We start from the raw sequence: 57,671 nt of genomic DNA on the forward strand, positions 1-57,671 counted from the left end.
CCATGCCGCAAATATTGAAACAACACTAGTCCATCGCAAATTTGACGGGCTTCGGCGAGCATCGCACCTCGAAGACTTTTTCGAGAGCTACCCACTGCACCGAAATCGGATGTTGAGATGGCTCGGGTCAACTTCCGCTTTATCGGGCAAAGCTTCGCTTCTCTGCCGCGCAGCATCCCGACTGTACTACGTCAGCGATGCGCAGAAAGCAGACTTTGCAAAGTCCGGTTGACCACATTGTCCACCAAAGGCGACAGTTCTGCTTCGCGACTGGGCTATACATAGCCCTCAAAGCGTATTGTTTGCGGGACTTCAGTTGCACCGTTTTCATGAGCGAGTAGGGCGCGTGCTGACGAAAAGGTAGCAAGCGCAAAAAGAACAAGAAGGGCCTTTATCATCGTAGCGCCTCGGATCCGGGTTTTGAACTTGGGCCGGGGTTCACAAATGATCGCCCCGGCCAGCGTCAGGGCAAACGAGGTAGTTCTTGCCCTGAAACATCGTACTTTCGCCTAATTTAGAAGATCACCGACGATGCCGACGGCATCGACCACGGTAGACAGGTCATTCGTAACTTCGAGGACTTCGTCATCGACCAGAATGTAGCGGTTTCCTTTGCCCGGCTCCCCAAGCTTCCATTTGGAAAGGTCCCCAATATCCTCGAACTCCAGGTCAGATGGGAGCTTGGCACCGCGCGTGTAGCGCTTGATCTGTCCAGGTGGTACAGCTTTTGGGCCTTTGCCGGGTTTGTCTTCTATCTGAATGCTGACATCACCGTTCTTGCCCCCCTTGTTCGGCTTTTTACCCTTGTTGTCTTTGGCATGGGCATCGCTGCCTCCAAGGATGAAAAACACAACTGCTAAGGCTGCAAGAATTCCGTATGCAATCTTCATAGATTGTTCCTTTGCTTCCCAACTTCATTCGACCGGCGTTGAAAATTCCGGCACGCGCTTGATCTCTCTTAGTTGCCCTTTGGCACACCCCTTAGTGACTGCCTTCACCCCGCATTAGAAAACGATCCGGGTTCTTAGACCGAACAGGGTAATCCGGTCCTGATCGGGATTTAGAAGCGGGTCGGAAATGAATTGTACCGATGGCGTGATCTGCAGTCCGGGTGAGATTGAAAAGCGGTAGAAAGCTTCAAGCGTGAACTGATCGCCATCTATGCCTCTTGCTTCGGCCCAGTTTAGGCCCAGACCGGCCAAATCGGTGTTGCGACCATAGTAACCGAGACCGGCAGAAATCGACCGTTCATAAAGCGCTGCGGTTCCCTTCGAGGCCCCTGCACGGAAGAACGGCATCCATTTATTGTCAACAAACCATGCGGCGGAAAACGCTGCGCCGTAATCTTCTGCTCGACTGCCATCGTCAGCCGCATCCGCATGCCAGAGGGTCAGATGGATATTGTCGAAGTAGATGCGATCAAAGCCGGACGTGTACCCAAGTTCGAGCGACTTGAAGAGATTGCCGTCGCTAAACACATCAAAGTTTGGATCGGACGGGTCGGCGTTTGCGTCTGATACGCTGGCAACGGCGTAGAGGTTCTCGCTCAGCTTTACCCCACCGGCAATACCAAGGCCTTGGTTGGGCGTGTTGATTGTCGGGTTGGTATTGAAAGACAGGTTTTGAAAACCACTGTAGGGGCTTACCAACCCGTAGATATCCACAAAGTCCGTTACATCAATCTGGCCGACTTGCAGCGCCCACGACCCATTCTCAGCCCTTTGGGTCCAGAACAAATTGGTCAGAAGCAAACCGTTGTCATTGAAGGCTGTTCCCGTGATTGAAAGGGCTCCGCCATCCAGCCCGAGAAATTGCGGAGCAACGTCAGTATAACTGTGCCTGTCTTCGATCTTGAATGTCAGAGACCCCCGTTCAGTTGCCTGCCAACTGCCGTAGAACCGCGCAATTCCGCTGGCTGCTTCGCCGGTTCCCAGATCAGCATCCGTGGTTTGGCCCAATGCCAGGTAGTCAATGTTGAACCGAAAACCACCCTCAGCCAGTCGGTCTTTCCACTGAAACCAACCCGGTGCGATGTTGCGTGGAAAATCGGAACGATATTGCGGATCGGTGAGCCCGTCTCCGGGCGCAAGATCGGCTTCGACTGAAGATGGCCCGGATAGTCCCTGAGCCGACGCTGCGCCAGCAAATGCAAGGCTCAATGCGGCAACCAGAAGTCTTATCATTTTGACGCCTGTGCCCCACCGGTCTTGCGATTTCCTGCCGCGCGGATGCGATCAGCAGCACGCTGCTTCCATTCCAACCTGTCTGCCTCGGTTTCCAGAGTTTCGACACGTTCCGCCTCTAGCTGGAAAGTCGCATTCATAGGCATGAGGCCATCCACAACCATCATATTATGAACGGAAGGATCGATAGTCAGCGTGCCTGTCAGCCGAACGGGTTCGTGGAAATAGCTAGGCGCCCAGTCCCCGTTCAACCGCACACGGATCATCTGGTTAGGCGGAGGTGGAGGCATGTGGCTGCACATCCCTCTTTCTGGCACCAAATACGCCACAGGCCGGCCGTCCGGATCGCTTGGAGCAGGAATGGCAAAGCCCGCGAGTGTGATTGTTCTGCCGTCGAATTGCGGGTTTCCGCTCGTTCCAGCCTTTCTTCGACGTTCAGTCACAACCTCGCGCTGATCGAGTAACCAGTCGACGTCAATTCCGTCTGACACCAAGGCGTCTTCGGTCTCTGCTAAAAGCAATTGCCATTTCTGCCGTTCTTCGGCGCTGCCAACCTCCTGCTGCAACCTGCCGCGTATACGCACAACGAAAAGAACATCGTCGAACTGTTCGGGGCTGAGTTCACGATAGGGGTCATCAAAGACCTGCGCAGACGGATCTGGCAGATCTGCCCAGTCCAACGCGGTTCCAGGCGTCGCCGCAGCATCATAACCGCACAAAACCAACCCTGCGAATACTGCGGAGCAAAACCAATTTCGCATGAATGCTCTCCGGCTGCTTTATCTGGTCAATCCAGTGTGTTTTTGTAGATCACACCGTCCTTCATGATCAGGCGGATTGTTTCCGGGCTGTCCGGCCTCGGGTCCGCACCGAACCACTGATCGCCTGTTCCAACGACAGAGAAGTCTTCGAGGGGGTTGCCGTCTATCAGCAGGATGTCGGCATAGGCGCCTTCTTCGATCACACCCAGTTTGCCTTCCGGATAGGGGTTCATGAAATCACCGCTAAGTGCCGCGATCTCGCCACCTACCGAAGTTAGGGTTACCATCGACGCATAGGGGCCGAAGAAATGGTTATTCAGATGTTTCTCGTAGGCGATCTGGATGTTGCACGCTTCGACCGAGCCGACGCAATCGGTTTGGAAACCGCGCGGCGCCGGGCATTCCTTCATACTTGGAATGTAGGCTTCGAAGGTCGCCGAGGCCGATTTGGCCTTCCTCAAACTGTTGGGGTTGTTTTTCACGGAAGGAACATCAAGTAGGCCTGGATCAAATGCTGTGATGTTCGTCGTGATGTACGCTCCTTTTTCTTTCATCAAAGCAGAAATCTCGCAGTCAAAGTGAAATCCGTGTTCAATGGTTCTGACCCCTGCATTCAGGGCATTGATGATCGCTTCTTTGCGGTAGGAATGTGCCATGACATAGGTGCCGTACTCGTTGGCAACCTGAACAGCGGCCTCGATCTCTTCTTTCGAACCGGCGAGCAACTGCCATGGATCGAATGCCGAAATCACCCCACCTGATTGCATGAACTTCAATTGCGTGGCACCCATGCGCAGGTTGTTGCGGCCATACATGTAAATTTCGTCAACACCGTTGACCTGTTGGGCCATATTCAGAGTCCCAAAGTTGGTCACCCCACCCGGCGGAGATGTGAAGGATGCGAAATCGGCGTGACCACCACGTGTTCCGAGAAATGCCCCGGAAGGATAAAAGCGGGGGCCGACGATCTGGCCGGCGTCAATTGCGCGCCGCAGCCCGCCGCCAGCGCCCCCGGCATCGCGAACGGTCGTGAAGCCCTGCATCAGGTACATTTCGGCCATCCGGGTCCCGTGGATGGCGAAATCCTCCCAGGTCGAGTTGGTTTCCATCTCGGCAATCGATGGCCCCATGAGCATCAGGTGCGCGTGATTCTCTATAAAGCCCGGTGTCAGAGTGCGCCCACCGCCGTCGATAACCGTCGCGCTCGGCGCATCAATGGCATCGGTTGAGACGGACTTGATCAGATTGCCCTCGACCAGAACACTGGCATTTTCAATGCGTTGCTCATTCACACCGTCGAAGACATGCACGTTGGTAAACAGCGTTTGGGGTTCTTCTTGATCCTGAGCCTGCGCGGTCGCCGAAAAAGAAAGAACTGCCGCGACAATTGCCGTCGAGCAAAGAGACATTCGTAAGCCGGACATAAGTACTCCCTTCATATTCATGTTTTGCCAACTATAGTCTGGAATTCATTGGCTCGGTTGCCCCTTTTGAATTAGGATGTACGAATGTGACTGCAAAAATGGCCACTTCTTAAAGCTAATCCAACAAGGGTTATGAGCTTGCCTTTCAACTCCACCTCCCGAGAGCATAGCGAGGGCTTTGTTCGCCTCTCTTTAGCCGCTCCCTTTCTGCAATATCTCACCGAACGTAAGATCAATCCGCAACCAGCATTGGATCAGGTCGGCTTGAAAGCTGAACTGATGACTAACCCATCCGTGTTCGTTCACTCCGAGTTGGTTTACGGCTTGGTAAATGCTTTCTCAGAAGTATCAGGGGATCGATACCTAGGACTGAATGTAGGGGAAGCGTTTGACCTACAAGGATGGCCGCCCTTCGCTCAAGCCTTGCAATCTACAAAAACGCTGTTCGAGTTTTTTACCCGCTTTGTTGAGCTCGTGCCGCAGGAGTCCAATTCTGTGCGGCACAGCCTTGTCATTGAAGCAGGCAAAGCGACTTATCGTATCGAGAGGCAACAGGAACCAACCGTCCCACCCATTCAGGTGACCGGTTTTGGTGCCGCAATCTATGTACGCCTATTGCAGACCGTCGTCGGAGAGTCCTGGGACTCTTCCCGTGTGCGATGGGAAAGCAGATACATCAATGGGCTGCCTATCGACTACAAAGGGATCGAGGTTGGCCTTGGGACTGATCCCGGAATGCAAATTAGTTTTCCTGTGGAATGGTTGTTTTTGCACCACGTCTCTGAGGGTTCTGCCAAGCCCATAGCATCACTTCGACAAGATGAAGAAGTAACCGTGGTGGCAGCTTTGCGATCTGTCTTACGCGACAAACTGGATGAAACCGATTTGGGACCAGAGATGGTGGCTGGAATGCTGGGAATACAACCGGAACGGTTTCTGAAAGCGCTTCAAAAACAAGGCACAACGCTACCGCGCGAAATCAAACGGCTGCGTATCGATGTCGCCAAGGAGCACCTCAAACAAAACCAGATGACAATTGCAGAGATCGGACTGATGCTCGGCTATTCTGACAAGTCCCATTTCACTCGCTTTTTCCGAGGTCAGACCGGAATGACACCGACCAAGTTCCGAAGCAAGTAAATGTGGTCGAGCCAAATGAACGCTTCGAAGATTAGGTCCTCGTGGGATCAGTTCGGAGAAGTTGTAGTGCGACGTTGAACAGGTTAGTCGACGACATGAATGGTTGGTTGCCACCGCCGATACAACCTCTGCAACTGGCCGTTTCGTTGTGTATTTCGGAGTTAGCAAAGCTTGGTTGCGAAGGTCCGCTTCGGGCTGCGACCCGCCGAAGGTTGAATTATTTTAGCGCTTGAACCGTCTATCCTCTCGCACCAGCATAATCGGTTTTGTCCAAAACCCCGGTGAGAGTAAAGGGGCGTGCAGTATGGAAGTTTCAAACGGGTACACTGATCCCTCGTTTTGCGGCGCAAGCTGGATTTTCAAAGTTCGGATTTGAAGGTCCGCAATTGGGTGATACCAGTAACTCCGCTTAAGTGACATTCGTATCCTCAACGATTGAACCAAGCCGTCGTATTGTAGAGTTTTTTGTCCACAAAAACTTGATCAACCACTTGAAGCTTGACTTAACAGCACATCGCGCCATCCGTTAACTGATGCTACGTAACTTGCTCCTGACAGTTGTCGCAATTGCCTCTCTCTCGGCAACTCCTGTCGCGTCTGAGAAAATTGAAGTCGATCTGGAATTGGCCCTTCTTGTCGATGTTTCAAGGTCGATGACTGAGCGAGAACTCGAGATTCAGCGGCAGGGTTACGCCGCAGCCTTGATGTCGGATGAAGTTTTCGCCGCTGTTCAGTCGGGCCCTTTGCAACGGGTGGCTTTGACATACGTCGAGTGGGCGGGAACACAAGACGTTATTGTTGACTGGATGCTGTTAGAAACGCGCGCTGATCTGGAGGAGTTTGCGGGTGTTCTGACCACGCGTTTCGATCCCGCCTTGCGCCGCACTTCAATCTCTGAGGCCCTGATCTTCGGGGCAACGATGATCGAAGGGAACAAATTCGAAGGTCTGCGTAAAGTTATCGACGTTTCTGGCGACGGGCCTAACAATCAGGGTCGCCCGGTTTTGCAAGCCCGTGAGGCAGTATTGTCGAAGTCGATCACCATAAATGGGTTACCGCTGATGACCCGTGAAGGTATGGGGAGTCAGTGGCACCTCGACGATCTTGATGTCTACTACCAGAACTGTGTTACGGGCGGGCCTGGTTCATTCGTAATCCCGGTGCTTGACTGGCAAGGCTTTGCGGAGGCCGTACGACGAAAACTGGTGCTGGAAATTGGGTTAGTTCCAGCAATAGGAGAGGTTATGAAGGCGCAATACATCTCACCCTCAGACTATGACTGCCTGATTGGCGAGAAGATCTGGGAACGGAACCAACAAATCTGGAGCGAACCCTAGAAGCGGCCTTTGCATCAACCACCCGAGGCTCGATACAAAAAGCCAGCAGCAATTATCTGAGGAAAACTAGTGTTCTGCGCTTTCAATAGAAATGCACAGATGGTGGTAGATCATCGACACAGTGTGAGTAGACAAACTTATTGACATCGATTTGCACGAACCGAGTGAAATTTGCACGCTTATAGTTAATTCGCAGTTCTGATGAGCTGGCTGGGGTGGTAGGATTCGAACCTACGATACACGGTACCAAAAACCGCTGCCTTACCACTTGGCTACACCCCAACGGTGAGGCGCTATCTACGATTGTTGTTTGGAGGGTTCAAGACCTTTCCCGCAAAAAAATGAGGAAGGTCTGGAAAAAACTTTTGACCCCAAGGTTGGTGCTCAGAGGTGGCTTTTCTCGGGGTCTTTCTTTGGCACTGTGCCGATTGGCATGCAGTGGGTCTGCGGAGGGCCTAAAAACACTTTCTTGATACGCCCACATAGGAAAATGCCGTTAATTTCATATGGCCTACGGGCATTTGAGTGTTACGCTCAACTTCGCAAAGGGACCAACATTGGCAAGATCCCGGATACCCAATCATAGGTGACACATGAAATTTCTACGCACGCCGGGCTCTCGATTTGAAGGTCTGGCTGATTATGACTTTCAGCCGAACTACACTTTGGTCGACGATACTGAGGCGGGAGATTTACGAATCCATCATGTGGATGTAGGGCCTACTGATGCCGATCCGGTGTTGATGATGCACGGAGAGCCGAGCTGGTCGTATTTGTATCGCCATATGATTGCGGGGTTTGTGCAGCAGGGGTATCGCGCTGTTGCGCCGGATTTGATTGGGTTTGGCAGATCGGACAAGCCGACGGAACGTAGCGATTATACCTACGCTCGCCACGTCGCCTGGATGGGGGACTGGCTGCGTCAGGTGGATCTGCGCAATATCACGCTGTTCTGTCAGGACTGGGGCGGGTTGATTGGGTTGAGGCTTTGGGCCGAAATGCCCGACAGGTTTGCGCGCGTTGTCGTCGCCAATACCGCGCTGCCGACCGGCGATCAGCCGATGGGAGAGGCTTTTGATAGTTGGCGCAAATTCAGTCAGGAAGTGCCTGTTTTTCCAGCCGGTGGGATTTTAAAGGGTGGAACAGCGAAACCGTTGTCAGACGCGGCCATTGCGGCTTATGACGCGCCATATCCCGACGAAAGTTACAAGGCGGGGGCGCGGCAATTCCCGATGCTGGTGCCGGCTTCGCCCGATGATCCCGAGTCGGATGCGAACCGGCGGGCGTGGGGTGTGCTGCGCGGCCTGCAAACGCCCGTCCTGACGGCTTTTGGTGCGGATGACAACGTAATGGCTGGGATAGATGCGGTGTTTCAGCGTCTTTGCCCCGGCGCGGCCGGGCAACCTCATGTGATCTTGCCCAATGCGGGTCATTTTCTTCAAGAGGACGTAGGCCCTGAACTGGTAAAGCTAACCTGCGATTTCATCCAGCGCACGTCCTGAGGTGTGCTGGGTCATTCCCGGACTTCCGAAGGGTCGACCCCCCAAAGGTTCGACTTGAGGGTCCAGCCCTTGTATCCGCCAGCCGAAATTCGGCACCAGTCAATGGTACAGCTTCCAAGTCGGGCGACCACGCCGGATTCGAACTGTGCGCTGACCTGCGAGTTCGGGTCCGGGTTGGCATAAACGGGCAGCATGTCAGATTCGATCAGGACTGTGCGAACGCCAGACAACAACGCATAGTGTACCCAGCCGCCGGCTCCGTCGCGGTCCTGAACCTTCCGCCAGTTTCCATATTCGGCGGTGATTTGCAGAGGCATCCCACGGCGTTTGAAGACCCAGTCGATTCGATGGGTCAGGGACGGGCCGCGACGTACATTGCCTTCGGCGGCTTTCATCGAAACATATCGGGGCAACGGCAGATTGGTCACCTGACCGCGCTTGTCCTGCGCGCTGGCAGCGACTGCACCAGCCAGGACCAGAAATGCGGACAAAACCGCCGTCAAACGGCGCTTTGGGGGTAGAATACCACTCACGGACTGTCTGCTCTTGTGCCTGTTGATCTTGTTTCGAAAAAAGGTCGACTCAATGCCTCGGGGGTTCTTGTGCCCCGCCTTATCCTGCGCCACGATGCCATGGCGCGCGAAGGTTTGCAAAGCAGTGGGAGTGCACAGGTGCCAAGAGAACGTCTGAGTGTTGTCGTAACGCGACGGTTGCCCGAGGCGGTAGAAACCCGGTTGAGCGAATTGTTCGATGTTCAGTTGCGGACCGAGGACACCCCAATGTCCCGAGAAGAACTGGTCGCCGCAGTCCAAAGCGCGGATGTCCTTGTACCGACGGTCACAGACACAATTGACGGCGGATTGCTGGGACAGGCGGGTGAAAACCTGCGCTTGATCGCGAATTATGGGGCAGGGGTCGACAATATCGACGTCGCAACCGCGCGGCAGCGTGGAATTCTTGTCTCGAACACTCCGGGTGTTCTGACAGATGATACCGCCGACATGACCATGGCGCTTATACTTGCTGTCACGCGGCGTATCCCCGAGGGGCTGTCGGTGATGCAAAAAGGTGAGTGGGAGGGCTGGGCCCCGAACGCCCTGTTGGGTGGCCGCATCGGTGGCCGCCGTCTTGGTATTTTGGGCATGGGGCGCATTGGTCAGGCCGTGGCGCGCCGGGCCAGCGCCTTTGGGATGCAGGTTCATTACCACAACCGCCGCAGGCTTCGTCCCGAAACGGAACAAGAGCTTGAAGCGACCTATTGGGAAAGCCTTGATCAGATGGTTGCGCGAATGGACGTCATCTCGATCAACTGCCCGTCCACACCGTCCACGTTCCACCTGATGAATGCGCGGCGATTGAAGCTGATGAAGCCTTCGGCGGTAATTGTGAACACCTCGCGGGGAGAAGTGCTTGACGAAAACGCGCTAACCCGTCTGATCCGGTCCGGCGATATCGCGGGGGCTGGGTTGGACGTTTACGAACACGGGACGGACGTGAACCCGCGCCTGCGGCAGTTGCCGAATGTCGTCCTGCTGCCGCATATGGGATCGGCCACACTGGAAGGGCGGATCGAGATGGGTGAGAAAGTCATCATCAATATCAAGACGTTCGAAGATGGCCACCGCCCACCGGACCAGGTGGTTCCTGCAATGCTGTAGGAATGTGCGGCAGCCCGCAAATTTATGTTTTTTCAGGAGGATAATATGAAAAGAAGTCTGATTTCAGGGTTGTTCGCGACCGCAATGGCAATTTCCGGCCCTTTGTTCGCACAAGAGACAGCCGACGCTGTTGCCCCCGAAGGTGCCTCCGAAGGGCAGGTTCTGGGTCTGACAGAAGAAGTGATCGCCTCGCTTGAGGCGAAACTGGCTGGCGCGCCGGTTTCTTCGCAGAATTGGATGGTGGCAGCCGCGAACCCGTTGGCCGTTGAAGCCGGGGCCAAGGTATTGCGGGCCGGTGGATCGGCTGCGGATGCGATGGTAGCTGTACAAGTTGTGCTTGGCCTGGTCGAGCCGCAGTCGTCCGGACTGGGCGGTGGGGCGTTTCTTGTTTGGTACGACGCCGCCACTGGCGAACTGACGACACTGGACGGGCGCGAAACCGCGCCGTTGGAGGCAAATCACCGGCTGTTCCAAGATGAAAATGGCGAACCGCTGAAGTTCTTTGACGCCGTCGTGGGTGGTTTGTCGGTGGGGACACCGGGTACGCCCGCCTTGCTGGAAGAGGCGCACCGGCGCTGGGGGCGCAGCCCGTGGCCCAGCCTGTTCGCCGATGGGATCGCGCTGGCTGATGAAGGGTTTCTTGTATCTCCGCGTCTGGCCGGCCTTGTGGAAAAAGACGCCGAACGCCTGTCGCGTTTCCCGGCGACCGCTGCGTATTTCCTGCCGGATGGGGCGCCATTGGCACAGGGCCAGCGCCTGATGAACCCCGACTATGCGGACACTCTGCGCGTTCTTGCCAGCGAAGGATCAGCGGGTTTTTACGGGGGCGAGATCGCCGCAGGTATCGTCAACACGGTGCGGAGCGCACCGGGGAATCCGGGGATTTTGTCGGGAATTGACTTGGCGCTGTATCAGGTGATTGAACGCGAACCCGTCTGTGCGGCGTATCGCGCCTATGAGGTGTGCGGAATGGGGCCGCCTTCCTCTGGTGCGCTGACTGTGGGTCAGATTTTGGGCATGCTGGATGGCTATGACCTGGCGGCGATGGGGCCCGAGGATATCAATACGTGGCGACTGATCGGCGACGCCTCGCGTCTGGCTTTTGCGGATCGCGGGCGGTACATGGCGGATCACGACTTTGTCCCGATGCCGACAAAAGGGCTGGTTGATCCGGCCTACTTGTCGGAACGTGGCGCCTTGATGAGCGGCGATGCAGCTCTGATTGACGCAACACCCGGCAACCCAGAATTCGAGCATTCGTCGAATTGGGCGGATGACGTGTCGCTGGAATTGCCGTCGACCTCTCATATCTCGATCGTTGACCAGTATGGGAACGTCCTGTCGATGACCTCAACGATCGAAAACGGGTTCGGGTCCCGATTGATGACCAACGGGTTCTTACTGAACAATGAACTGACGGATTTCTCGTTCAAAACCCACAGCAATGGTGTCCCGATCGCGAACCGTCTTGAGCCGGGCAAACGCCCCCGTTCGTCGATGAGCCCGACCATTGTAATGCAGGACGGCAAACCGGTTCTGGCCATCGGTTCACCCGGTGGAAGCCGGATTATCGGTTATGTTGCCAAGTCAATCATTGCGTGGGCGGATTGGGGCATGGACGTGCAGCAGGCATTGTCGATGCCCCATCTGGTCAACCGTTTTGGCACCTACGATGTTGAACAGGGCACATCGGCCGAGGGGTTTGTCGATGCGCTGACGACGCTGGGATACGAGGTTAATCCACGTGACCTGACCTCGGGGCTGCACGCCATCGAGATTGGGGACGTTTTGACAGGCGGTGCCGATCCACGCCGCGAAGGGATTGCGCTGGGCGAATAGCCTGGCGTTTAAGGGGGGAACACCATGGCGCAAGCAGTTGCATTGCCGCGGAACGAGGCTGGCATTCAGACGGTCGTTGGCCTTCTGAAGTCTACCTTCGGGGATCGTCTACAAACAGGGCAGGCGATCCGCGAACAGCATGGGCATACTACGACGTGGATTGAAACCCAGTCCCCAGACGCCGTGGTGTTCCCGCATTCGACCGAAGAAGTGTCTGAGATCGTCAGACTTTGCGCCGAACACAAGGTCCCAGTGATCGCCTTTGGCACGGGGACCTCGCTTGAGGGGCATGTGAACGCGCCCGCCGGTGGGATTTCGGTCGACCTGACCCAGATGAACAAGGTGCTGAAAGTCAACGCCAGCGATCTGGATTGTGTCGTGCAGCCCGGCGTGACGCGCGAAGACCTGAACACATTCCTTCGTGATCAGGGGCTGTTCTTTCCCATCGACCCCGGTGCGAATGCCTCGTTGGGGGGGATGGCTGCCACCCGGGCGTCGGGGACCAACGCGGTACGCTATGGGACCATGAAAGACAACGTCCTCAGCCTCGAAGCTGTCATGCCCGACGGTCAGATTATTCGTACCGGTCACAGGGCCAAGAAGTCCTCTGCTGGGTATGACCTGACGCGGTTGCTGATCGGTGCTGAGGGAACGCTTGGTATCATTACAGAGATCACGTTGCGTCTTCAGGGTATCCCCGAGGCGATCACCTCGGCGCGGTGTTCCTTCCCAACGGTTGATGCGGCCTGCCAAGCTGTAATGATGACGATCCAGTACGGCGTGCCGGTCGCCCGGATCGAGTTACTGGACGAAATGTCAGTGAAGGCTGCGAATGCCTATTCCAACCTGACCCTGCCGGAAACGCCATTGCTGCTGCTCGAATTTCACGGATCGGAAAGCGGTGCAGTTGAGCAGGCCGAAACCTTTGGTCAGATCGCCGAGGAATTCGGGGGTACAGATTTTGCAGCGACGTCAACGACGGAAGAGCGGAACAAGCTGTGGCAAGCCCGGCACGACATGTATTGGGCGTGTCTGCAACTGCGACCCGGTGCACGCGGAATCTCGACTGACGTATGCGTACCGATCTCACATCTGGCAGAGTGTGTGACGGCAACGCAGAACCGTGCGAGTGAACTGGGACTGATGGCACCTATGGTTGGGCATGTGGGCGATGGAAACTTCCATACGTTGTTGCTGATTGACATGGACAACCCTGACGAAGTGACCAACGCCGAAGGATTTGTGGGCTGGCTCAACGACCTCGCCATCTCGATGGAGGGGACATGTACCGGTGAACACGGAATCGGACAGGGCAAGCGCCCGTATCTTTTGAAAGAACTGGGGCCAGCCGTTGCCTATATGGGCGCCATCAAAAGGGCGTTAGACCCAGATAACATTATGAATCCAGGAAAGATTTTTCCCTCATCGAATTATTGATAACGTTGCGGAAGCGTCGCGCCTAGGACACAAGGATGCCCAAATTCGCCTGTATCAGTTACCGCAACGAGCAGTAATTTTTTCAGGTATTCAAATGGGCGTATTACGGATTGTCGGATTTGCGTTGGTCGTTGTTTTGGTCATTGCCGGGCTCGACTACTATCAGCAGGACAAGAAACGCGCGGATACGTTGTCGGCCAGCGGCTATATCGACACGATCAAAGAGCGATTCGCACTGTTTAACGAAGAGCTTGATGCCGAGCAGATTGAACGCGACCGTAAGCAGCGTTGGCGCGCCGGAAGCGAACCCTATGCCCCGAAATCAGGCGAAGACTGGGTGCGCCGCGCAATTGTGGATCGCGACTATACCCGTGATGCCCGCGAAGGTGTTCTTCAAAACGGTATTAGCGAGGCCGCCCGCCCGCTAGCCAAGCAGGTGGCGGTGCAGAAGGTGCAGCAACTGGCTGAAAAGCTGGATCGCACCAGTTGGGTCTATGAAAACGGCACGCATACAATCTGGCTTCAGGTTTCACTGAAAGAGGACGCGCGGTCCAACACCCTGACAGGCAATATCGTGCGATCGGTTGACACGCTGGGCCAAAGCGGTGCCGATTATGCCCCATTCGCAATTGTCGGTGGCGTGGCCTACTTTCAATTCAAGCAGAACAAATACAGCGTCATCACCGTGAATGACCGATCCTTCTGGTCAATGGTCACGGCGGGTATCACGGATTTGGATGCTCCGGTCGAGTTTGACATCTACAAGGGCACACTTGGCCTTGGTCAGGAGGTCCGGATGCAACTCTATTCCAACGCACCCCCGCATGAGGTTAGAAAGTTTCTGGCGAAGCTGGACTATGACGGTATGAATGCGTTGCTTCGCAAGCCGGTACCCGGTGTCAGCAACGACAGGACCACGAACCCCGAAACCGAGGATGAGCTGGCCATCGAAATGGCAGGCCTTCGTGGTGAGTTCATGAAGCTGCGGGCTGAACTGGCGCGACTACGGCTTGACAACATCAATGGGCTTTCGCTTGTGGCCAACACCCTGGCTGCGCAATACGGGTTGTCCGGCGATACGTTCGACTTGACCGCAAACAAGATCAAATCTGCGGATGATCTGATCCAAGTTGGTTATCGCACCGGCCTTACCTCTCTTCTGGATGGTGAGGTTCAAAAAGCCGACGCGGAAGGCGGAAACATGTTCGGCCGTCTGTTTGCGTCATTCAAAGGTGGCGATAACCCGCAAGAGGCAAGCAGCAAGGGCGGTGGCTTTCTGGATGGGCTGAAATCCATGTTCCAAAATAGCGAAACCGCGCAGGCGCCCGAGGTCCGCGTCAACAAGGGTGGCGCGGGTCTAGTCAGCAAGTGCGCCACCAAGGACGCCTTCAAGACCTGCACGCTGACTGACGGCTAAGAGATCGAAACCAGACGCGGAAAAACGACCCCCAGCAATCCGGGGGTCGTTTTTTTTATATCACTGGTCGGATGAATGTCGCGCCGAGCCCCTCAAATGCGCCATATGGTGTCAACTTAATTCAAGGGGAGACGCCCGGTTATGAAAACCCAAGTCAAAGCACTGGTCGTAGGCGGCGGCGCCGTTGGGACCTCGATCGCTTATCATCTGGCCAAAGCGGGCTGGGATGACGTGATGCTGATTGAACGGGACGAGCTGACATCGGGCTCGACCTGGCACGCGGCGGGGCTTCTGCCGCTGTTCAACATGTCTTATGCGACGACTCACATCCACAAGTATTCGGTCGATTTCTACAAGCAGCTTGAGGCAGAAACCGGCCTGAACGCGGGCTTCGCCGTGGTCGGCAACCTGCGCATGGCACAAACGCAAGAGCGTATGGACGAATACATGCTCTATGCCTCAACCGCCGAAACCTGTGACGTCGCATACGAGTGGCTGACACCCGAGCAGATCAAGGAACGCTGGCCGCTAATCGAAACTTCGGACCTGAAAGGTGCGATTTATCATACCGAGGACGGCTACATTAACCCTGCCGACGTAACGCAGGCCATGGCCAAGGGTGCCCGTCAGCGCGGTGTGGACATTGTCCGCAAGATGCAGGCCGATGCCTTCCACTGGAACGGCACCCATTGGGAAGTCACCTGCACCAAAATGGTGGAAAAGGGCGGCAATCTGGTCGAGAGCGACGAGCAGGTGGTGATCACCGCTGAACACGTCGTGACCGCTTCGGGCAACCACGCACAGCGTACCGCCAAGATGCTGGGCATCAAGATGCCCGCGATCCCGGTTGAACACACCTTCATCGTCATGGACAAAGACCCTGAGTTGGTCAATTGGCGCGAAGCAGGCAACCCGGAACATCCCGTTGTGCGCGACGCCGACAATGAATCTTATGCCCGTGAAGAGCGTGGTGGCTGGATTCTTGGCATCTACGAGCACGGCGCCCCCGCGCGCTTTGAACACGGTGTGCCGGACAGCTTCCGCGCGGACCTTTTCCCGCTGGATCTGGACCGGATCGCGGATCAATACATGGCGATGGCCGAACGCGTTCCGTCCTGCGCCGAATCCGGCCTGAAAGATGATTTCAACGGTCCGATCTGCTATACTCCCGACGGCAACCCCCTGGTTGGTCCGGCTCCGGGCCTGCGTAACATGTGGCTGGCCGAAGGATTCTCGTTTGGTATCACGGCTGCAGGCGGCACCGGATACTATCTGGCACAGATGATGGTCGATGGCGAAGCCGAGATCGACATGGCCTCGCTGGACCCCAAACGCTACAGCAGCAACTGGATGACGACCGAGTTCGCCGCGCGCAAGAACGAAGAGTGCTATGAGCATGTCTACATCCTGCACCACCCGGATGAAGAGCGTGAAGCCTGCCGTCCTCTGCGCACCGTCCCGGCCTATGACCGCCAGAAAGCGCGCGGCGCTCAGTTCGGTTGGGTTAACGGTTGGGAACGCCCGAACTATTTCGGCCCCGTTGATGCACCCGACAATTTCGATAAGGAAAGCCGCTCGTTTCGCCGCGGTGGCTGGTGGAAACATGCGGTGGAAGAAGCCAAGGCGATCCGCGAAGGCGTTGGCCTGATCGACGCGTCGGCCTTCACCAAGCACGCCGTTAAAGGCCCCGGTGCGACCCAGTTTCTGGATTGGTTCACCTGCAACAAACTGCCCAAGGTCGGTCGTATCAACCTGACCTATGCGTTGACATCACACGGCACCACCCGCAGCGAATACACCATCGTCCGCAATGGCGAGAACAACTACTATCTCGTCTCTGCCGGCGCCTGGACCGAATATGACGCGGATTATCTGCGCAAGGCGGCTGAGGACAAGATGGTGGAGTTCGGCTACATCGAGATCCAGGACGTGACCACCCAGTGGGGCGTCTTCGCAATCGCCGGACCCAAGTCGCGTGACGTTCTGAAAGAGGTCATCAAAGACGCCGATCCGGAAACCGCACTGTCCAACAAGCGTTTCCCGTGGCTGTCGGCCCGTCAGATCGAATTGGGCATGTGCCCCGTGAACGCAATCCGCGTAGCCTATACCGGCGAACTGGGTTGGGAATTGCACCACCCGATCGAGATGCAGAACTACCTGTTCGATCTTCTGGAAAAGGCGGGTGAGAAACACGGTATGAAGTTGGTCGGCGCCCGGGCCCAGAACTGGCTGCGTCAGGAAAAATCCTATCGCGCCTTCGGCACTGAACTTGGTCGCGATGCGACCCCGCTTGAGGCTGACCTGCCGCGCTTTGTCGACCTATCCAAGGAATTCTACGGTAAGGCCAAGCTGGAAGAGACCGGCGTACGTGTGAAATGCTGCACCCTGCTTATCGACGGGCCGGAAGATGCTGACCCGTGGGGCCGCGAGGCGCTATATACGCCGGAAGGTGAGCGTGTGGGTCGTCTGACCTCGGGCGGCTATTCCGTGGCGTTCGAGAAATCCATCGGGATGGGTTATGTGACGCCCGGATTGGCGGTTGAAGGCACCAAACTGAAGATCAAAATTCAGGATAAATTGTGGGATGCCGTCGTCACCTGCGACAGCCCTTACGACCCCAAAAACGAGACCATCCGTAAGGACGGTTGATCCCGGAAGATGTTGTTGGCAGCGCCCAAGAAATGCGCCGCCTGCAGCGGCCCATGCCTCCGGCGGAAGTATTTCTAAACAGAAGAAGCGGGGGCTGGAAAATGATCCAGCCCCCCTGCTTTTGGCAAGGGGGGCCTTCTCCTGTTACGGCCATCGGCGCTTCCGCCTGTACCGCAAGAGATTTTGTGGCCTCAATATGTTAAGAAACCGTTTCTTCTTCTGTTCAAAAATACTTCCGCCGGAGGCAAGCCTGCGTATGCAGGCTTTTTGCGGGTAAAGGCGTTCAGACCAACAATTCGTCAAAACACTCCAGAGCTTTGGCTGCATACATCATCGACGGTCCTCCGCCCATTTGGATGGCCATAGCAAGTACGTCCGAAACCTCTTCTCGGGACGCGCCTGACTTGGCCAAGGCTTCGGTATGCAATGTGATGCAAGGTTCGCAGCGGATAGCCATTGACATACCTAGCGCAATGAATTCCTTAGTCTTGTAGTCAAGCGTTCCGCCTTTTTTGACCGTTTCTCCCAAGGACCCAAACGCGCGTGCTGTTTCGGGGATTGCGGTGTTGAGAGTGCGTAGTCCCTTGCGGGTGTCCGTTAGCTTTTCCTGCCAAGTCATGTCTATCCTCATTCACATATGGTAAGCGGAATGTGAATGAGAATACGTGTTCGAACTTTGATCTTGATCAGGTCTGGGGTTTTTCGGCGACGAAGGCGAGGTTGTTTGCTGGCATGTCGATCAACCCAATAACATTCAGTCCCTGTGCGCACATTTCCGCCGCGATGTCCTCGTCATTCTTGTAGCCGATTTCGCCGTCTTGCTGCACCAACGCGTCATGGAAACGTTGATCCCCGTCACTGGTGAGAGTCCCCGATCGCATGAACGGCCCATAGAGGACAAAGCGCCCTTCTGGTGACAGGGTAAGTGCGGTCTCTGAGATCAGCGTTTGGGTCTCTCGCCAACTGATCAAGTGGGTCAGGTTGATCAACACGATCAGGTCCTGCCCGGCAAAGAGTTGGTGCCACCCGTCAGACGTCGCGTCCAGTGCAGCGGCGTCCGTGGTATTGGGCAGATCTCGGCAATACGCGTTGATGCTGGCGCGCCGCTCTGGATCGACTTCTGTTGGTTGCCAGTGAAGCAGTGGCAGGCGCTGTGCGAAGGCGCTGACATGCTGTCCGGTACCGCTGGCTATTTCCAACGCCCGACCTTGGGTGGGTGCCCACCGCACCAAGAGATCGCACAGCACGTCTGAATTACGGGACGCAGCGGGTGCAACTAGCCGTCCATCTTCGCCTTCGGTGGCAACACTGGCATTTGAAGGCAGGTTTCGTTTCCTCATTGGCATAACCTTTCCGGTTTCAGAGCCCGAACACTGGCGTCATCCAATTCGGGCATGTGGCCGGTCGCAAGATCGGCCACCAGCTTCGATGCGGCTGGGGCAGTCTGGAACCCATACCCTCCCTGACCAGCGGACCAGATAAATGTTGGATCTACGGGATCAGGGCCAAGAACCAGCGTGCCGTCAGGCGCAAAGCTGCGCAAACCAGCCCAGTTGGCCTCGACCCGAGTGACAGGTTCGGTGACCATCTCTTCATATCTGGCCAGACCTTCGGCCAGAACCATGTCGTCAGCATACGCATCGTGTGGAGGGACCGGATCAGCCTCGGACGGTGAGACAATCAGTTTCCCGGCATCGGGTTTCGCATACCAGGCCTCCTGTACGCCCAGAAGCATCGGCCATTCGCGCAGGTTGTGACCGGCCGGGGCCGGCAATCGTGCCATCGACCGACGGCGGGGTGAAATGCCGATTGGGGCAATACCAGCCATGATTGCAATTTCATCGACCCACGGGCCTGCTGCATTCACAATATTTCGGGAATCGTAAGTCTGCCCGGCGCTGACAATCCAGTGTCTGTCTTTGTGTATGGCTGTGACCTTGTTTCTGGTCAGGACCTTTCCGCCATTGGCACGGATCACACGGGCAAAGTCCTGCAATAGCCTGTCGGTATCAATATCAAACGCACCGTCGCTGATCGCGGTAAACCCCACTGAATCAGGGTTCAGGATTGGAACGCGGTCACGGGCTTCTGCAACAGGCAATACCTGCATGTTCAAATCGACCACATCGCGGGCGAATACGTCTTGCTGGTTTTTTCCTCCGATCAGCATCAGGCCCCTCGGCGTGAGGTATCCACCATTTTCTGAGGCCAGAAACTCTGCACTTGCCTTGTTCAGCGCGACGACCGAGTCAGGACCGTAGCTTTCTTCAAACAACGCCGCCGACCGCCCAGAGGCGTGATACCCAAGCACGTCTTCTACCTCGAGCACGATGACCTTACCGTGAAGTGACAGCCGCGCGCCTGCGCTGAGACCTGCTATTCCGCCGCCGATGATCAGGAAATCAATCATTTAACCCCTTTGCGATGCGCATGGCGCTTTATTTGCGAAAGTGTCAGCGAACTTTAAGCAGGGTTGAATTTGCGCATCAACCCATCCAAACAAGGATCAACCAATTAGAGGAGGGCAGGGTGAGTACCGCAGACCTACACCCAATGGCCACGGGGCATCTTCCGTCCTATGTGACACAGGCGGATGGCAGTGATTTTCTTTTGACGTTTATGTTTTTTTTCACGGTTGGGGTCATCATCCTGATTGGTGTGGGCTATTTCACACTCCACTCGATCCCGGAAAAAATTGCGCATGAATCCAACCACCCTCAGTTTCAGCTAGTGGGCATTCTGGCGCTGCTGGCGCTGTTCACTCATAATGGGCTGTTCTGGGTTGCCGCTATTCTGGTGGCCGGGTTCCAGTTCCCTGACGTTGCAGCACCGCTTAGGGCGATTGCCGATGCGATCCGATCTTTGGGCAAGCCCGAGGCCCAACCTTCCGAGCCGCCCGTGCAGCAGGAGCCGTAAGTTATGCTTGAGACGTTGACGTGCGCACTGATTACGGTGCTGCCTGACTATTTGTTCCGCCGCTATGTGCAGGGCAAGCGGATCGGTCATGAGATCACGCTGTTCACCATGTGGTATGAGCTGCGCTGGGGCCTGACCACCTGTGCCATTCTGGCGCTGACCGTGATCACCACGCTGTTCTACTTTCACCCGGCCAGCAAAACAGCGGCCTCGTATTTCCGGACGGTGACGATCCTGCCGCAGTTGGGCGGTCGCGTATCCGAGGTTTATGTGACGAATAACCAGCAGGTTGTCGCAGGTCAGCCGATCTTTCGGATCGAGGACTTCACCCAAACCGCCATGGTCGAGGCCGCCCGGGCAGAAATTGCGCAGGTGCAGGCGTCCTTGAAAGTGGCCGAGACTGATCTGGCCGAAGCTGAGGCGGGAATCGCTGGCGCCAAGGCTGCGCTGGATCAGTCGCTGGAGGACCTTGAGCGTAACACTACCCTGCGGGACGAAGGCTCCAGTGCGGTGCGCCTGGCCGAGATTGACCGGCTGGAAAACCTTGTGGCCGAGCGTGAGGCACAATTGGTTGCTGCCCAAGCGCGGCGTGCGGCTGTGGGGCAGCAGATCGAAGAGCTGATCCCGGCGCAAATGGCCAGTGCCACCGCGCAACTGGACGCCGCAATGACCGAGCTGGAAAAGACCGTGATCAACGCGGGCGTCACTGGCCGGGTGGAGCAGTTTGGCTTGCAGGTCGGCGACTACGTCAGTCCGCTATTGCGGCCAGCGGGTATCCTTGTTCCCTCGCAGTCGGGCCATAACCGGTTTCAGGCGGCGTTCAACCAAATGTCAGCGCAGGTCATCAAGCCCGGCATGATCGGAGAGCTGGGTTGCATGACCAAACCTTTCACCGTGATCCCCATGGTGGTGGTTCAAGTGCAAGACGTGATCCCTTCGGGCCAAATTCGGCCTACCGACGAGTTGCGAGATGTTCAGACAAATACAGTCCCGGGATCTGTTCTGGTTTACATGGAGCCGCTCTACAAAGGCACGGCCGATGACATCCCACCGGGCAGTAATTGCCTTGCGAATGTCTATACCGACAATCACGAACGGCTAGAGCACGAAGAGTTGGGCTTTTGGCAATCAGCCGCCCTGCATGTGATCGACACGATCGGAGTGGTCCACGCCGCAGGCCTGCGCCTGCGCTTGATCCTGATGCCGGTGAATACGCTGGTGCTGACGGGGCACTGATTTCAACTTAGTCTGGCCGGGTACACGTTATCCGGCCAGACCGTTGCGGTGCAGCCCCGCAAAAACCTTTTCGTTACGGGCGTCGTCGTAGGGCCGCCAGTCCCGCATCCGGTCGACATAACCCTTGGACAGGCCTTCGCAGGCGGTCAGAGCTTCTTGCGCTTCACCCACGCGGTCCAAGGCGGCAAGGCAGATGGCGCGGCGATACAGCATGTTGGGATCGTTGGGGCGCACATTGACGGCGCGATCTGCCCAGTCCAACGCTTCGATATTTTCACCCGCAACCAGATACATTCGGGCAATTGCCCAGAAATAGAATCCGCGGTCAGGTTCCCGCGGAGACAAGGCCAGAGCCTTGCGTATTTCCTCGACTGCCTGTGGGCCGATACTGGGATCGGCAAGTTCGGACCGGTTGAAATAGGCCAGTTTAGCGCGTGTGAAAAAGGGGTTAAGGCGGATCGCGTATTCCAATTCCTTGAGGCTTAACGCTTTTTCTCCCTGCCAGACATAGGCTGTCGACATCACATAATGCGCAAACGGAGATTTATTTGCTAGCTCCAGCCCCTTTTGCGCAGCGGCCATCCCCTTGTCCAAAACATCCTTTGAGCGTTCGGACGCACCAAACCCATATTCCTTAAGATAGGCCCATCCCAACCCAGCCCAGGCCTCACCATAGCCTTCATCCAGTGCCACAGCGGACTGAAACTCAATCTGTGCCGCTTGCAAATCTTCCAGCCCAGGCTTTCTAAGTCCCGACATCCCCCTCAGGTACCTTTCCCATGCCCCCAGATGGTCGGGGCGTTTGCGGCGAATGCGGTCGATCTCGCCCTCGACCAGCTCGGTGTCCAATGCGGTAACAACACGCAGGGTGATGTCGTCCTGAATCTCAAACACATCTTCGAACGGCCGGTCGTATTTCTCGGACCAGAGGGCAAGTCCGGTCGATCCCTCGATATATTCCACGGTCACCCGTACCCGTGGACCCGACCGGCGCAATGTTCCGGTCACAAGGTATTGCGCCCCCAGGACCCTCGCAGCGTCTTCGACACTCAGTTCTGGGTTCAGGGACAGGCTGGACGCGCCCGAAACAACCGGCACTCGACCCATCTGTTGCAGCCCCGAGATGATGTCTTCAGCCAGCCCTTCGGCAAAAAAGGCATGTCCGGGATCGGGGGAGTGATTCTGGAAAGGTAATACCGCAAGGGTCGGCGGCCCGGTTCGGATCGCAGGTTGGGACGGCACGGGCGATATCCCTTCGGCCTGCCAGCGAAACACGGTCAGAGGGCGCGAGATGTTCTTGAGTTGATGTTGACCATCATGTGTCAGGTTTTTTGTCTTACCCTGCGGCAGCGCATCGACAAATGCCAGCGAGGCGGCCAGTCCCCCGGCGTGGCAAAGCCCTTCCAACCGGGCGGCAATATTGACGCCGTCACCCAGAATGTCCTGATCGTCAACGAACACATCCCCAAGATGTGCCCCAATGCGCAGCAGAATGCGCGCGTCCGGTGGCTGCTGCCGGGCCTGGGCTGCGGCCTCGGCCTGAATGCGCATCGCAGCGGTTAGCGCCGCTTCAGGCTCCGGGAATTCGGCCAGAAAGCCGTCGCCCATCGTTTTGACCAATCGCCCCTGATTTTGATCCAAAGCGGGAGAAATGATCGCGTTCCGCAGTTCGCGTACAGCGCGCAGGGTTCCGACCTCATCGGTTTCTGTCAGATGGGCGTAGCCCAACACATCCATGGCCAGAATGGCGGCACGTCTTTTGCCGTCCAGAAAATCCTCCATCGGCGATCCCTCGCAAGCCGTGCCTTGGGCTATCTTACGCGGTTTGCGCCATGAATGCATGACAAGAAAAAAGCCCGCCAAACGAGGCGGGCTTTGTCTCACACTATATACGCGTGGCTTACTGCGGAATTTCGCCCTCCAGCCCTTCGACGTAGAAGTTCATGCCAGCCAGTGTGCCGTCATCGGCGGTTTCGCCGTCCGCCAGCCAGTCGCTGCCGTCCTGCTTTTTGATCGGGCCGGTGAAGGGGTGGTATTCACCAGCAGCCATTGCGGCTTTCAAAGCCAGCGCTTCTTCTTTGACGTCAGCAGGCACCGCGTCGGAGATCTCACCGATTGCGACCATGCCTTCGCGGATACCATCCCAGGTGTTCGCGCTTTCCCAGGTTCCGTCCATCACGGCCTTGGTCCGGGCGATATAGTAGGGGGCCCAGTCATCAATGATCGACGATACGCGCGGGAAGGGGGCGTATTCGCTCATGTCCGACGCCTGACCAAAGGTGACAACATTGCCGGCCTCTTGCGCGGCGGCCTGCGGCGCGGTCGAGTCGGTGTGCTGCAGGATCACGTCTGCGCCCTGTTCGATCAGAACGGTGGCAGCGTCAGCTTCTTTTGCGGGGTCGAACCAGGTGTAGGCCCAGACAATCTTGAATTCGACATCCGGGTTCACGGCCTTGGCGTGCAGATAGGCCGAGTTGATGCCGCGGATCACTTCGGGGATCGGGTACGAGCCGATATACCCGATGATGTTCGACTTGGTCATTTTGCCCGCGATGTGACCCTGTACGGCGCGGCCCTCGTAGAAGCGGGCCGAGTAGACCGAGACGTTGGGCGCGGTTTTATAGCCGGTCGCGTGCTCGAACTTCACGTCGGGGAATTTCTTGGCAACGTTGATCGTCGGGTCCATGTAGCCGAACGAAGTGGTAAAGATCAGGTCCGCGCCTTCCAGCGCCATCTGTGTCATTACGCGTTCCGCATCCGGGCCTTCGGGGACGGATTCAACGAAGACGGTTTCAACCTTGTCACCGAATTCCTCTTCAACGGCCAGACGGCCCTTGTTGTGCTCATACGTCCAGCCGCCGTCGCCTACGGGGCCGACATAGACAAAGCCGACCTTGGTTTTGTCTTCGGCCATGGCGCCTGTCGCCAGACCCAGCGCCATTGCCGCGCTTGTCAGAAGTGAAGTGAATTTCATGTAGTTACTCCCCAAGTTGGTTCAGTTGGCCTCTAGTGCGAGGCATGGAAGGTCCGGCCCAGTGAGGCAGGTGCGCTGCTCTTGTCGGCCGAAAGGATCACAAGCACAAGGATCGTGATGATATAGGGCGACATTGCCAGATACTCGACAGGAATGGCAACGCCTGCTGCCTGCAAATTAAGCTGCAACACGGTGATACCGCCGAACAAATAGGCACCCAGCAAAGCGCGCCACGGTTTCCAACTGGCGAAGACCACCAGCGCAAGGGCGATCCAGCCGACACCGGCCGTCATGCCCTCGGTCCATTGCGGCACGCGAATAAGGCTGATGTAAGCGCCACCCAGACCCGCGCAGGCGCCGCCGAACAAGATCGCCATGATACGGATCTTGATGACCTTGTAGCCAAGCGCGTGGGCCGCGTCGTGGTTTTCGCCGACCGCGCGCAGGATCAGGCCGACGCGGGTGTATTTCAGCGTGGCCCAAACCGCCGCAGTCAGAGCAATTCCGACGTAAAGGATCGGGTCGTGCTGGAACAGGATCGGGCCGATAACCGGGATATCGCTGATCAGCGGGATGTGAATATCCCCCATGCTGGGCGGTTTGATCCCCACATAGCTTTGACCCAGAAGGGCGCTGAAACCCAATCCAAACAAGGTGAGCGCAAGGCCACTGGCAACCTGGTTGGCCAACGCAACCTGCGTCAGCAGCACAAACAACAGGGACAGTACCGCGCCGCCGATCGCCGCAGCGATAAAGCCCAGCCAGGGTGATCCGGTCTCGACCGAGATTGCAAACCCGCTGATTGCGCCGACGATCATCATGCCCTCGACACCGAGGTTTAGAACACCTGCTTTTTCGACGACCAGCTCTCCGATCGCGGCCAAAAGCAGGGGGGTTGCGGCCACCATCAAAGAGGCGACCAAGAGGACGGGGTTGATTTCACCAAGGTCCATTACGCTACCTCGCTACGGGCCGCACGGATGCGGTAGTTGGTCAAAAGATCGAAGGCCAGCAGGAAGAACAGAAGCATCCCCTGGAACACCTGAATGGCGGCGGCAGGCAGGCCAAGCTGGGACTGCGCGATTTCACCACCGATATAGGTCAGCGCCATCAGGCCACCGGCCAGCAGGATACCCACCGGGTGCAGACGACCGAGAAAGGCCACAATGATCGCGGTGAAGCCATAGCCGACGTTGAAGTCGATGCTGACCACACCTGAAGGTCCCGAAACCTCGAACATTCCGGCCAGTCCTGCCAATGCGCCGGAAACGCCCAAGCAAAACAGGATCAGGCGGGCCGGGTTCACGCCTGCGAATTTCGCAGCGCGCGGTGCCTCACCCGTCAGGCGGATGTGAAAGCCCAGCATGTGACGGTTGAGCAGGACATAGGCAAAGATCACGGCGATCAGCGCTGTCACCACACCCCAGTGCATCCCGGACCCGGCGATCAGTTCCGCGTTATGCGCACTGTCATAGGCTTGCAGGTTACGCGATCCGGGAAAGCCGAACCCTTCGGGGTTTTTCAGCAGACCCAGCGAAACCGAGGCCAGCATCTGTTCGGCCACATAGACCAGCATCAGCGAAACAAGGATTTCGTTGGTGCCAAAGCGGACCTTCAGAAAGGCAGGGATCATTGCCCAGAGCCAGCCACCGAACGCACCGGCAATCACCATGATCGGAAAGATGTAGAACGCGTCCAGCGGATAAAAGGCCAGACCTGCACCTGCGCCAAAGATGGCGCCCATGATGTACTGCCCTTCGGCGCCGATATTCCAGATACCGGCCCGAAAGCCCAGCGACAGGCCAATGGCGATCAGCACCAGCGGCGCACCTTTCACCAGAAGTTGCGGGCGGTAGTAAAAGGCGAACTCACCAAACAGCGGTTCCCAGAAAATGGTACCGATGGCTTCGACCGGGTTCTTACCCAAAATGGCGAACAGGATGCCGCCGAAAAGCATGGTCGCCACTACCGCGACCAGAGGGGTGGCATAAGACCACGCCTTGGACGGCTGAGGCCGTTTCTCCAACACAATCATCTACTCACACCCCCGTTTTCATCTTTTTCTGTAATGCTTTAGACATGGGCTACCTCCATGCCGTGTGCGCCACCCATCATCAGGCCGATTTCGTCTACCGTCAGCCCAGTGGTCGGGCGGGGTGCGCTTAGTCGTCCTTCGTTCAAGGCCGCGAAACTGTCTGAGATTTCCATCAGTTCATCCAGATCCTGACTGATGCAGATGACCGCTGTGCCCTTGGCCGCCAGGTCCAGAATGGCCTGCCGGATCGAGGCTGCCGCCGCCGCGTCCACACCCCAAGTGGGTTGGTTCACGACCAGAACGTCCGGGTTTTGCAGAACTTCGCGTCCGATCACGAATTTCTGCAGGTTCCCGCCCGATAGCGATCGCGCGGCGTTCTCTGGCCCCGGCGTGCGTACGTCGAACGCCTCGATGATCTTTTCCGCAAAGTTCTTGGTGTCGGCCCACTTCAGGAACCCATTGCTTTCCAGTCCTTCGCGGACAGAACCCGTCAGCAGGGCGTTTTCCGTCAGGCTCATGTCCGGTGCGGCCGCGTGGCCCAGACGTTCTTCGGGCGCGGTCAGCACGCCCAGCTTGCGTCGCGCGGTGGGGCCAAGCTTGCCAATCGGTTGGCCGTTGAACTTGATCGCATCAGCTGTTGTCTGGATTTCACCTGACAAAACGCCCAGTAGTTCGTCCTGACCGTTCCCGGCGACACCACCAATGCCCAGAACCTCGCCCTTGCGGACGGTCATGTGTACATTGCGCAGCGCCGTGCCAAACTCGGAAGGCGAGGGCACCGACAATCCGCTTACATCCAGCGCGACGTCGCCAAATTCTCGGCCACCGCGTTCAGGTGTTTGTAGGGTCGAGCCCACCATCATTTCAGCCATGTCACGGGCCGAGGTTTCAGCCGGAACACATTCGCCGACGTTCTTGCCCAGCCGCAGAATTGTGGCGTGATCGCAGAGCGTGCGGATCTCTTCCAGCTTGTGCGAAATATACAGGATCGAGGTGCCCTCGGACCGCAGTTTGTTCAGGGTCTCAAACAGGATCTCGACCTCTTGCGGGGTCAGAACCGATGTGGGTTCGTCCATGATCAGCAGCTTGGGATCCTGCAACAGACAGCGGATGATCTCGACCCGCTGACGTTCGCCCGCCGACAGATCGCCGACGGTGCGAAACGGGTCCAGAGGCAGGCCGTATGTTTCGGACACTTCGCGGATACGCGAGGCCAAATCGCCCATTGGCGGCGGGTTTTCCATCCCCAGCGCAATGTTTTCGGCCACGTTCAGCGCGTCAAACAACGAGAAATGCTGGAATACCATCGCGATCCCGTCAGCCCGCGCCGCACGCGGTTCGGGTGGTGCAAAGGGCTGGCCGCGCAGCAGCATCGTGCCGCTGTCGGGTTTCACCAGCCCATAGATCATTTTCACCAGCGTGGATTTGCCCGCGCCATTCTCGCCCAACAGGGCGTGAACTTCGCCTTCGCCGATGTCAAAAGACACCTGATCATTGGCCACGACGCCGGGATAGGCTTTAGTCAGCCCTTGTAAGCTTAGGAGTGGAGTGGTCACGCGCTCAGGTCCTTCTTCAACTCGTTCTGCCGGGCGGGGCGCAGCAATTGTGCTGTGACACCAACGGCGATCATCTGCGGGTGCTTGCCCAGACCGGGGTCACCGATGGGGCAGGTGATCCGGCTGATCCGTTCGGGCGAGTGCCCAAGGGCGGCCAGCCGCGACCGGAATCGCGCCCACTTCGTAGCCGAGCCGATCAGCCCGGCAAAGCCGAAACCGTGCGTCAGCAAACGGTTGCAAAGTTCCAGGTCCAGATTGTGGGAATAAGTCAGAACCAAATGCTCGGCATCACGCGGGGCATGACGGACAAGTTCGGCGGGTTTTGCGGCGGGTACAGCCGTAACAGATGCCGGGATATCGCCGGGAAACCGTTCCGGGCCGGTATCGACCCATGTGATTGCCAGCTCAGGCAGCGGTGACAGAACATCGACCAATGCGCGCCCGACATGGCCAGCGCCCCAAATCCACAGCTTGCGGGTCGGTTTGTGGACGGGCTCAACCATCCAACCGTCAAGAAGGTGGGGCTGTGGAACTGTTCCTTGTCCGCGTACCTGTGCCATCAACCGTTTGACTGACAAGGGCATTTCGGCGCCGGACGCCGAACGTGCGATGATCGTGTCGTCCAGCGCGTTCACTGCATCAAGGTCATAGACCTCGGTCAATAACGAGACTGCGCCACCGCAGCATTGTCCAAGATCGGGGCCAAGCGCGTGTTGCGTCAGACGGGAAGGCACAGTTTGAGTGCGCGCCGCTTCTGCTGCTTGATATTCCAGCGTGCCACCGCCGATCGTGCCGGATTGCCCGCCCTGCCAGACCAGCATGGCGGCACCGACTTCGCGCGGGGATGACCCCTTGATCGCAGCGATGACGACCCGGGTGACTTTCCCGTGGGTGTTGACCGCCTCCCTCAAAGCCTCAAGGTCAAATCCCATCAGATGTCTCCCTTCATCCGTTGAATGCCATGCCAGACCTGTTCAGCCGTGGCGGGGGCATCCAGCGCGGGATAGCTGTCTCCGCACGCGGTGACCGCATTCGACAGCGCCAGCCATGCCGAGATACCCAGCATAAATGGTGGCTCACCCACCGCTTTCGAGCGATAGATCGTGTCCTCGCGGTTCTCGCCATTCCAAAGCGCTACGTTGAAAATGTCGGGCCGATCCGAACAGGCCGGGATCTTGTAGGTCGAGGGGGCGTGCGTGCGTAGATTGCCCTTGCCGTCCCAGACCAGCTCCTCGGTCGTCAGCCATCCCGCGCCCTGCACGTAGCCGCCTTCGACCTGCCCGATGTCCAACGCCGGGTTCAGCGATGCGCCCGCGTCATGCAGGATATCGGTGCGCAGGATGCGGTTCTCACCGGTCAGAGTGTCCACCGCGACCTCGGTGATCGAGGCCCCATATGCGAAGTAGAAAAACGGGCGCCCACGGCCTGCGATCCTGTCCCATTCGATCTTGGGAGTTTTGTAGTACCCCGTGGCGGACAGGCTAATCCGGCCCTGATAGGCCAGCGCCGCTGCCTCGGCAAAGGTATAGCGTTCTTCGCCGACCGAAACGTGGCCATCCGTGAAGGTGACTGTCGACGGATCGGCCTGATGCCGCTCGGCCAGATAGTCAGCCATCCGGTCACGGATCGTGTCGCAGGCGGCTTTGACGGCCATGCCGTTCAGATCACTGCCCGAGGATGCCGCAGTTGCCGATGTATTCGGCACCTTGGCGGTGTCGGTTGCGGTGATCTTGACCATGTCCAACGGAATCCCGAACCGTGACGCAGCCACTTGCGCGACCTTCTGGAACAGGCCCTGTCCCATCTCGGTACCGCCATGGTTCAGATGGACCGAGCCGTCCTGATACACATGCACCAGCGCGCCCGCCTGATTGAGGTGGGTCAGCGTGAAGGAAATCCCGAACTTCACCGGAGAAAAGGCGATGCCCTTCTTGATCACGCTGTTCTCGGCATTCCATTTTTCTATCGCTGCCTTGCGCGCCGCATAGTCACTGGATTTCAGCAACGCTGCGGTCATGCCGTGCAGCTCAAAATCGCTGACTTCCATGCCGTAAGGCGTGGTATTGCCGCCAGCGGGAAGAGGGCGCAAAGGCGTGTCGCCCATCTCAACAGCGCCGCGGCTGGTCAGGTCTTCATGCGGGTCGGGATGGCCGAGTGGTTTGTCGGCTGGTTCACCTTCGACCACCTTGTGCGCGGGTTCATAGTAGTTCCGGCGTCGCAGTTCCACAGGGTCCAATCCAAGCGCATGCGCGGCGTGATCCATCACGCGTTCGATCCCGACCATACCCTGAGGGCCACCGAACCCGCGATAGGCGGTGGCGGATTGGGTGTTTGTTTTCAGTCGGTGGCTTTCAATCCGCGCGTTGGGCAACAGATAGGCGTTGTCGGAATGCAGCATCGCGCGGTCCGCCACGGGCAGGGACAAGTCCTGCGCCCAGCCGCAGATGGCGTGGTGCAGGAACGAAACACCCTGAATATGACCATTCTCATCGAACCCGGCTTTGTAGGAGATGCGGAACGCATGGCGCTTGCCGGTGATGATCATGTCATCATCGCGGTCATAGCGCATCTTGCAGGCCTTACCCGTCGCTCGCGCGGCCACGGCGCAGGCGACGGCCAGAGCGTTGCCCTGACTTTCCTTGCCGCCAAAACCGCCACCCATCCGGCGGGTTTCCACGCGAACAGCGTGCATTGGAACGCCCAAAGCGTCGGCTACTTTGTGCTGAATCTCGGTCGGGTGCTGGGTCGAGCTGTGCACCAGCATGTCCGCGCCCTCATTCGGCACGGCAAGCGCAGCCTGGCCTTCCAGATAGAAATGCTCCTGCCCGCCAAGTTCAAACGACCCTTCGATCACATGAGCCGCGCCCGCAATGGCCGCATCCGCGTCGCCCTTGGCGTAAATGCGCGGACCGTCCTCGAACCGGCTGTCGGCGGCCAGTGCATCTTCGATTGTAAGGATCGGAGTTTCCTCAGCATAGTCGATCTTGCCCAGACGCGCGGCCTTTCGCGCGGCCAGATGGCTGGTGGCGACGACTAGAAATACCGGTTGACCGACATAGTGAACGGTTCCGTCCGACAGCAGCGGTTCATCATGGATTGAAGGTGAGACATCGTTGGCAAAAGGCAGGTCATCAGCCGTCATGACCATGACAACCCCATCAGCCGCTTTTACAGCCGACAGGTCCATGCCTGATATCTTGCCCTTGGCGATCGGGCTGAGGCCAAAGACCAGGTGCAGGCTGCCCTTGGGTGTGGGGATGTCGTCCACGTACCGCGCAGAGCCAGAAACATGCAGTGGGGCTGCGTCGTGGGGGAGGGGTTTGGTCACGCTCATGCCGACACCTCCAACACGTTGGTCACTTCGCCCTGATCTTCGAGGAAATAGCGCTCGAGCATCGCTTTAGCGGTTTCCAGACGATAAGTGGCCGAGGCGCGCATGTCCGTGAGTGGTTGGTAGTCGTCGGCAAAGGCAGGCAGCGCGGCCTGAATGATCGCAGCGGTCCATTGTTTACCGATCAATGCGGCCTCGACATGGGTTGCCCGTTTCGGCGTGCCGGCCATTCCGCCAAACGCGATCCGCGCTTGGGTTACGGTGCCCTCTGAAACGGTGATATTGAAACATCCGCAGACGGCCGAGATATCCTGATCGAACCGCTTGCTGAGCTTGTATGCCTTTAGGCGGTCCGCCTGTCGCGGGAAGCTGACGGCCTCAACGAATTCTCCGGGTGCGCGGTCTTGTTTGCCGTAGTCGATGAAGAAGTCTTCCAGCGGCATCGAGCGTCGCTCGTCGGCTTTGCGCAGATGCAAAGTTGCGCCAAGGGCAATCAAGGCAGGCGGGTTGTCCCCGATGGGCGATCCGTTGGCGATATTACCCCCCACGGTCGCGGCGTGGCGGACCTGTACGCTGGCATAACGACGGATCATCTCGGCGTAAGAGGGGTGGAGGTCGCTCAGAGCCGCGCCCATCCGGTTCATGTCGACCATGGCGCCGAAACGAATTTCTTCGTCGGTGATCGTGATCTGTTTCAAGTCTTCGCAGCGGCTAAGGAAAATCACCGGGTCGAGATCACGCAGTTGTTTGGTAACCCAAAGGCCCACATCCGTGGCCCCGGCGACCAACGTCGCATCGGGGTATTGCGCATAAAGCTCTGCCAGTTCGTCGGCGGAGTTGGGGAGGTAGGGGGGCTCTGCCCCCCGGCCTGCGGCCTCCCCCCGAAGTATTTTTGAACAAGAGAAGGTTTGGTCGCCGGTAATCCATTCCGGGACGGGGTGTTGTTCGGCGGCCTCGGCTGCGCGGATGATTGGGGCATAGCCGGTGCAGCGGCAGAGGTTGCCAGCAAGCTGCGTATCGTGGTCGGTTGTGCCATTTGCGTGGCTTGCGACCATCGACATCACAAAACCGGGGGTGCAAAAGCCGCATTGCGATCCGTGCAGGTCGACCATGGCCTGTTGCACCGGGTGGGCGTCACCATTTGGGCTACTGGCGCCTTCGACAGTGCGTACCGCTTTGCCATGCAGTTGCGGGAGGAACAGGATACAGGAGTTCAGCGCCTTCGCGCCGCCCTCATCCGTGACCATGACGGTGCAGGCCCCGCAATCGCCTTCGTTGCAGCCTTCTTTGGTACCGGTCAGGCCGCGATCGTCGCGCAGCCAGTCCAGCAAGGTGGCCGCCGGATCAACATCCGACAGCTCCACTGTCTCTCCGTTCAGAAGAAACGTGATATCCATTCGTGAAACCCGTCGCCTTACCCGGTTGCGCCCTTGGGTGCCCTCCTTCGATGCGACGTAGAAAGAGTGGCGGGCGGATAGCTTGCCGTCAGATGTTAGAAACAGCGTGCCTTGTCTGGCAAGAAAAACTGCCTGTGATATGTACCATTGACCGTATCTGATGGAGAATTTTTTGGTCTCGTTGCTAATTAATCATTTGTTATTAAACATATTTTTGAAGTGGCAGCGCTGCCATTCCCGAAGCACCTTCTGGAAAAGCCGAATAATAGACGCCGATTTTTTAGGCATTGAAAAGGTGCGGTTCGCGCTTTTGCCGGGCCGCAGGCTGGGATAGCGTAGCGGTCATGAGTAGTACCCCTCGATTCATTCACCTCCGCGTTCACACCGAATATTCCCTGCTGGAAGGCGCTGTGCGGCTGAAAAAGCTGCCGGGTCTGTGTGAAAAGATGGAGATGCCCGCCGTCGCTGTTACTGACACCAACAGCATGTTCTCAGCTTTGGAGTTTTCCGTAACAGCCAGTGGCGCGGGTGTGCAGCCGATCATGGGGTGTCAGGTTGATCTGACATATGTTCAGGCGCAGCCCGGCGAAAAGCCCAAAGCACCCGCGCCACTGGTGTTGTTGGCGCAGTCTGAGGTTGGTTATGAAAACCTGATGAAGCTCAGTTCATGCTTATACGTGGACAAGGGCGGGCAGTTGCCGCAGGTCACGTTGGAGCAATTGGCGGATCGGTCACATGGCTTGATCTGCCTGTCCGGCGGCCCGGATGGGCCAGTTGGTATGTTGCTGCAACAGGGGCAGCGCCCGGCGGCGGAGGCCTTGGTGGATCGGCTTGCCGGTATGTTCCCGGATCGCCTTTACATTGAATTGCAACGCCATCCTGGTGAGGGTGGACAGCCCGAGGCAGAACGCCTGACCGAGCGTGGTCATGTCGAGATGGCCTATGCCAAGAACCTGCCTTTGGTCGCCACCAATGATGTCTATTTCCCGACATCAGATATGTATGAGGCGCATGATGCGCTGATCTGTATCTCGGAGGGTGCGTATGTCGATCAGCAGGACGGTCGCCGCCGCCTGACAGCGCAGCACTATTTCAAGTCGCAGCAAGAGATGACGACGTTGTTCGCTGATCTGCCCGAGGCGCTTGAAAACACGGTTGAAATAGCGCGACGTTGCGCCTTCATGGCCTATCGCCGCGATCCGATCTTGCCCAAATTTGCCGATGACGAGGTGGCTGAGCTGCGCCGTATCGCCAACGAGGGGTTGCAGAAACGTCTGGCAGTGATCCCGCATGCGGTGACGCCCGAGGAATATCAGGAACGGCTGGATTTCGAACTTGGCATCATCGAAGGGATGGGGTTCCCCGGCTACTTCCTGATCGTTGCGGATTTCATCCAATGGGCCAAGGACCACGACATTCCCGTCGGGCCGGGGCGGGGGTCTGGCGCGGGTTCGTTGGTGGCATATGCACTTACGATTACTGACCTTGATCCGCTGCGCTACAGCTTGCTGTTTGAACGGTTCCTGAACCCCGAGCGGGTCTCGATGCCCGACTTTGATATCGACTTCTGCATGGATCGCCGCGAAGAAGTGATCCGCTATGTTCAGCAGAAATACGGGCGCGACAAGGTGGGGCAGATCATCACCTTTGGTGCGTTGCTGTCCAAGGCTGCCGTGCGCGATATCGGGCGAGTGCTGCAGATGCCTTATGGGCAGGTGGATCGCCTGTCGAAGATGATCCCGGTCGAAGGGGTCAAACCCGTCTCCATCGAAAAGGCGCTGAAAGACGAACCCCGTCTGCGTGAAGAAGCGCGCAACGAGGAAGTCGTGGACCGGCTGCTAACCTATGGCCAACAGGTCGAGGGGCTGCTGCGGAACGCCTCGACTCATGCGGCGGGGGTTGTGATCGGGGATCGGCCTTTGGACGCGCTGGTGCCTCTGTATCAGGATCCGCGCTCGGACATGCCCGCAACCCAGTTCAACATGAAATGGGTTGAACAGGCCGGGCTGGTGAAATTCGATTTTCTGGGTCTGAAAACGCTGACGGTGATCCAGAACGCGATGGACATCATCTTCAAATCCGGGCGACCCCTGCATATCGCCGCCGATGGCACCGAGCTTTACGAACCGGCAGAGGGGGCCGAGAACCAGATCAACGCCATCCCGCTGGATGATGAGGCGACATATAAGCTCTATTCTGCGGCCAAGACAGTGGCGGTGTTCCAGGTGGAATCCTCGGGCATGATGGATGCGCTCAAGCGCATGAAACCCACTTGTATCGAGGATATCGTGGCCCTTGTGGCGCTGTACCGCCCCGGCCCGATGGAGAACATCCCGACCTATTGCGAGGTCAAGAACGGGCAGCGGAAAATCGAATCCGTGCATCCGCTGATTGACCACATCCTTGAGGAAACGCAGGGCATCATCGTCTATCAGGAGCAGGTTATGCAGATCGCTCAGGTCATGGCGGGGTACAGCCTTGGCGGCGCGGACCTGCTGCGCCGCGCGATGGGTAAAAAGATAAAAGAGGCGATGGACGCCGAACGCCCCAAGTTTGAAAAGGGTGCGGGTGAAAACGGCGTAGACGCCAAGAAGGCATCCGAGGTGTTCGACCTGCTGGAGAAATTCGCCAACTACGGCTTCAACAAATCCCACGCGGCGGCTTATGCGGTGGTCAGCTATCAGACCGGCTGGCTGAAAGCGAACCACCCGGTCGAGTTCATGGCCGGTGTCATGAACTGCGATATCCACCTGACCGACAAGCTGGCTGTCTATTTCGAAGAAGTCCGCAAGGGGCTGGAACTGCCCTATGTGCCGCCCTGCGTGAACCGGTCCTTGGCGACGTTCGACGTGGTTGAAGGGCATCTGGTCTATGCGTTGGGCGCGCTGAAAAACGTGGGCGTTGAGGCGATGAACCTTGTGGTCGATGGACGTCGCGCCGGAGGAGCGCAGGATGAAACGAGCGATAAGCCTTTCGTGAACCTGTTCGATTTTGCCCGCCGGGTGGATTTGAAAAAGGTCGGTAAACGCCCACTTGAGATGATGGCACGGGCGGGGGCGTTTGATCAGCTCGACAAGAACCGCCGCCGCGTGTTCGAAAGCCTTGAGCAATTGGTGCAGTATTCAGCCGCGATCCATGATCAGAAGAATTCAAACCAGGTGTCCCTGTTCGGCGAGGCCGGGGATGATCTGCCTGAGCCGCGCCTGTCCACTACGCCGGACTGGTTGCCAGCCGAACGTCTGAGCGAAGAATTCAAGGCCATCGGGTTTTACCTGTCGGGCCATCCGTTGGACGACTACATGCCCGCATTGAAGCGCAAACAAGTGATGACGCTGGATGAGGTAATGGAAAAGGCGCGCTCTGGCCCGTTTATTGCGAAAATGGCAGGCGTGGTCGCCGGGCGGCAAGAAAGGAAATCCGCCAAAGGCAATCGGTTCGCCTTTGCGCAATTGTCTGACCCAACGGGCGCGTATGAGGTGACGCTATTCTCTGAAACGCTTGAGAAGTCGCGGGAATATCTGGAAACTGGCGCACAGGTAGTTTTGACCGCCGAAGCCACAATGGAGGCTGATCAGTTGAAGTTGCTGGGTCGGTCGGTAGGCCCAGTAGATACGGTCGTGGCCGATGCGGGGGCCACCGGTCTGCGCATTTTTGTGGACGAAGAACAAGCCCTGCCCACCGTGGCCAAAGTGCTGGAGGATGCGGCGGGTGCTGCCAAAAACGCCGCGCGCGGGCCGATCCAATTGTTGTTGATGGCCCCCGGCCTGCCGGGTGAGGTCGAGATGGAACTGGGACATGATTTTCCGATCAACCCGCAGATAAAGGGGGCAATCAAATCTCTGGACGGTGTCATGTCGGTTGAGGAAATCTGAAAACCCACGGTTCATTGCCAGAAGACGCCCGTCGGGGTAGGCTGGAATTCTGTTGAAATTCATTTGGGTTAAGTCGCGGGAGGACGCCAAATGGGAAATTCCAGGCTGTATTTCAAAATATGGGTGGTCGCGGTTGCAACCTCGCTGGTTCTGATGCCGGCGACACAGGCGCTCGCGGACAAGAAAAAGGAAGAAGACGCGATCAAGGGCGCTTTGATAGGCGCAGGGGTCGGAGCTTTGGTCGGTGACGGCAAAGGTGCGGCGGCTGGCGCGGTTGTCGGGGCCATAATCGGTGCCAACAAGTAGTATCCGGACCTGTCGGACCGAGTGCAAAAGCTAAATTCGAAAGGACTTGATATGCGTTTTCACGTATTCACGCTGGTTTCAGCCGCTGCGTTTTTGGCGGTTCCTATGGCAGCTAAGGCCGACGACGAAGCTGATCAGATGAAGCAGGACGCTTTGCCGTTGATGTATCACACCTGCGCCTCGGTCATTGACGAGGCGGACGGGAATGACGAATATGTTCTGGATGTCGTCGGCAAGATGACGGCTTTGTCTCTGTTTAATCGGCAGATCGACATTGAAGCATATGCGGCGTCCGACGAAGACAAGGCCAAACTACGCGAAACCTTTCTGGCCGCGCTGACCGAAGGATGTGATGGTGACGAGGACGCGCTGTTGGGTGGTGTGGTCGATTCAGCGGTAAAAAAGACCTTGGGATTGTAAGTCTTCAGTAATGCGGCGGGCGTTCGTCGCCAAAGACGACACCTCCGGACCCTTCTTGTGCCCGTTCAGCCTCGCGTTGCAATAGCATCTCGACGCGTCGGGTCAGGCGGTCGATCTCGGATTGCTGGGCCGTGACGACTGCGTTCAGATCTTCGACCGTGCGGGTCAGGTGGGCGATCTGTTCTTCCAGATGCTGCATGGGGATCTCCTTTGGGCGTGGTCATAGCGGCACGGGCGGACCATGACCAGCGAAAGCGCGCCTTGCCCCGATGCGGGGCATGGGATAGACCGCGCGCGGAACACTAAACGCCCAAGGACGCCCCACATGGCCAAGCCCAAGAAACAGCCCCGCCCCAAGGCCGTAACGCCGAAAGGGTTCCGCGACTATTTCGGCCAGGAAGTCTCGCAGCGCGCGCAGATGCTGCAGACGATTGCGGACGTCTATCATCGGTACGGATTTGACGCATTGGAAAGCAGCGCGGTGGAAACCGTTGAGGCACTTGGCAAGTTCCTTCCGGATGTGGATCGCCCGAATGAGGGCGTGTTTGCGTGGCAGGAATTTGACGAGGGCGGAAATGGTGACTGGATGGCCCTGCGCTATGACCTGACAGCACCCTTGGCCCGTGTCTATGCGCAGCACCGCAATGATCTACCGACGCCTTATCGCCGCTATGCGATGGGACCGGTCTGGCGCAACGAAAAGCCGGGGCCGGGGCGGTATCGTCAGTTTTATCAATGCGATGCGGATACGGTGGGCACGGCGTCGATGGCTGCGGACGCCGAGATTTGCGCGATGCTGTCGGACACGTTGGAGGCAGTAGGCATTGAAAGAGGTGACTATCTGATCCGTGTCAACAACCGAAAAGTTTTGAACGGCGTGTTGGAAAATGTGTTCACTTCGGATGAAGGTGACAATGAAATTGTAGACCTCTCTGAGAAAACCAAAGGCGAATGGATCAAGCAACAAGTTACCAAAAGGGTTCTGGAAGACAGCCATATTCGAGATAATGTTCTCAGAACAATAGATAAATTTGACAAAGTTGGCGAAGACGGTGTGCGCGAACTATTAGGAGCCGGGCGGACAGATTCCTCTGGCGCTTTCATAAAGGGTGTTGGGTTGAACCCTGAGCAAGTGGAGCCAGTACTGGCTTTCTTGACAGCTAAGGGGCACAGCAATTCTGAAACTCTTCAAAACCTTAATACTGCAGTTGGTAAGAGTGAAGTAGGTCGTGCTGGCATAGGGGAACTCGAGCAAATCGCGACGCTTTTGGACGCACTTGGCTATGGCCCTGACCGCATTGTCATCGACCCCTCGGTCGTGCGTGGACTGGGCTACTACACCGGCCCGGTCTATGAGGCCGAGCTGACTTTTGAAATATTCGATGAGAAGGGCCGTAAGCGGCAGTTCGGGTCGGTTGCCGGGGGCGGTCGCTATGATGATCTGGTCAAACGGTTTACTGGGCAGGAGGTTCCTGCGACCGGCGTGTCCATCGGAGTTGACCGTCTGCTGGCGGCCCTACGCGAAAAGGGCCGGATTGCGGCGCAAGCCAGCGGCCCCGTCGTTGTCACGGTAATGGACCGCGACCGTATGGCCGATTATCAAGCTATGGTGGCCGAGCTGCGCAACGCCGGCATCCGGGCCGAGGTTTATCTGGGCAACCCCAAGAACTTTGGCAATCAGCTGAAATATGCGGATAAGCGGAACTCACCCATCGCGGTGATCGAAGGTGGCGATGAAAAAGCCAACGGGATCGTGCAGATCAAGGACCTGATCCTTGGGGCCAAGATCGCCGAAAGCGCCACGCTTGAGGAATGGAAAGAACGCCCCAGCCAGTTCGAAGTGCCGCGCGGCGAGCTGGTCGCCAAGGTGCGCGAAATTCTGGACAGTCAGGACTGACCCATGGCCAACCGTTCCCAGATACAAGCCCGCGCCGCGATGATGCGCGTCAGGTTCGAGGCGGCAGGCGCGCAGGTCGTGGACCCTCCGCTGCTGCAACCTGCGGACACACTGCTGGACCTTTATGGCGAGGATATCCGCGCGCGCGCCTATGTGACCTCGGACGCGTTGCGGGGCGAACAGATGTTGCGCCCGGACTTCACCCTGCCCGTGGTGCAGATGCATATGTCAGACGGGGCCGAGCCAGCGCGCTATACCTATTCCGGTGAGGTTTTCCGCCGTCAAGAGCACGACCCGGACCGTTCGAATGAATATATTCAGGTCGGGTATGAGGTATTCGACCGCAACGACCCCGCAGGCGCGGATGCGGAAGTTTTCTCGTTATTTGCGCTGCAATTGCGTGGCTTGCCGTTGCGCGCGGCGACCGGGGATATCGGTATCCTGACCGCCGCCGTTGCGGGTCTGAAAACCACCGACCGCCGAAAAGCCGCGCTGATGCGGCACCTGTGGCGGCCTCGCCGCTTCCGCGTTCTTTTGGATCGCTTCGCTGGTCGCAAGCCCGGCCCGGAAGGGCGTGACACTCTGCTGGATGCCAAAGACCCACTTGCCAATGAAGCGCCTATGATCGGCAAACGCCGCGCCGCTGAGATCGAGGCGCGGATCGCCGCGTTGCGCGAAGATCGCGATACGTCTCCGATTTCGGATAACGAATTGGTCGGGCTGGAAACCCTGTTGAACGTGCGCGAAACGATGCCCTTCGCACTGGAGCAATTGCGAGATGTGGCGGTGGATTTACCGCAGGTCACCCCGGCGTTGGACAGGCTCGAGGCGCGGGTCGCGTCGCTGCAGGCGCGTGGCGTGGATGTGGAGCGGCTGGATTTCGAAGCCGCCTATGGCCGCACGTCGATGGAATATTACGACGGCTTTGTTTTCGGTTTTTACGCCGAAGGTCGTCCCGACCTGCCGCCCGTTGCAACCGGCGGACGCTATGACGCGCTGACCCGGCAGTTGGGGAACGGGGCCGAAATTCCGGCTGTGGGCGGGGTCATTCGCCCTGACCTGATGCTTGAAATCGAGGAGGCCGCGCAATGAGTTTGAAACTGGGCGTGCCCTCGAAGGGCCGGTTGATGGACAAGACCTTTGGCTGGTTCGAAAAGCGCGGCATCACCCTGTCGCGCAGCGGATCGGACCGGGAATACGCGGGTAAAGTCGATGGGATCGACGGTGTTTCACTGATCCTGCTATCCGCAGGGGAAATCCCGCGCGAACTGGCCGCTGGGCGCATTCATCTGGGTGTGACCGGTATTGATCTGGTGCATGAGAAACTGCCGCGCTGGGAACAGCAGGTCGAACAGATATCACAGCTTGGTTTTGGCAAGGCGGACCTGATCATCGCGACCCCCTCCTGTTGGGTGGACGTGGATACGCTGGACGATCTGGATGCGGCGGCGGCAGCCTTCCGAAAAACTCATGGTCACCGGCTGCGGATTGCGACCAAGTATCACCGGCTGGTGCGGGAATTCCTGACGGATGCGGGCGTGGCGGATTATACGCTGGTCGACAGTCAGGGCGCGACCGAGGGCACCGTGATGAACGAAACCGCCGAGGCGATTGCTGACATCACCTCGACCGGGGAAACCCTGCGCGCGAACCACCTGAAAATCCTGACCGACGGGCTAATCCTGCAATCGCAGGCAACGCTATGGCGCAGCCGTGTGGCCAAGTATGAGGCTGAGGACAAAGCCGTTCTATCCGAACTGCTGGACCGCCTTAGCTAAAGCAACCCGATATCCGCCAATGCGCGGTTCAGATCGTCGGGCAGGGCGTCGTCTTGCTCGCGGCCCTTGGGCAGATCGGCCGGAGTATCCTCGGGTTTCAGATAGCGCCAGCCTTGAAAGGGGCGCTTCAGGGCGTTCTGGGTGCGGTGTACTTCGGGGTCCAGTACGATCGCGCAACGACGGATGCCGTCCTCGCCCCGAACCTCGTCCAATCGCAAGATGCGCTGGCGGCATTGGATCACGCCTTTGATCACCCAATAGATTGATCCGCCGTTCAGAATCTCGGTCTCGCGTTTGGGCCACATGCGGGTGACATGGCGCGGGCAGCCGTCCTCATAGAGCGGTTTGCGGCTGTCCTGCCACGCCATCAACGTATCGACGCTTTCCGATCCGACCGAAAGTTTGATGAGGTTTACGTACTTATCCACAGCTTTCCCACAGAGTCGTCCCTAGGTCCACCCCTATATTGTAGCTTGCATGGCGATGCTATCAAGGTGTTGTGGTCTTGTTGTGATTTGAGGTAGTCTGGATACCTCTTTCAGGACAGGGAATCACCAATGAGCCGCTTTGCCGCCCCCATCGCCGAGCAGATCTGGGACATGAAATACCGCTTCAAGCAGGCGGATGGCACACCTATTGACCAAACCGTCGAGGATAGCTGGCGACGCATCGCCCGCGATCTGGCACGTGTGGAAAAAGACGCGGCCCATTGGGAGGACAAGTTCTTTGAGGCGCTGGAGGATTTCAAATACCTCCCCGCCGGACGCATCACCGCGGGCGCCGGGACCGCGCGTCAGGTAACGCTGTTCAACTGTTTTGTCATGGGCACTATTCCCGACAGTATGGGCGGCATTTTCGATATGCTGAAAGAGGCCGCACTGACGATGCAGCAGGGCGGGGGGATCGGTTACGATTTCTCAACCATCCGACCACGCGGCGCGGATGTGCATGGGGTAGCTGCGGATGCCTCTGGCCCGCTGTCGTTCATGGATGTGTGGGACGCGATGTGCCGCACCATCATGTCTGCGGGTTCGCGCCGTGGGGCGATGATGGCGACCATGCGCTGCGATCACCCGGACATCGAACAGTTCATCACCGCCAAATCCGACCCCGCCCGTTTGCGCATGTTCAACATGTCGGTTCTTGTGACAGACCCGTTCATGGAGGCGGTCAAGGCCGACGGACCGTGGGAATTGGTCTTTGGCGGCAAGGTCTATCAAACGGTGCAAGCGCGTGATCTGTGGAACAAGATCATGCAGGCCACCTATGATTATGCCGAGCCGGGCGTGATCTTCATCGACCGCATCAATCAGGCCAACAACCTCAGCTATGTGGAAACCATTGCGGCGACGAACCCCTGTGGCGAGCAGCCCCTGCCGCCATATGGCGCGTGTCTGCTGGGCTCGATCAACCTTGCGCGGCTGGTGGCGGAACCCTTTGAGGACGCCGCCCATCTGGATGAGGCTGCATTGCAGGAACTGGTCGCCACAGCCGTCCGTATGATGGACAACGTGGTGGATGCGTCGAAATTCCCGTTGATCGAACAAGAAGCCGAGGCGCAGGACAAGCGCCGCATCGGGCTGGGTGTGACCGGGCTGGCCGATGCGCTGTTGATGCTGGGTCTGCGCTATGGCTCGGACGAGGCGGCGCGTCAGACCGAACGCTGGTTGCACGCGATCGCCCGCGCCGCGTATCTGGCGTCGGTGGATTTGGCGAAGGAAAAAGGCGCGTTCCCTTTGTTTGACGCCGAGAAATATCTGGCCAGCGGCACGATGCAGCAGATGGATGAGGATGTACGCGATGCCATTCGCGAACACGGCATTCGTAACGCTTTGCTGACCTCGATCGCGCCGACGGGGACGATATCGCTTTATGCGGGTAACGTATCTTCGGGGATCGAGCCGGTCTTTGCCTATGCCTACACGCGCAAGGTGCTGCAGAAAGATGGCTCGCGCACCGAAGAAGAGGTCGTGGATTATGCCGTGCAGATGTGGCGCGACAAGTTCGGCGAGACCGCCCTGCCCGATTATTTCGTGAACGCGCAGACGCTGTCCCCTTCGGATCACGTCAAAATGCAGGCGGCGGCGCAGAAATGGATCGACAGCTCGATTTCCAAGACGATCAACTGCCCCGAAGACATCAGCTTTGACGCGTTCAAAGACGTCTACATGCAGGCCTGGGATCAAGGCTGCAAAGGCTGCACGACCTATCGTCCAAATGATGTGACCGGATCGGTCCTGACGGTTTCTGAAAGCGCGGACAAGGTCCCGGGCGAGAGCGCCGACGCGCCGCACGAGGTTGATGGCGGCGACGTGATCTACATGTCCGAACCGCTGGACCGGCCGCAATCGCTGGAGGGGTCGACCTACAAGCTGAAATGGCCCGATAGCGAGCACGCGATCTACCTGACCATCAACGATATCGTGATTGGTGGGCGTCGTCGTCCGTTCGAGGTGTTCATCAACTCGAAAAACATGGAGCACTACGCCTGGACGCTGGCGCTGACCCGGATGATCTCGGCCGTGTTTCGGCGTGGTGGTGATGTGTCATTCGTGGTGGAAGAGCTGAAGGCCGTGTTCGACCCGCGCGGCGGGGCCTGGGTTCAGGGCAAGTACATCCCGTCGATCCTTGCTGCGATTGGTGGCGTCATCGAACAACACCTTATCAACATCGGATTCCTGGAAGGCGAGGGAATGGGCCTCAAGTCCGACCCGCAGGCGCAAGTGGTGAACATGGATGGGCCACGCAGCAAGGCGTGCCCGTCTTGCGGGCAGTTCGATATGGTAATGATCGAGGGCTGTATGACATGCCGAAGCTGCGGGCATTCCAAATGCGGCTAAACGATCTGTTATAAGGTGGCTATAATGACCCTTTCGCCGGCGGGATAGTTTCCCGCTGGCGTCCAAAAGTTGAATCTCTTTGGCCACATTTTTGTTAACAGTATATTAACGTCTCTTTTCTGCCAGATTCTTCGCTGATAAGAACGACCACGTGAGCAGTGACGTGTTGAAGGGTGCGGGCGGTACAAAATGAGAGCCGGACAAAGCGGTCGTGTAGTCATCCAATGGAAGCAGACGGAACTCGATGGGCTCGAGGCCGCACCTCTTTCGTTTCTGAACATCGGCGCAGCGTGGTCTTGGCGGGGCCAGGCAATGATTTTGGTGGGCCCGGTTGAGCAGGCGGGGTCACAGACGGCGGTCATGCCGAACCAGTTTCTGTCGATAGATGATCTGGATTGTTCTGAGGCAGGAGTAGTCGTTCTGACCAACGGTGCGCAGGAATTCACCGGTGTGCTGTATTCTGTACTAGACGAGCCAACGCCGGTTCTTGTCTTCGACAATGGATGCCCGGCCCGCGATCAGGACTATTGGGTGAGCGAACTTGTTCAGTTGCGGCAGTACAGCGGCGAGGCCGTTTCTGGCGATGATCGGGTCGTTGCGTTTCCCGGCAGATTGCAGGCAAATGCAGACCACCGTGAGCTTGCGCCCCTGCCTGCGGTGAATGTGGGTACCGCGCTGGACTAAGCGACCGGCAAAAGGTTTCTGCAAACTCTGGTTATGTGTCAATCGGTGTGTTGACTCTGCCGCTTCTGCGGATATAAGCGCGGCTTCATTGGTGTTGGTGGCCCCCGCAAGGGGATGCCTGTCATGGGGGAAACCTCAAGAGGACAACGCCCTTCATAGTGGCCTGCATGGGCTTCGACCTAATCGAAGGAGATCAGCCGTGACCAAACGCACGTCTGCCAAGTACAAAATCGACCGCCGGATGGGCGAAAATATCTGGGGTCGTCCGAAATCCCCGATCAACCGTCGCGAATACGGTCCCGGCCAGCACGGCCAGCGCCGTAAGGGCAAACTGTCGGACTTCGGTCTGCAGCTGCGCGCCAAGCAGAAGCTGAAAGGCTACTATGGCGACCTGACCGAGAAGCAGTTCCGCCGCATCTACGCCGAAGCCGAGCGTGTCAAAGGCGACACCGGTGAAAACCTGATCGGTCTGCTGGAGCGTCGTCTGGACGCCGTCGTCTACCGCGCCAAGTTCGTTCCGACCGTGTTTGCCGCACGTCAGTTCGTGAACCACGGCCACGTCAAAGTGAACGGCAAGCGGGTCAACATCCCCAGCTACCGCGTCAAAGAAGGCGACGTGATCGAAGTGCGCGACAAGTCCAAGCAACTGGCTGTTGTTCTGGAAGCTGTTGCTCTGGCCGAGCGTGATGTGCCTGACTACATCGACGCTGATCACTCGAAAATGACCGCGACTTTCGTTCGTGCACCGGGCCTGAGCGATGTGCCTTACCCGGTCATGATGGAGCCGAACCTGGTCGTCGAATTCTACGCGAAGAACTAATCTTCGCCGATACACATGATCCAAAGGGCCGCGCTTTCAGCGCGGTCTTTTTTTTGTGGGGGCTCTGCCCCCGTCGCTGCGCGACTCCCCCGGGATATTTCTGGCCAGATGAAGAGGCGGGTCAGATCGGCAGCGGTCGACCTTCGGCAATAGCTTCCATTGCAAAATACGAGGTCACACTGTCCAGTTCGACTTTTTCGATCAAACGCTGATAGACCTTGTCATAGGCCACCATGTCTTCGGTCACCACTTTCAGTTGATAGTCATAGTCGCCGCCGATCCGGTGGAAATCCACAACTTCGGGAATGGTCAGAACGTGGCTTCTGAAAGATTGTAGCCATTCCGCAGAATGGTGCCGGGTGCGTAGCATGACAAAGACAATCAGGTTTAGGCCCAATTTCTCGCGCGAGATTCGGGCTGATGAGCCGGTTATTACCCCATCCTCGTTCAACGCCTTCAACCGGCGCCAACATGCGTTCTGCGACAGCCCGACACGATCTGCCAATTCCCGCTGTGACAAGGTCGCGTCCTTCTGAAGCTCACGCAGTATTCGATTATCTATTTGATCTATTTTTTTCGACATTCCTAATCATATGACACAAAAAATCGAAAAACTACCAAAAGAACGGTGAAGTTTATTTGAGTAACCTCAATCATATTTGATGGTACAATACGGAGCCATAAAATGACCCTATCCAGATTTCGCGCAGCACTAGAAGCCACCACTCCTATCACAAGTCTGCGTGACGGATTGATCGGAGAGAATGCTCTGATTCCTGGTCTGCATGGGGATGTTCCGCTGGTTTACGCGGATTACGTCGCCTCGGGTCGGGCGCTGCGGCAGGTCGAAGAGTTTGTCGCTGAACAGGTGCTGCCCTTTTATGCAAATAGCCATACCGAGGCTTCCTATTGCGGGTCCTACATGACCCGTCTGCGCCGTGAGGCACGCGCAGAGATCGCTCGCATTGTTGGTGCCAAGGAAGAGGACGCGGTGATCTTCACTGGGGCCGGCGCCACTGCGGGTCTCAATCGGCTGGTCAGTCTGCTTGGTGTGGAGGCGGCTGACCGGCCGGTTGTATTTATCGGGCCTTATGAACACCATTCCAACATTCTGCCCTGGCGCGAAAGCAAAGCGCGTGTGATCGAGATTCCTGAGGCACCGGAAGGTGGCATCGACCTCGACGTATTGGAGAGGATGCTGGTAGATCATGCCGCGTCGGATTTGATCATCGGGTCATTCTCGGCGGCATCAAACGTGACCGGCATCGTTACCGACCCGGATTCTGTGACCCGACTGCTCAAGGCTCATGGGGCTTTGTCAGTTTGGGATTATGCGGGGGGCGGGCCGTACCTGCCAATGGACATGGGGCCTGAAGATGCGCGCAAGGACGCTATCGTCGTTTCACCCCACAAATTTCCTGGCGGGCCGGGTGCATCCGGGGTTTTGATCGTCAACAAGGCTGCGGTCAAACGCAACTGCCCCAGTTGGCCGGGCGGTGGCACCGTCAGCTTTGTCTCACCATGGCGACACGATTACAGCGAAGACCTTGCCACGCGCGAGGAAGCGGGAACACCGAACGTGATCGGAGATATTCGGGCTGCGCTGGCCTTTATCGTCAAGGATGTGGTCGGCACGGATGAGATTGCCAGAAGGGAGGAACGCAATAACCAAATGGCTTTGGACGGATGGGGCGACAACCCGAACCTGACCTTGCTGGGCGCGGATCATCCGCATCGGCTACCGATCTATTCCTTCCTTGTGCGCGACAATGCGGGTCATCCGGTTCACCAGCAACTCTTCACCCGGATGCTCAGCGACATCTACGGTATTCAGGCACGTGGGGGCTGCGCCTGCGCCGGACCTTATGCGCATCGTTTGCTGGGAATCGACCAGGCCGCGTCCGAGGGGCTGCACGCGGCTTTGTCGGCGGGGGAAGAGATGAAGAAACCGGGCTGGGTGCGTCTGAACTTTTCGTACCTGATGAGCGATGAGACGGTTCAATTCATAATCGACAGCGTCAATGACCTGTCCCACCGGACCGAGGAATTCGCGCCCTATTACGATGCTGATCCGGCAACGGCCCGCTTCAAAGCGGCGTGACGGAATTGCCGCTTTTCTCAAGGCGTTGAGACAGGTATGAGAGGCTTCAATAAACGGAGCCTCTTATGACAAAGATCACCCCGCAACCCGGCATTATGGACATCGCGCTCTATCAGGGCGGACAGTCGCATGTGGCCGGGGTCAAGCATGTGATCAAGCTGAGTTCCAACGAAAACCCGTTTGGTCCCAGTCCCAAGGCGATTGAGGCTGTGCGCGACACTGCGGCCACCTTGCATCGTTATCCCAGCACCGATCACGCCAGCCTACGCGCTGCGATTGGTGCGCGCCACGGTCTGGACCCGGCGCGGATCATTTGCGGTGTCGGCAGTGATGAAGTGCTTCAATTCGTGGCTCAAGCCTATGCTGGCCCGGGGGATGAGGTCATCTATACCGAGCACGGCTTTTCTATGTACCCCATCATCGCAAAGATGGCGGGGGCAACTCCGGTCATGGTGCCCGAGACGGACCGTCGCGTGGATGTCGATAATATTCTGGCGGCCGTAACCGGGCAGACACGGATCGTGTACGTGACCAATCCGGGCAACCCGACCTCGACCATGATCCCAGAGGCTGAATTGTTGCGCTTGGCCGAGGCCCTTCCGCAATCGTGCCTGATGGTCATCGACGGGGCCTATGCGGAATTTGTCGCAAATTTCGACGGTGGGGCAGCGCTGGTGGACCGGTTCGAGAACGTGATCATGACCCGGACGTTCTCCAAGATTTACGGGCTTGGCGGGATGCGCGTCGGCTGGGGCTATGCCGCGCAGGCGATTATCGATGTGTTGAATCGGGTGCGCCAGCCCTTCAATCTGTCGCTGACTGCGCTGGCGGCGGCCGAAGCTGCGATCAAGGACGAAGAGTATCTGACCTTCTGTCACACGGAAAATGCGCGGCTGCGGGTGTGGCTGGCGGATGAACTTGCCAAGATCGGCGTGCCGTCGGACGCGTCCAGCACGAATTTTATTCTCGCGCGGTTCCGCGATCAGGTCGAAGCTGAGGCATGTGACGATTACCTGAAAACGCAGGGTTTGATCGTGCGCCGTGTGGCGGGTTACAACCTGCCGAACGCTTTGCGGATCACCGTGGGCGACGAAGAAGCCTGCCGCCGCGTCGTCGCGGCGATCACTGAATTCAAAGAGGGCGCCGCATGACCCAAGTTTACGACCGTGTCGCGCTGATTGGGCTGGGCCTGATTGCATCTTCGATGTTCTGGGCCATCAAGCGCGCGGGTCTGGCGGGTGAGGTGACGGGGTACGCCCGGTCCCACGCGACGCGCGAAACCGCGCGCAAGATTGGCCTGTGCGATCGGGTCTGTGATACGGCTCAGGAGGCCGTTAAAGGGGCCGATCTGGTCGTTCTCTGTGTGCCGGTTGGCGCGATGGGCGCGGTAGCCGCCGATATAGCGCCAGTATTGAAGCCGGGTGCAACCGTATCGGATGTGGGCTCGGTCAAGCGCCATGTGATTGAGGCGGTGTCGCCGCACATCCCCGACGGCGTGCATTTCATCCCTGCGCATCCCCTGGCGGGAACCGAGCATTCCGGCCCCGAAGCCGGTTTCGCTGAGTTGTTTGACAACCGCTGGTGTCTGTTGGTCCCGGTCGAAGGCACCGACCCCGAAGCCGTCGCGCAATTGCGCGCATTGTGGGAGGGGATGGGCTCCAACGTCGATGAGATGGATGCGGATCACCACGATCTGGTTCTCGCCGTAACATCGCACGCGCCGCATCTGATCGCTTATACGATGGTCGGTGTGGCGGACGACTTGCGCCGGGTGACCGATAGCGAAGTCATCAAGTATTCGGCCGCCGGTTTTCGGGATTTCACGCGGATTGCTGCCTCGGACCCGACCATGTGGCGCGACGTGTTCCTGACCAACAAGGATGCAACGCTGGAAATTCTGGGCCGCTTCACCGAAGAGCTTTTCGCCCTGCAGCGGGCTATTCGTACCGGTGATGGCGATCAGTTGTTCGACTATTTCACACGGACCCGCGCGATCCGCCGTGGGATCATTGACGCGGGGCAGGATACGGATGCGCCCGATTTTGGACGGGGGAAAGCTGGCTCATGATAGGTGTCCAAAGGGTTCTGGCGGTTGGAATTGTGGCGCTCAGCGCCTCGCTTTCGAACGCGGCCCCTTTGGAACATTCCCTGATCCCCATGGTGCGACCCTCTGCGGCCCCGGTCTTGGCCTTTGCAAGCCCGACCCCATCCAAGATGCGCCCCGAGTTGCGCCCTGTTTCAGCTCAGGTTCTGGCGGTCGCTGCGCGCCCGGTGAATGTGCCGACGCTTGGGCCAGATACGTCCCTTATGCCCTATCTGCGCCCGAAAGCGCTGGAACAGGAGGCGTTGTTCAAAAAGCGCAAGCTTCGCAAAGGGTCAGTCTGTGGTGATATTCAAATACAGGGCAAGGCCGTTGGCAAGGTTCCCGGCAAGATCAAGGCCTGCGGGATCAAGGATGCGGTTCAGATCACGTCCATATCGGGTGTCGCGTTAAGTCGCCCGTCGACAATGGACTGCGGTACGGCGATTGCTTTGAATGAATGGGTGGACAAGACGGTCATTCCGACTTTCAAACGACGTGGTCCGGTGGTCGAACTGCAAGTCGCGGCGCACTACGCCTGCCGGACCCGAAACAATCAAAAGGGCGCGCGTATCTCTGAACACGGCAAGGGGCGCGCAATTGATATCTCTGGCTTCAAGATGGCGGACGGAGAGGTCGTGACCGTGCTGAACGGGTGGCGCAAGAACCCTTCACAGAAACAGTTGATCAAGATCTGGCGCGGCGCGTGCGGGCCGTTTGGCACAGTGTTGGGGCCAAACTCAGATCGGTATCACCGCGATCATTTCCACTTGGACACGGCGCGCCATCGCCGTGGGGCATACTGCCGTTAACGCAGGATCAGGCGCGGTGCGGGTCCAAGGGGCAATGGGCCCAAGGCAACAAACCCGTCTCGGAAATTCAACTGCATATCCAGCGCATTGGGATTGCCGCCAAGCCCTGCCATGAAATTCAATGCGCGTGTCACTGGGTTGACGGCCTGATCGGGCAGGGCACCCGCGGCATTGGCCATAGCGACCATGTCCCGCCAGTTCTCGGCCTTTATCGCGATTTCACCGGTTGGAATGCCCTGATTGTCAACGTCCAGTTGACCAGTCGCGAACAGGCGTAGCGCACCCCATTTCATCTCCGCCAGGTGAAGGTCGATCTTTTCTGGCTGGGGCCTGCTTTGTTCAAGCGCCGAGCGATCCCACACCTTGTCGAAGGTGGTTGTCATGTCCAATTCCAACGTCTCGAATGACTGGGGCAGGGTGGTTGCTGAACGCATGAGATCACGCAGGTCGTCACCGGGGGTAAAGCCGTCAATTCGCGCGCTGATGTCATAGGCTTCTGGCATTTCGGTTTGTTCCATGACCAAGCCAAGAGTCTCGCCGCCTGCCAGCGCCTCGGCATCGTCTGTGATGGCCCACGGTCCTGCCGTCAGTGCCATCTTTTCCAACACAAGGGCCACACCGGGTTGCAATTGTAATTCTGCCTGAAGGTCACTGGCTTGAATTGTTGCAGTCTGATCGAAGTAGGACAGGCGCTGCGGCGTGTCGGCGAACCGCAGCATTTGACGACCCGGCCAGATTGCAGGGCTTTGGAATTCAATCCAATCCGCGCTCCAGGCGGTGCCGTTGACGGGATCGGCGAGGGCTGGATTGTTCAGCCGTGTGACGTGATGCGTTGGGTAGCCCGCGGTTTCAACGGCAGAGAAGTCCGCTTGCCAGCCCATTTCTTCCTGCTTGTCGAACCAGGTCGTTATTGCGTTACGCAGCCCAAACCCGGCGATGAGCCAGTACGCGCTCCAGATCGCGAATACGAATATGACTGCTCTGATCAAACCGCGCATGGCAGTTGGCCCTTTTTCCCGCCTTGGAATTGATGTTTATAGGCGCAAACGAGCAAGGACCAGTGCAATGACAATGTGGGTATTCGGATATGGGTCGCTGTTGTGGAATCCCGGCTTTCCCGTAGCCCGAAGCGAACATGCCACCTTGCACGGATATGCACGTTCATTTTGCATGAGTTCGATCCACCATCGCGGCACCGAAGAAGACCCGGGGCTGGTTTTGGCTTTGGATGAACAGGCCGACGCGAGTTGCACTGGTCTGGCCCTTGCAGTTGAGGCGGGGCACGAGGATCGCACGTTGCAGGAATTGCGCGACCGCGAACTGATCTCATCGGCCTATGTTGAGAAAATGCTGGACGTGCATCTGCACGATGGACAGGTCGTGACGGCGGTGACCTATGTCATCGACCCCGACCATGTGCAGTACTGCGGCGGGATGCCGCTGGAGGAGCAGGCGCAGATCATCGCGTATGCGGTTGGGGGGCGCGGTCCGAATACAGAATACCTTTATAATACGGCTGAACACCTGACCGAGATTGGCCTGCACGATCCTGATCTTGAGTGGTTGGCGCAACGGGTGCGGACCATTACCGCATAAACCCTTGGCGTAACCGGCGGAATTTCGCTAGATTCAGCGCAGAGCAGGAAAAAAACCGGGAACCACGCGCATGGCGCAGGCACATCAGGGCGCGAGACCGCATTTCTCGCAACCCATTCGCCAGATCGTAACGATGCTGGTCGCGATTGGTTTGGCGGGGTTGGGCGTCTTCATGGCGACGCCATATGTCCTGCCGGTCTTTTACGCAAACCCTTACCTGAACGGGTTCATCCTGCTGGTCTTTGTGGTCGGCGTCTTTGCCTGTTTTTATCAGGTAACCCAATTGATCGGCTCGGTCCGGTGGATTGAGGCGTTTGTCGGCGGTGTTGTCCGCGAAGATGCCCGCACCCCGCAGCTTTTGGCCCCCTTGGCTTCGCTGCTGCGCGAACGCGGTGCGCGGTCTCAGATCAGTTCCAGTTCGACACGGTCCATTCTGGATTCGGTGGCCGAACGGGTGGAAGAAGAGCGCGAGATCACGCGCTACATCACCAACGTGCTGATTTATCTGGGCCTTCTGGGGACTTTCTTTGGATTGGCCACCACGGTTCCAGCCATTGTCGACACGATCCGCAGCCTTAATCCGCAGGAAGGCGAAGAAGGTCTTGCCGTTTTCAATCGCCTCATGGTCGGGCTGGAATCGCAGTTGCAGGGCATGGGCGTTGCGTTCGGATCCTCGCTTTTAGGGCTGGCCGGATCGCTGATCGTGGGTCTGCTAGAGCTTTTTGCGGGGCACGGACAAAACCGGTTCTATCGCGAACTGGAAGAATGGCTGTCCTCGATCACACGCGTTGGATTTGCCGCAGGGGATGAAGGCAGCAGCGCCGAGCTGGCGGTCCTGACCCCGGTTCTGGATACGATGTCGGAACAGATGAACGCGCTGCAGGACCTATTTTCAGCGCAGGAGCGCGACCGTGTGGAGTTGTCAGCCAAGCTGGGCCAACTGGTCGACGTGATTGGCGACATGAATCAAAGGCAATCCGAAAGCGAAGGAGTCACGGCTGCGCTGGAACGTGTTGCGCTGGGACAGGATGCCTTGCTGGATCAAATGCGCGAGCAGGGGACAGGCGACGGTATCGATGCCGAAAGCCGGATGCGCCTGCGGTCGATGGACGTGCAACTGCTGCGGATACTCGAAGAGATTTCGGCAGGCCGTCAGGAAAGCATGAGCGAATTGCGCAAAGATATCGAGTTGCTGGTCAAGGCGCTCACACTTCCCCGAGGCGCCGTGCGTACCGCTCCGGAAGGAGAGTAAGCCATGGCGCTGTCCCGTCGCACTGGTCAACGGTTCCAGGGGTCGGTCTGGCCCGGATTTGTGGACGCGATCACCGGGTTGTTGATGGTTCTCACATTCGTGCTGACCATTTTTATGGTCGTACAGTTTGTCTTGCGCGAAACGATCTCGGGGCAAGAGGATGAACTGACGGCGCTGTCTGATGAAATCGCTGCGCTCGCCAGAGCTTTGGGTTTGGAAGAACGTGAAAACAGCCGTTTGCAAGCAAGACTAGGGGTTTTGAATTCAACTTTAACGCAGGTCGAAACTGAACTTGTTCAAGCCCAAATTCGCCTAACGGACTTCGAGGATCAGGTCACCGCGCTATTGGCGGAACAAGAGCGGGCGGAAGGCGCCATTGCGGGGCTTGAGGTAGAGCGCGATGAACTGTTGACCGAGCAAGACGCGTTGAATCTGGCGCTTGCCCAAAGCCGCGCCGAGATTGACGAACAGACCGAGGCCGCGCGCCTTGCCGCTGCCCGGCGTGAGGCGCTTGAAGCGCTGATCGCTGATCTTGAGCAAACCGAGACTGCGCAGTCGGCGCTAATCACGGAACTTGAGGACCAACTGAGCGCCGAAGAAGCTGCAAGACTGGCCGAAGCCGCCGCTGCCGAAAACCTGCGCAACAGGTTGCAAGACGCCGACGCCGAATTAACGGCTATGACGCTGGCGCTTGAGGCGCAGCGCAAAGAGGCTGAGGACACTCTGACCCTTTTGGCGGCGGCGCAAGCTGCAAAGGCTGAATTGGAGCGGCAGTTCGGAGAGTTGAGCGCGCAAGACCTTCAGGCCCGGCTTGAGGCTGCGCTTGCCGCGCAGGTCGAAGCGCAGGATGAGGCTCAGGCGCAGCGGACGCTGGCCGAAGAACGCGCAGCCCTGCTTGCGGTCGCGCGCGATACCCTTTCGGTTGAGCAGACGATTTCCGAAAAAGCGCAGCGTGAGGCGGCCTTGTTAAATCAGCAAATGGCCGCTCTGCGACAGCAATTGGGTGGGCTGCAGGCTTTGCTTGACGACTATGAAGAGCGCAATGCGGCTGCGGATATCCAAATCCAGTCGCTGGGTCAGGATTTGAATGCGGCCCTCGCGCGCGCTGCGTCAGAAGAACGCCGTCGCCGCTTGCTCGAGGAAGCCGAACGCGCCCGTTTGGAAGCCGAAGCTGAGGCATTGTCAGGTCAGAACGAGGAACTGGTGGCCCAAGCAGAGGACCTGCAACGCTACCGCTCAGAATTCTTTGGTCGGTTGCGTGATGTTTTGGGTGATCAGGAAGGTGTTCGGATTGAAGGTGACCGGTTCGTATTTTCGTCCGAGGTTCTTTTCGACACAGGTTCGGCCGTTCTGTCCGGGGAAGGGCAGTTAGAAGTCGCCAAAGTTGCAAGTATTCTGCGAACCGTAGCGGCAGAGATTCCAGACGGCTTGAACTGGGTTATCAGGGTCGATGGCCACACGGACAACGTACCGCTGGCTGGGACAGGGCGTTACCGCGATAACTGGGAATTGAGTCAGGGACGGGCCCTGTCGGTGGTGCGTTACATGGTGGACGCGCTAGGCATCCCGCCCGAACGGCTGGCAGCCAACGGTTTCGGAGAATTCCAACCCGTCAACCCCGCCGACACGCCAGATGCCCGCGCTCAGAACCGTCGAATCGAATTGAAGCTGACCGAGCGGTAATGGACCTGTCCAAGGGGCGCGTCGCCCGATACCTGACACATCCTCAGGTTTCGATTGATCCTGCAGTCGACGTGACACGCTGGTCGTTAAACGAAACAGGCAAAATTCGGGTAATGCACTTGGCCGCGAACCTAGGAGCATTGAAACATACCACGCGTATTGTCAGCAGTCTGGAGGTCAAGCCCTTGGAAACGGCCCAGCCCTTCGCTGACGCGCTGGGGATTGGGGTCGAGTTGAACCCCGAGATGCATGAGAATGACCGTTCAAGCACGGGTTTTCTGCCCCCTGACGAATTCGAAGACGTCGCTGATCAGTTCTTTGCGCAGCCAGAGTGTTCAGTACGGGGATGGGAACGGGCCATTGATGCGCAGGCGCGAATATTGAACGCGGTGAAGGCGTGTTTGCCCAGCGGCGATGGCGGCGACATTCTGTTTGTTGGTCACGGAGGTGTGGGAACTTTGCTTTACTGCGCCTTGTCCTGTCTGCCGATTGACCGCCGCTATGATAAGGGCCCGAACGGAGGCGGAAATTGGTTTCAGTTCAGTCTTGATCAAATGAAACCGCTGCAAGGTTGGCAACCAATGGAGACGTTGTCAGGGCTTTAATCGTTCTGCCACAGGTTAGAAAAAGCCCGCCAATCAGAAGATGGCGGGCTTTGTGTCAGTGTTAGTGGAATTCTCAGTCCGCTGTTAGCAATGGCGGCTTGTCGCCCGGAATACGCGGCTGATCGGGGCCGAGAATTTCCAGGTTCAGATCACCCTTCTTGACCGAGACACGGACCACACCGCCCTTGGCCAGTTTGCCGAATAGCAACTCCTCGGCCAGCGGTTTCTTGATGTGCTCCTGAATGACCCGGCCCAGTGGACGCGCACCCATCTTGTCGTCATAACCCTTGTCGGCCAGCCATTCGGCCGCTTTGGGTGTCAGGTCGATGGTCACGTTGCGATCCAGCAACTGGGCCTCAAGCTGCAGGACGAATTTCTCGACAACCTGCAGAATGACCTCTTTCGGCAGCGGTGCGAATGAGATCACAGCGTCCAGTCGGTTGCGGAACTCAGGCGTGAAGGTCCGCTCGATCGCGGCGGTGTCTTCACCTTCGCGGCGGTCCCGCCCAAAGCCGATTGCGGCCTTGGCCTGTTCCTGTGCACCCGCGTTCGAGGTCATGATCAGCACCACGTTGCGGAAATTCACCGTGCGGCCGTTGTGATCTGTCAACTCACCGTGGTCCATCACCTGCAACAGGATGTTGAACACGTCCGGGTGCGCTTTCTCGATCTCGTCCAGCAGCAGCACGCAATGTGGATGTTGATCAACGCCATCGGTCAGCAGGCCACCCTGATCAAACCCAACATAGCCCGGAGGCGCGCCAATAAGACGCGAGACCGCGTGTTTCTCCATGTATTCCGACATGTCAAAGCGCAGCAGTTCCACGCCCAGCGTATCCGCCAGTTGTTTCGCCACCTCGGTTTTACCCACACCGGTCGGACCGGCGAATAGGTAGTTGCCGATGGGTTTCTCAGGCTCACGCAGGCCAGCCCGCGCCAGTTTGATCGCGCTGGAGAGCGCCACGATGGCGTCATCCTGTCCGAACACCACCCGTTTCAGCGATGTCTCAAGGTCTTTCAGAACTTCGGCATCATCTTTGGTGACGTTCTTGGGCGGGATGCGGGCAATCTTGGCGACGACAGCCTCGATTTCCTTGACGCCGATTGTCTTGCGGCGCTTGCTTTCGGCCACCAGATGCTGTGCGGCACCGGCTTCGTCAATCACGTCAATCGCCTTGTCGGGCAGTTTGCGGTCGTTGATGTACCTTGCCGACAATTCCACCGCCGTTTTGATTGCGTCCGCGGTATATTTGATGGCGTGATGCTCTTCGAAATAGGGCTTGAGACCGCGCAGGATTTTCACGCTGTCCTCGACCGAAGGCTCGTTCACATCAATCTTCTGGAACCTACGGCTGAGCGCACGGTCTTTTTCAAAGTGCTGGCGGAACTCCTTGTATGTGGTCGAACCCATGGTACGCAGCTTGCCACCCTGCAGCGCGGGTTTCAGCAGGTTCGACGCATCCATAGCGCCACCAGACGTGGCACCTGCACCGATCACCGTGTGAATTTCGTCAATGAACAGCACGGCGTCGGGATGTTCTTCCAGTTCGGTCACAACCGCTTTCAACCGCTCTTCGAAATCACCGCGATAGCGGGTGCCCGCCAGCAATGCGCCCATGTCGAGCGAATAAATCGTGGTCTCGGACAGCACATCGGGGGCTTCACCCGCGACGATTTTATGGGCCAGACCTTCTGCAATGGCGGTTTTGCCTACACCGGGATCCCCCACCAGCAGCGGATTGTTCTTTCGGCGGCGGCAAAGCACCTGAATGCAGCGCTCAACCTCATCCGAGCGTCCAATCAGCGGATCCACGTCACCTGCACGGGACTTGACGTTCAGATCGACGCAGTATTTTCCCAGCGCGCTTTCTTTCTGTTCGCCTTCGCCCGCAGTGGATTGAACTTCTTCTTCGACCTGATCCGCGCCTGAAACCGACCGGTTCTCGCCATAGGCGGGGTCTTTGGCAACACCATGCGCGATGAAATTCACCGCGTCATAGCGGGTCATGTCCTGTTCTTGCAGGAAGTAGGCTGCGTTGCTTTCGCGTTCAGCAAAGATCGCAACCAACACGTTGGCACCGGTCACTTCGGTCCGGCCCGAGCTTTGCACGTGGATCGCGGCGCGTTGGATGA

The 57,671-nt window shown here is 57.8% G+C and carries 49 protein-coding genes and 1 tRNA gene (1 of these 50 running past the window's edge); 28 read left to right on the forward strand and 22 right to left on the reverse strand.

Annotation, left to right across the window (positions count from 1 at the left end; translation table 11 throughout):
- A partial coding sequence (locus GOX75_RS20220; protein ID WP_217354414.1) for a hypothetical protein occupies positions 1 to 232 on the forward strand: 232 nt, incomplete at its 5' end.
- Between the two features lie 277 nt (positions 233 to 509).
- On the opposite strand, the gene GOX75_RS00005 is transcribed toward GOX75_RS20220, so the two are convergent.
- From GOX75_RS00005 to GOX75_RS00020, 4 genes are all read right to left on the reverse strand, one after another.
- Positions 510 to 890: a hypothetical protein gene (locus GOX75_RS00005; protein ID WP_170337130.1), complete on the reverse strand. Its 381-nt coding sequence runs from the start codon at positions 888 to 890 to the stop codon at positions 510 to 512.
- Between the two features lie 114 nt (positions 891 to 1,004).
- Entirely contained in the window at positions 1,005 to 2,183 is a 1,179-nt protein-coding gene (locus GOX75_RS00010) for a carbohydrate porin (RefSeq protein ID WP_170357375.1), read from the reverse strand.
- Complete coding sequence (locus GOX75_RS00015) at positions 2,180 to 2,944, reverse strand: DUF3299 domain-containing protein (protein WP_170337125.1); 765 nt, start codon at positions 2,942 to 2,944, stop codon at positions 2,180 to 2,182. The genes GOX75_RS00010 and GOX75_RS00015 overlap by 4 nt, the downstream gene beginning before the upstream one ends.
- Before the next feature lie 26 nt (positions 2,945 to 2,970).
- Positions 2,971 to 4,368 (reverse strand): amidohydrolase family protein, encoded by a 1,398-nt coding sequence (locus GOX75_RS00020; RefSeq protein ID WP_170337131.1) that lies wholly within the window; start codon positions 4,366 to 4,368, stop codon positions 2,971 to 2,973.
- 132 nt (positions 4,369 to 4,500) lie between these two features.
- On the opposite strand from GOX75_RS00020, the gene GOX75_RS00025 reads away from it, so the two are divergent.
- Complete coding sequence (locus GOX75_RS00025; protein WP_171120123.1) at positions 4,501 to 5,508, forward strand: AraC family transcriptional regulator; 1,008 nt, start codon at positions 4,501 to 4,503, stop codon at positions 5,506 to 5,508.
- A gap of 545 nt (positions 5,509 to 6,053) precedes the next feature.
- Positions 6,054 to 6,845, forward strand: a complete 792-nt coding sequence (locus GOX75_RS00030) for a DUF1194 domain-containing protein (RefSeq protein ID WP_254428659.1) — start codon at positions 6,054 to 6,056, stop codon at positions 6,843 to 6,845.
- A 207-nt stretch (positions 6,846 to 7,052) separates the two neighbouring features.
- Here the strand turns inward: GOX75_RS00030 and GOX75_RS00035 are convergent.
- Positions 7,053 to 7,127: transfer RNA gene (locus tag GOX75_RS00035), tRNA-Gln, on the reverse strand.
- 311 nt (positions 7,128 to 7,438) lie between these two features.
- On the opposite strand from GOX75_RS00035, the gene GOX75_RS00040 reads away from it, so the two are divergent.
- Positions 7,439 to 8,347 (forward strand): haloalkane dehalogenase, encoded by a 909-nt coding sequence (locus GOX75_RS00040; protein WP_171120124.1) that lies wholly within the window; start codon positions 7,439 to 7,441, stop codon positions 8,345 to 8,347.
- 11 nt (positions 8,348 to 8,358) lie between these two features.
- Here the strand turns inward: GOX75_RS00040 and GOX75_RS00045 are convergent, their stop codons facing one another.
- Positions 8,359 to 8,880, reverse strand: coding sequence for an SH3 domain-containing protein (locus GOX75_RS00045; RefSeq protein WP_171120126.1), 522 nt, complete (start codon positions 8,878 to 8,880; stop codon positions 8,359 to 8,361).
- Between the two features lie 138 nt (positions 8,881 to 9,018).
- On the opposite strand from GOX75_RS00045, the gene GOX75_RS00050 reads away from it, so the two are divergent.
- From GOX75_RS00050 to GOX75_RS00070, 5 genes are all read left to right on the forward strand, one after another.
- Complete coding sequence (locus tag GOX75_RS00050) at positions 9,019 to 10,005, forward strand: D-glycerate dehydrogenase (protein WP_171121666.1); 987 nt, start codon at positions 9,019 to 9,021, stop codon at positions 10,003 to 10,005.
- 45 nt (positions 10,006 to 10,050) lie between these two features.
- Positions 10,051 to 11,844, forward strand: a complete 1,794-nt coding sequence (ggt, locus tag GOX75_RS00055; protein WP_171120128.1) for a gamma-glutamyltransferase — start codon at positions 10,051 to 10,053, stop codon at positions 11,842 to 11,844.
- A 24-nt stretch (positions 11,845 to 11,868) separates the two neighbouring features.
- Entirely contained in the window at positions 11,869 to 13,281 is a 1,413-nt protein-coding gene (locus GOX75_RS00060) for an FAD-binding oxidoreductase (RefSeq protein WP_171120130.1), read from the forward strand.
- Positions 13,282 to 13,375: 94 nt separating this feature from the next.
- Positions 13,376 to 14,698 carry a hypothetical protein gene (locus GOX75_RS00065; RefSeq protein WP_171120132.1) on the forward strand — a complete coding sequence of 441 codons (1,323 nt, stop codon included), beginning with the start codon at positions 13,376 to 13,378 and terminating at the stop codon, positions 14,696 to 14,698.
- Positions 14,699 to 14,839: 141 nt separating this feature from the next.
- Complete coding sequence (locus tag GOX75_RS00070; RefSeq protein ID WP_171120133.1) at positions 14,840 to 17,347, forward strand: FAD-dependent oxidoreductase; 2,508 nt, start codon at positions 14,840 to 14,842, stop codon at positions 17,345 to 17,347.
- 283 nt (positions 17,348 to 17,630) lie between these two features.
- On the opposite strand, the gene GOX75_RS00075 is transcribed toward GOX75_RS00070, so the two are convergent.
- The 3 genes from GOX75_RS00075 to GOX75_RS00085 form a co-directional block, all read right to left on the reverse strand.
- On the reverse strand, positions 17,631 to 17,966 hold the full coding sequence (locus tag GOX75_RS00075) for a carboxymuconolactone decarboxylase family protein (protein ID WP_171120135.1): 336 nt from the start codon (positions 17,964 to 17,966) through the stop codon (positions 17,631 to 17,633).
- 67 nt (positions 17,967 to 18,033) lie between these two features.
- Entirely contained in the window at positions 18,034 to 18,687 is a 654-nt protein-coding gene (locus GOX75_RS00080; RefSeq protein ID WP_171120137.1) for a DUF938 domain-containing protein, read from the reverse strand.
- Positions 18,684 to 19,757, reverse strand: a complete 1,074-nt coding sequence (locus GOX75_RS00085) for an FAD-binding oxidoreductase (protein ID WP_171120140.1) — start codon at positions 19,755 to 19,757, stop codon at positions 18,684 to 18,686. Before GOX75_RS00085 ends, GOX75_RS00080 begins: the two co-directional genes overlap by 4 nt.
- 143 nt (positions 19,758 to 19,900) lie before the next feature.
- Between GOX75_RS00085 and GOX75_RS00090 the strand changes: the two genes are divergently transcribed.
- Both GOX75_RS00090 and GOX75_RS00095 read left to right on the forward strand, forming a co-directional pair.
- Complete coding sequence (locus GOX75_RS00090; protein ID WP_171121667.1) at positions 19,901 to 20,263, forward strand: hypothetical protein; 363 nt, start codon at positions 19,901 to 19,903, stop codon at positions 20,261 to 20,263.
- Positions 20,264 to 20,266: 3 nt separating this feature from the next.
- Positions 20,267 to 21,499 (forward strand): HlyD family secretion protein, encoded by a 1,233-nt coding sequence (locus GOX75_RS00095; protein WP_171120142.1) that lies wholly within the window; start codon positions 20,267 to 20,269, stop codon positions 21,497 to 21,499.
- Between the two features lie 27 nt (positions 21,500 to 21,526).
- On the opposite strand, the gene GOX75_RS00100 is transcribed toward GOX75_RS00095, so the two are convergent.
- The 8 genes from GOX75_RS00100 to xdhA all read right to left on the reverse strand — a co-directional run bounded on the left by GOX75_RS00100 (position 21,527) and on the right by xdhA (position 32,792).
- The gene (locus GOX75_RS00100; RefSeq protein ID WP_171120143.1) at positions 21,527 to 23,281 is read right to left on the reverse strand and encodes an adenylate/guanylate cyclase domain-containing protein; all 1,755 of its coding nucleotides are present in this window, start codon (positions 23,279 to 23,281) and stop codon (positions 21,527 to 21,529) included.
- Between the two features lie 118 nt (positions 23,282 to 23,399).
- Positions 23,400 to 24,473, reverse strand: coding sequence for a BMP family ABC transporter substrate-binding protein (locus GOX75_RS00105; RefSeq protein ID WP_171120145.1), 1,074 nt, complete (start codon positions 24,471 to 24,473; stop codon positions 23,400 to 23,402).
- Between the two features lie 32 nt (positions 24,474 to 24,505).
- On the reverse strand, positions 24,506 to 25,426 hold the full coding sequence (locus GOX75_RS00110; protein WP_170384942.1) for an ABC transporter permease: 921 nt from the start codon (positions 25,424 to 25,426) through the stop codon (positions 24,506 to 24,508).
- Positions 25,426 to 26,508 carry an ABC transporter permease gene (locus GOX75_RS00115; protein WP_171120147.1) on the reverse strand — a complete coding sequence of 361 codons (1,083 nt, stop codon included), beginning with the start codon at positions 26,506 to 26,508 and terminating at the stop codon, positions 25,426 to 25,428. The genes GOX75_RS00110 and GOX75_RS00115 overlap by 1 nt, the downstream gene beginning before the upstream one ends.
- 38 nt (positions 26,509 to 26,546) lie before the next feature.
- Entirely contained in the window at positions 26,547 to 28,064 is a 1,518-nt protein-coding gene (locus tag GOX75_RS00120; RefSeq protein ID WP_171120149.1) for an ABC transporter ATP-binding protein, read from the reverse strand.
- A complete protein-coding gene (xdhC, locus tag GOX75_RS00125; protein WP_171120151.1) occupies positions 28,061 to 28,996 on the reverse strand; it encodes a xanthine dehydrogenase accessory protein XdhC in 936 nt (311 codons plus the stop codon). Before xdhC ends, GOX75_RS00120 begins: the two co-directional genes overlap by 4 nt.
- A complete protein-coding gene (gene xdhB / locus GOX75_RS00130) occupies positions 28,996 to 31,398 on the reverse strand; it encodes a xanthine dehydrogenase molybdopterin binding subunit (RefSeq protein ID WP_171120153.1) in 2,403 nt (800 codons plus the stop codon). The genes xdhC and xdhB overlap by 1 nt, the downstream gene beginning before the upstream one ends.
- Positions 31,395 to 32,792, reverse strand: a complete 1,398-nt coding sequence (gene xdhA, locus GOX75_RS00135) for a xanthine dehydrogenase small subunit (RefSeq protein ID WP_171120155.1) — start codon at positions 32,790 to 32,792, stop codon at positions 31,395 to 31,397. Before xdhA ends, xdhB begins: the two co-directional genes overlap by 4 nt.
- Positions 32,793 to 33,136: 344 nt before the next feature.
- Here xdhA and dnaE point away from each other — a divergent pair, with 344 nt between their 5' ends.
- From dnaE to GOX75_RS00150, 3 genes are all read left to right on the forward strand, one after another.
- Positions 33,137 to 36,664, forward strand: coding sequence for a DNA polymerase III subunit alpha (gene dnaE / locus GOX75_RS00140; RefSeq protein ID WP_171120157.1), 3,528 nt, complete (start codon positions 33,137 to 33,139; stop codon positions 36,662 to 36,664).
- Positions 36,665 to 36,754: 90 nt separating this feature from the next.
- Positions 36,755 to 36,970 (forward strand): glycine zipper 2TM domain-containing protein, encoded by a 216-nt coding sequence (locus tag GOX75_RS00145; protein ID WP_171120159.1) that lies wholly within the window; start codon positions 36,755 to 36,757, stop codon positions 36,968 to 36,970.
- Positions 36,971 to 37,021: 51 nt separating this feature from the next.
- Entirely contained in the window at positions 37,022 to 37,390 is a 369-nt protein-coding gene (locus tag GOX75_RS00150; protein ID WP_171120160.1) for a hypothetical protein, read from the forward strand.
- Positions 37,391 to 37,394: 4 nt separating this feature from the next.
- Here GOX75_RS00150 and GOX75_RS00155 read toward each other — a convergent pair whose 3' ends face one another.
- Entirely contained in the window at positions 37,395 to 37,589 is a 195-nt protein-coding gene (locus GOX75_RS00155; protein WP_171120162.1) for a SlyX family protein, read from the reverse strand.
- 126 nt (positions 37,590 to 37,715) lie between these two features.
- Here GOX75_RS00155 and hisS point away from each other — a divergent pair, with 126 nt between their 5' ends.
- From hisS to hisG, 3 genes are read left to right on the forward strand one after another with little or no spacing between them, the layout of a single operon-like run.
- A complete protein-coding gene (gene hisS, locus GOX75_RS00160; protein WP_171120164.1) occupies positions 37,716 to 39,287 on the forward strand; it encodes a histidine--tRNA ligase in 1,572 nt (523 codons plus the stop codon).
- 3 nt (positions 39,288 to 39,290) lie between these two features.
- Complete coding sequence (locus tag GOX75_RS00165) at positions 39,291 to 40,379, forward strand: ATP phosphoribosyltransferase regulatory subunit (RefSeq protein WP_171120166.1); 1,089 nt, start codon at positions 39,291 to 39,293, stop codon at positions 40,377 to 40,379.
- Entirely contained in the window at positions 40,376 to 41,065 is a 690-nt protein-coding gene (gene hisG, locus GOX75_RS00170) for an ATP phosphoribosyltransferase (RefSeq protein ID WP_171120168.1), read from the forward strand. Before GOX75_RS00165 ends, hisG begins: the two co-directional genes overlap by 4 nt.
- Here hisG and GOX75_RS00175 read toward each other — a convergent pair.
- Positions 41,062 to 41,493 carry a DUF1489 domain-containing protein gene (locus GOX75_RS00175; RefSeq protein ID WP_171120170.1) on the reverse strand — a complete coding sequence of 144 codons (432 nt, stop codon included), beginning with the start codon at positions 41,491 to 41,493 and terminating at the stop codon, positions 41,062 to 41,064. The genes hisG and GOX75_RS00175 overlap by 4 nt on opposite strands.
- Before the next feature lie 129 nt (positions 41,494 to 41,622).
- Between GOX75_RS00175 and GOX75_RS00180 the strand changes: the two genes are divergently transcribed.
- The 3 genes from GOX75_RS00180 to rpsD all read left to right on the forward strand — a co-directional run bounded on the left by GOX75_RS00180 (position 41,623) and on the right by rpsD (position 45,409).
- The gene (locus GOX75_RS00180; protein WP_171120172.1) at positions 41,623 to 43,905 is read left to right on the forward strand and encodes an adenosylcobalamin-dependent ribonucleoside-diphosphate reductase; all 2,283 of its coding nucleotides are present in this window, start codon (positions 41,623 to 41,625) and stop codon (positions 43,903 to 43,905) included.
- 189 nt (positions 43,906 to 44,094) lie between these two features.
- The gene (locus GOX75_RS00185; protein WP_171120174.1) at positions 44,095 to 44,589 is read left to right on the forward strand and encodes a hypothetical protein; all 495 of its coding nucleotides are present in this window, start codon (positions 44,095 to 44,097) and stop codon (positions 44,587 to 44,589) included.
- Between the two features lie 199 nt (positions 44,590 to 44,788).
- On the forward strand, positions 44,789 to 45,409 hold the full coding sequence (gene rpsD, locus GOX75_RS00190) for a 30S ribosomal protein S4 (RefSeq protein WP_170325974.1): 621 nt from the start codon (positions 44,789 to 44,791) through the stop codon (positions 45,407 to 45,409).
- 121 nt (positions 45,410 to 45,530) lie between these two features.
- On the opposite strand, the gene GOX75_RS00195 is transcribed toward rpsD, so the two are convergent.
- A complete protein-coding gene (locus GOX75_RS00195) occupies positions 45,531 to 45,992 on the reverse strand; it encodes an Lrp/AsnC family transcriptional regulator (RefSeq protein ID WP_171120176.1) in 462 nt (153 codons plus the stop codon).
- 102 nt (positions 45,993 to 46,094) lie between these two features.
- Here GOX75_RS00195 and GOX75_RS00200 point away from each other — a divergent pair, with 102 nt between their 5' ends.
- From GOX75_RS00200 to GOX75_RS00215, 4 genes are all read left to right on the forward strand, one after another.
- On the forward strand, positions 46,095 to 47,510 hold the full coding sequence (locus tag GOX75_RS00200) for an aminotransferase class V-fold PLP-dependent enzyme (protein ID WP_171120178.1): 1,416 nt from the start codon (positions 46,095 to 46,097) through the stop codon (positions 47,508 to 47,510).
- 65 nt (positions 47,511 to 47,575) lie between these two features.
- Positions 47,576 to 48,661, forward strand: a complete 1,086-nt coding sequence (hisC, locus tag GOX75_RS00205; protein ID WP_171120180.1) for a histidinol-phosphate transaminase — start codon at positions 47,576 to 47,578, stop codon at positions 48,659 to 48,661.
- A complete protein-coding gene (locus GOX75_RS00210; protein WP_171120182.1) occupies positions 48,658 to 49,578 on the forward strand; it encodes a prephenate/arogenate dehydrogenase family protein in 921 nt (306 codons plus the stop codon). Before hisC ends, GOX75_RS00210 begins: the two co-directional genes overlap by 4 nt.
- Positions 49,575 to 50,402: an extensin family protein gene (locus tag GOX75_RS00215; protein ID WP_171120184.1), complete on the forward strand. Its 828-nt coding sequence runs from the start codon at positions 49,575 to 49,577 to the stop codon at positions 50,400 to 50,402. The genes GOX75_RS00210 and GOX75_RS00215 overlap by 4 nt, the downstream gene beginning before the upstream one ends.
- Here GOX75_RS00215 and GOX75_RS00220 read toward each other — a convergent pair.
- Entirely contained in the window at positions 50,399 to 51,400 is a 1,002-nt protein-coding gene (locus GOX75_RS00220) for a DUF2125 domain-containing protein (RefSeq protein WP_171120186.1), read from the reverse strand. The genes GOX75_RS00215 and GOX75_RS00220 overlap by 4 nt on opposite strands.
- 67 nt (positions 51,401 to 51,467) lie before the next feature.
- Between GOX75_RS00220 and GOX75_RS00225 the strand changes: the two genes are divergently transcribed.
- The 4 genes from GOX75_RS00225 (at position 51,468) to GOX75_RS00240 (ending at position 55,538) form a co-directional block, all read left to right on the forward strand.
- Entirely contained in the window at positions 51,468 to 51,998 is a 531-nt protein-coding gene (locus tag GOX75_RS00225) for a gamma-glutamylcyclotransferase (protein WP_171120188.1), read from the forward strand.
- Between the two features lie 70 nt (positions 51,999 to 52,068).
- Positions 52,069 to 53,250 (forward strand): biopolymer transporter ExbB, encoded by a 1,182-nt coding sequence (locus GOX75_RS00230; protein ID WP_171120190.1) that lies wholly within the window; start codon positions 52,069 to 52,071, stop codon positions 53,248 to 53,250.
- Positions 53,251 to 53,253: 3 nt separating this feature from the next.
- The gene (locus GOX75_RS00235) at positions 53,254 to 54,933 is read left to right on the forward strand and encodes a peptidoglycan -binding protein (RefSeq protein WP_171120192.1); all 1,680 of its coding nucleotides are present in this window, start codon (positions 53,254 to 53,256) and stop codon (positions 54,931 to 54,933) included.
- On the forward strand, positions 54,933 to 55,538 hold the full coding sequence (locus GOX75_RS00240; RefSeq protein ID WP_171120194.1) for a histidine phosphatase family protein: 606 nt from the start codon (positions 54,933 to 54,935) through the stop codon (positions 55,536 to 55,538). Before GOX75_RS00235 ends, GOX75_RS00240 begins: the two co-directional genes overlap by 1 nt.
- A gap of 73 nt (positions 55,539 to 55,611) precedes the next feature.
- On the opposite strand, the gene clpA is transcribed toward GOX75_RS00240, so the two are convergent.
- Positions 55,612 to 57,671 carry the 3' portion of an ATP-dependent Clp protease ATP-binding subunit ClpA gene (clpA, locus tag GOX75_RS00245; RefSeq protein ID WP_171120196.1) on the reverse strand. It continues 265 nt past the right edge of the window, so only the last 2,060 of its 2,325 coding nucleotides appear in the window; the start codon falls outside the window, past its right edge; its stop codon occupies positions 55,612 to 55,614.

Origin of the sequence: Ruegeria sp. HKCCD7251 (assembly GCF_013031165.1) — a bacterium.
Classification (GTDB): domain Bacteria; phylum Pseudomonadota; class Alphaproteobacteria; order Rhodobacterales; family Rhodobacteraceae; genus Ruegeria.

Coding starts and splice junctions, on each gene's coding strand:
- GOX75_RS00005 (WP_170337130.1), bottom strand. CDS start 890: ATGAAGATTGCATACGGAATTCTTGCAGCCTTAGCAGTTGTGTTTTTC.
- GOX75_RS00010 (WP_170357375.1), bottom strand. CDS start 2,183: ATGATAAGACTTCTGGTTGCCGCATTGAGCCTTGCATTTGCTGGCGCA.
- GOX75_RS00015 (WP_170337125.1), bottom strand. CDS start 2,944: ATGCGAAATTGGTTTTGCTCCGCAGTATTCGCAGGGTTGGTTTTGTGC.
- GOX75_RS00020 (WP_170337131.1), bottom strand. CDS start 4,368: ATGTCCGGCTTACGAATGTCTCTTTGCTCGACGGCAATTGTCGCGGCA.
- GOX75_RS00025 (WP_171120123.1), top strand. CDS start 4,501: ATGAGCTTGCCTTTCAACTCCACCTCCCGAGAGCATAGCGAGGGCTTT.
- GOX75_RS00040 (WP_171120124.1), top strand. CDS start 7,439: ATGAAATTTCTACGCACGCCGGGCTCTCGATTTGAAGGTCTGGCTGAT.
- ggt (WP_171120128.1), top strand. CDS start 10,051: ATGAAAAGAAGTCTGATTTCAGGGTTGTTCGCGACCGCAATGGCAATT.
- GOX75_RS00060 (WP_171120130.1), top strand. CDS start 11,869: ATGGCGCAAGCAGTTGCATTGCCGCGGAACGAGGCTGGCATTCAGACG.
- GOX75_RS00065 (WP_171120132.1), top strand. CDS start 13,376: ATGGGCGTATTACGGATTGTCGGATTTGCGTTGGTCGTTGTTTTGGTC.
- GOX75_RS00070 (WP_171120133.1), top strand. CDS start 14,840: ATGAAAACCCAAGTCAAAGCACTGGTCGTAGGCGGCGGCGCCGTTGGG.
- GOX75_RS00075 (WP_171120135.1), bottom strand. CDS start 17,966: ATGACTTGGCAGGAAAAGCTAACGGACACCCGCAAGGGACTACGCACT.
- GOX75_RS00080 (WP_171120137.1), bottom strand. CDS start 18,687: ATGAGGAAACGAAACCTGCCTTCAAATGCCAGTGTTGCCACCGAAGGC.
- GOX75_RS00085 (WP_171120140.1), bottom strand. CDS start 19,757: ATGATTGATTTCCTGATCATCGGCGGCGGAATAGCAGGTCTCAGCGCA.
- GOX75_RS00090 (WP_171121667.1), top strand. CDS start 19,901: ATGGCCACGGGGCATCTTCCGTCCTATGTGACACAGGCGGATGGCAGT.
- GOX75_RS00095 (WP_171120142.1), top strand. CDS start 20,267: ATGCTTGAGACGTTGACGTGCGCACTGATTACGGTGCTGCCTGACTAT.
- GOX75_RS00100 (WP_171120143.1), bottom strand. CDS start 23,281: ATGGAGGATTTTCTGGACGGCAAAAGACGTGCCGCCATTCTGGCCATG.
- GOX75_RS00105 (WP_171120145.1), bottom strand. CDS start 24,473: ATGAAATTCACTTCACTTCTGACAAGCGCGGCAATGGCGCTGGGTCTG.
- GOX75_RS00110 (WP_170384942.1), bottom strand. CDS start 25,426: ATGGACCTTGGTGAAATCAACCCCGTCCTCTTGGTCGCCTCTTTGATG.
- GOX75_RS00115 (WP_171120147.1), bottom strand. CDS start 26,508: ATGATTGTGTTGGAGAAACGGCCTCAGCCGTCCAAGGCGTGGTCTTAT.
- xdhC (WP_171120151.1), bottom strand. CDS start 28,996: ATGGGATTTGACCTTGAGGCTTTGAGGGAGGCGGTCAACACCCACGGG.
- xdhB (WP_171120153.1), bottom strand. CDS start 31,398: ATGAGCGTGACCAAACCCCTCCCCCACGACGCAGCCCCACTGCATGTT.
- xdhA (WP_171120155.1), bottom strand. CDS start 32,792: ATGGATATCACGTTTCTTCTGAACGGAGAGACAGTGGAGCTGTCGGAT.
- dnaE (WP_171120157.1), top strand. CDS start 33,137: ATGAGTAGTACCCCTCGATTCATTCACCTCCGCGTTCACACCGAATAT.
- GOX75_RS00145 (WP_171120159.1), top strand. CDS start 36,755: ATGGGAAATTCCAGGCTGTATTTCAAAATATGGGTGGTCGCGGTTGCA.
- GOX75_RS00150 (WP_171120160.1), top strand. CDS start 37,022: ATGCGTTTTCACGTATTCACGCTGGTTTCAGCCGCTGCGTTTTTGGCG.
- GOX75_RS00155 (WP_171120162.1), bottom strand. CDS start 37,589: ATGCAGCATCTGGAAGAACAGATCGCCCACCTGACCCGCACGGTCGAA.
- hisS (WP_171120164.1), top strand. CDS start 37,716: ATGGCCAAGCCCAAGAAACAGCCCCGCCCCAAGGCCGTAACGCCGAAA.
- GOX75_RS00165 (WP_171120166.1), top strand. CDS start 39,291: ATGGCCAACCGTTCCCAGATACAAGCCCGCGCCGCGATGATGCGCGTC.
- hisG (WP_171120168.1), top strand. CDS start 40,376: ATGAGTTTGAAACTGGGCGTGCCCTCGAAGGGCCGGTTGATGGACAAG.
- GOX75_RS00180 (WP_171120172.1), top strand. CDS start 41,623: ATGAGCCGCTTTGCCGCCCCCATCGCCGAGCAGATCTGGGACATGAAA.
- GOX75_RS00185 (WP_171120174.1), top strand. CDS start 44,095: ATGAGAGCCGGACAAAGCGGTCGTGTAGTCATCCAATGGAAGCAGACG.
- GOX75_RS00195 (WP_171120176.1), bottom strand. CDS start 45,992: ATGTCGAAAAAAATAGATCAAATAGATAATCGAATACTGCGTGAGCTT.
- GOX75_RS00200 (WP_171120178.1), top strand. CDS start 46,095: ATGACCCTATCCAGATTTCGCGCAGCACTAGAAGCCACCACTCCTATC.
- hisC (WP_171120180.1), top strand. CDS start 47,576: ATGACAAAGATCACCCCGCAACCCGGCATTATGGACATCGCGCTCTAT.
- GOX75_RS00210 (WP_171120182.1), top strand. CDS start 48,658: ATGACCCAAGTTTACGACCGTGTCGCGCTGATTGGGCTGGGCCTGATT.
- GOX75_RS00215 (WP_171120184.1), top strand. CDS start 49,575: ATGATAGGTGTCCAAAGGGTTCTGGCGGTTGGAATTGTGGCGCTCAGC.
- GOX75_RS00220 (WP_171120186.1), bottom strand. CDS start 51,400: ATGCGCGGTTTGATCAGAGCAGTCATATTCGTATTCGCGATCTGGAGC.
- GOX75_RS00225 (WP_171120188.1), top strand. CDS start 51,468: ATGACAATGTGGGTATTCGGATATGGGTCGCTGTTGTGGAATCCCGGC.
- GOX75_RS00230 (WP_171120190.1), top strand. CDS start 52,069: ATGGCGCAGGCACATCAGGGCGCGAGACCGCATTTCTCGCAACCCATT.
- GOX75_RS00235 (WP_171120192.1), top strand. CDS start 53,254: ATGGCGCTGTCCCGTCGCACTGGTCAACGGTTCCAGGGGTCGGTCTGG.
- GOX75_RS00240 (WP_171120194.1), top strand. CDS start 54,933: ATGGACCTGTCCAAGGGGCGCGTCGCCCGATACCTGACACATCCTCAG.